Source organism: Mesorhizobium sp. WSM4850 (assembly GCF_055811735.1).
On sequence record NZ_JBVVPV010000019.1, the window covers coordinates 1 to 55,718 of the forward strand.

Annotated in this window: 51 protein-coding genes, 1 tRNA gene and 1 other RNA gene (1 of these 53 running past the window's edge); 27 read left to right on the forward strand and 26 right to left on the reverse strand. The window is 63.0% G+C overall.

Annotation, left to right across the window (positions count from 1 at the left end; genetic code table 11):
- Window positions 1–237: 237 nt before the first annotated feature.
- The 5 genes from recR to ffs all read right to left on the reverse strand — a co-directional run bounded on the left by recR (window position 238) and on the right by ffs (window position 4,795).
- Window positions 238–843, reverse strand: coding sequence for a recombination mediator RecR (recR, locus tag AC0L2Z_RS18750; protein WP_023802085.1), 606 nt, complete (start codon window positions 841–843; stop codon window positions 238–240).
- A 278-nt stretch (window positions 844–1,121) separates the two neighbouring features.
- Window positions 1,122–2,009: a cell wall hydrolase gene (locus AC0L2Z_RS18755; RefSeq protein WP_473628979.1), complete on the reverse strand. Its 888-nt coding sequence runs from the start codon at window positions 2,007–2,009 to the stop codon at window positions 1,122–1,124.
- 325 nt (window positions 2,010–2,334) lie between these two features.
- On the reverse strand, window positions 2,335–2,658 hold the full coding sequence (locus AC0L2Z_RS18760; RefSeq protein ID WP_023802083.1) for a YbaB/EbfC family nucleoid-associated protein: 324 nt from the start codon (window positions 2,656–2,658) through the stop codon (window positions 2,335–2,337).
- A 93-nt stretch (window positions 2,659–2,751) separates the two neighbouring features.
- Window positions 2,752–4,593 carry a DNA polymerase III subunit gamma/tau gene (locus AC0L2Z_RS18765; protein WP_473628980.1) on the reverse strand — a complete coding sequence of 614 codons (1,842 nt, stop codon included), beginning with the start codon at window positions 4,591–4,593 and terminating at the stop codon, window positions 2,752–2,754.
- A gap of 105 nt (window positions 4,594–4,698) precedes the next feature.
- An RNA gene (ffs, locus tag AC0L2Z_RS18770) (signal recognition particle sRNA small type) lies at window positions 4,699–4,795 on the reverse strand.
- Between the two features lie 365 nt (window positions 4,796–5,160).
- Between ffs and AC0L2Z_RS18775 the strand changes: the two genes are divergently transcribed.
- The 3 genes from AC0L2Z_RS18775 to AC0L2Z_RS18785 are packed head-to-tail and all read left to right on the forward strand — an operon-like array spanning window position 5,161 to window position 6,901.
- A complete protein-coding gene (locus AC0L2Z_RS18775; protein WP_023802081.1) occupies window positions 5,161–5,580 on the forward strand; it encodes an HIT domain-containing protein in 420 nt (139 codons plus the stop codon).
- A 34-nt stretch (window positions 5,581–5,614) separates the two neighbouring features.
- On the forward strand, window positions 5,615–6,556 hold the full coding sequence (gene nudC, locus AC0L2Z_RS18780) for an NAD(+) diphosphatase (protein WP_473515041.1): 942 nt from the start codon (window positions 5,615–5,617) through the stop codon (window positions 6,554–6,556).
- A gap of 18 nt (window positions 6,557–6,574) precedes the next feature.
- Window positions 6,575–6,901, forward strand: coding sequence for a Dabb family protein (locus tag AC0L2Z_RS18785; protein ID WP_473628981.1), 327 nt, complete (start codon window positions 6,575–6,577; stop codon window positions 6,899–6,901).
- On the opposite strand, the gene AC0L2Z_RS18790 is transcribed toward AC0L2Z_RS18785, so the two are convergent.
- The 4 genes from AC0L2Z_RS18790 to AC0L2Z_RS18805 all read right to left on the reverse strand — a co-directional run bounded on the left by AC0L2Z_RS18790 (window position 6,865) and on the right by AC0L2Z_RS18805 (window position 10,075).
- Window positions 6,865–7,515 (reverse strand): glutathione S-transferase family protein, encoded by a 651-nt coding sequence (locus tag AC0L2Z_RS18790; RefSeq protein WP_473535855.1) that lies wholly within the window; start codon window positions 7,513–7,515, stop codon window positions 6,865–6,867. The genes AC0L2Z_RS18785 and AC0L2Z_RS18790 overlap by 37 nt on opposite strands.
- A gap of 92 nt (window positions 7,516–7,607) precedes the next feature.
- Window positions 7,608–8,411, reverse strand: a complete 804-nt coding sequence (locus AC0L2Z_RS18795; protein WP_473628982.1) for an alpha/beta hydrolase — start codon at window positions 8,409–8,411, stop codon at window positions 7,608–7,610.
- 44 nt (window positions 8,412–8,455) lie between these two features.
- Entirely contained in the window at window positions 8,456–9,319 is an 864-nt protein-coding gene (locus AC0L2Z_RS18800; RefSeq protein ID WP_023802077.1) for a prephenate dehydratase, read from the reverse strand.
- A 27-nt stretch (window positions 9,320–9,346) separates the two neighbouring features.
- Complete coding sequence (locus AC0L2Z_RS18805) at window positions 9,347–10,075, reverse strand: 3-deoxy-manno-octulosonate cytidylyltransferase (protein WP_023802076.1); 729 nt, start codon at window positions 10,073–10,075, stop codon at window positions 9,347–9,349.
- 193 nt (window positions 10,076–10,268) lie between these two features.
- Between AC0L2Z_RS18805 and AC0L2Z_RS18810 the strand changes: the two genes are divergently transcribed.
- From AC0L2Z_RS18810 to AC0L2Z_RS18840, 7 genes are all read left to right on the forward strand, one after another.
- Window positions 10,269–10,970: a c-type cytochrome gene (locus AC0L2Z_RS18810; protein WP_473628983.1), complete on the forward strand. Its 702-nt coding sequence runs from the start codon at window positions 10,269–10,271 to the stop codon at window positions 10,968–10,970.
- Window positions 10,971–11,128: 158 nt separating this feature from the next.
- Window positions 11,129–13,006 carry an extracellular solute-binding protein gene (locus AC0L2Z_RS18815; RefSeq protein ID WP_473628984.1) on the forward strand — a complete coding sequence of 626 codons (1,878 nt, stop codon included), beginning with the start codon at window positions 11,129–11,131 and terminating at the stop codon, window positions 13,004–13,006.
- Window positions 13,006–14,892, forward strand: coding sequence for an extracellular solute-binding protein (locus tag AC0L2Z_RS18820; protein WP_287226847.1), 1,887 nt, complete (start codon window positions 13,006–13,008; stop codon window positions 14,890–14,892). Before AC0L2Z_RS18815 ends, AC0L2Z_RS18820 begins: the two co-directional genes overlap by 1 nt.
- Window positions 14,893–15,171: 279 nt before the next feature.
- On the forward strand, window positions 15,172–16,266 hold the full coding sequence (locus tag AC0L2Z_RS18825; RefSeq protein WP_128174061.1) for a microcin C ABC transporter permease YejB: 1,095 nt from the start codon (window positions 15,172–15,174) through the stop codon (window positions 16,264–16,266).
- Window positions 16,266–17,405 (forward strand): ABC transporter permease, encoded by a 1,140-nt coding sequence (locus tag AC0L2Z_RS18830; protein ID WP_473628985.1) that lies wholly within the window; start codon window positions 16,266–16,268, stop codon window positions 17,403–17,405. The genes AC0L2Z_RS18825 and AC0L2Z_RS18830 overlap by 1 nt, the downstream gene beginning before the upstream one ends.
- Window positions 17,402–19,033 (forward strand): ABC transporter ATP-binding protein, encoded by a 1,632-nt coding sequence (locus AC0L2Z_RS18835; protein ID WP_473628986.1) that lies wholly within the window; start codon window positions 17,402–17,404, stop codon window positions 19,031–19,033. Before AC0L2Z_RS18830 ends, AC0L2Z_RS18835 begins: the two co-directional genes overlap by 4 nt.
- A 32-nt stretch (window positions 19,034–19,065) precedes the next feature.
- Window positions 19,066–20,007: a 2-hydroxyacid dehydrogenase gene (locus tag AC0L2Z_RS18840; RefSeq protein WP_473628987.1), complete on the forward strand. Its 942-nt coding sequence runs from the start codon at window positions 19,066–19,068 to the stop codon at window positions 20,005–20,007.
- Here the strand turns inward: AC0L2Z_RS18840 and AC0L2Z_RS18845 are convergent.
- Window positions 20,004–20,336 (reverse strand): hypothetical protein, encoded by a 333-nt coding sequence (locus AC0L2Z_RS18845; protein WP_023802068.1) that lies wholly within the window; start codon window positions 20,334–20,336, stop codon window positions 20,004–20,006. The genes AC0L2Z_RS18840 and AC0L2Z_RS18845 overlap by 4 nt on opposite strands.
- A 216-nt stretch (window positions 20,337–20,552) precedes the next feature.
- Here AC0L2Z_RS18845 and AC0L2Z_RS18850 point away from each other — a divergent pair, with 216 nt between their 5' ends.
- Together AC0L2Z_RS18850 and AC0L2Z_RS18855 are read left to right on the forward strand one after the other, a co-directional pair.
- Complete coding sequence (locus AC0L2Z_RS18850) at window positions 20,553–21,563, forward strand: ligase-associated DNA damage response exonuclease (protein WP_128168280.1); 1,011 nt, start codon at window positions 20,553–20,555, stop codon at window positions 21,561–21,563.
- A 76-nt stretch (window positions 21,564–21,639) separates the two neighbouring features.
- On the forward strand, window positions 21,640–23,241 hold the full coding sequence (locus tag AC0L2Z_RS18855; protein ID WP_473628988.1) for a cisplatin damage response ATP-dependent DNA ligase: 1,602 nt from the start codon (window positions 21,640–21,642) through the stop codon (window positions 23,239–23,241).
- A gap of 106 nt (window positions 23,242–23,347) precedes the next feature.
- On the opposite strand, the gene AC0L2Z_RS18860 is transcribed toward AC0L2Z_RS18855, so the two are convergent.
- Window positions 23,348–24,580: a hypothetical protein gene (locus AC0L2Z_RS18860; RefSeq protein ID WP_473628989.1), complete on the reverse strand. Its 1,233-nt coding sequence runs from the start codon at window positions 24,578–24,580 to the stop codon at window positions 23,348–23,350.
- A gap of 339 nt (window positions 24,581–24,919) precedes the next feature.
- Here AC0L2Z_RS18860 and AC0L2Z_RS18865 point away from each other — a divergent pair.
- A tRNA-Thr gene (locus AC0L2Z_RS18865) sits at window positions 24,920–24,995 on the forward strand.
- 811 nt (window positions 24,996–25,806) lie between these two features.
- Here the strand turns inward: AC0L2Z_RS18865 and AC0L2Z_RS18870 are convergent.
- On the reverse strand, window positions 25,807–25,944 hold the full coding sequence (locus AC0L2Z_RS18870) for a hypothetical protein (protein WP_473628990.1): 138 nt from the start codon (window positions 25,942–25,944) through the stop codon (window positions 25,807–25,809).
- Here AC0L2Z_RS18870 and AC0L2Z_RS18875 point away from each other — a divergent pair.
- Window positions 25,943–26,158, forward strand: a complete 216-nt coding sequence (locus AC0L2Z_RS18875) for a hypothetical protein (RefSeq protein WP_473628991.1) — start codon at window positions 25,943–25,945, stop codon at window positions 26,156–26,158. The genes AC0L2Z_RS18870 and AC0L2Z_RS18875 overlap by 2 nt on opposite strands.
- On the forward strand, window positions 26,155–26,439 hold the full coding sequence (locus tag AC0L2Z_RS18880; protein WP_473628992.1) for a hypothetical protein: 285 nt from the start codon (window positions 26,155–26,157) through the stop codon (window positions 26,437–26,439). The genes AC0L2Z_RS18875 and AC0L2Z_RS18880 overlap by 4 nt, the downstream gene beginning before the upstream one ends.
- Here AC0L2Z_RS18880 and AC0L2Z_RS18885 read toward each other — a convergent pair.
- Both AC0L2Z_RS18885 and AC0L2Z_RS18890 read right to left on the reverse strand, forming a co-directional pair.
- Window positions 26,436–26,621 (reverse strand): hypothetical protein, encoded by a 186-nt coding sequence (locus AC0L2Z_RS18885; protein WP_473628993.1) that lies wholly within the window; start codon window positions 26,619–26,621, stop codon window positions 26,436–26,438. The two genes, AC0L2Z_RS18880 and AC0L2Z_RS18885, sit on opposite strands and share 4 nt — an antisense overlap.
- Before the next feature lie 1,876 nt (window positions 26,622–28,497).
- Window positions 28,498–29,625 carry a PQQ-dependent sugar dehydrogenase gene (locus AC0L2Z_RS18890; RefSeq protein WP_473628994.1) on the reverse strand — a complete coding sequence of 376 codons (1,128 nt, stop codon included), beginning with the start codon at window positions 29,623–29,625 and terminating at the stop codon, window positions 28,498–28,500.
- Window positions 29,626–29,921: 296 nt separating this feature from the next.
- Between AC0L2Z_RS18890 and AC0L2Z_RS18895 the strand changes: the two genes are divergently transcribed.
- The 3 genes from AC0L2Z_RS18895 (at window position 29,922) to AC0L2Z_RS18905 (ending at window position 31,400) form a co-directional block, all read left to right on the forward strand.
- Window positions 29,922–30,347, forward strand: a complete 426-nt coding sequence (locus AC0L2Z_RS18895; protein ID WP_023802903.1) for a globin family protein — start codon at window positions 29,922–29,924, stop codon at window positions 30,345–30,347.
- A gap of 65 nt (window positions 30,348–30,412) precedes the next feature.
- Complete coding sequence (locus AC0L2Z_RS18900) at window positions 30,413–30,739, forward strand: hypothetical protein (RefSeq protein WP_473628995.1); 327 nt, start codon at window positions 30,413–30,415, stop codon at window positions 30,737–30,739.
- 127 nt (window positions 30,740–30,866) lie between these two features.
- A complete protein-coding gene (locus tag AC0L2Z_RS18905) occupies window positions 30,867–31,400 on the forward strand; it encodes a DUF2380 domain-containing protein (RefSeq protein WP_473628996.1) in 534 nt (177 codons plus the stop codon).
- Between the two features lie 75 nt (window positions 31,401–31,475).
- Here AC0L2Z_RS18905 and AC0L2Z_RS18910 read toward each other — a convergent pair whose 3' ends face one another.
- Genes AC0L2Z_RS18910 through AC0L2Z_RS18930 form a run of 5 tightly spaced genes read right to left on the reverse strand, consistent with a single transcriptional unit; the run spans window position 31,476 to window position 36,758 of the window.
- Entirely contained in the window at window positions 31,476–32,306 is an 831-nt protein-coding gene (locus AC0L2Z_RS18910) for a dipeptide ABC transporter ATP-binding protein (RefSeq protein ID WP_287066903.1), read from the reverse strand.
- Entirely contained in the window at window positions 32,303–33,178 is an 876-nt protein-coding gene (locus AC0L2Z_RS18915) for an ABC transporter ATP-binding protein (RefSeq protein WP_473629021.1), read from the reverse strand. The genes AC0L2Z_RS18910 and AC0L2Z_RS18915 overlap by 4 nt, the downstream gene beginning before the upstream one ends.
- Before the next feature lie 2 nt (window positions 33,179–33,180).
- Window positions 33,181–34,098 carry an ABC transporter permease subunit gene (locus tag AC0L2Z_RS18920; protein ID WP_023802898.1) on the reverse strand — a complete coding sequence of 306 codons (918 nt, stop codon included), beginning with the start codon at window positions 34,096–34,098 and terminating at the stop codon, window positions 33,181–33,183.
- A 1-nt stretch (window position 34,099) separates the two neighbouring features.
- On the reverse strand, window positions 34,100–35,107 hold the full coding sequence (locus AC0L2Z_RS18925; protein ID WP_023802897.1) for an ABC transporter permease subunit: 1,008 nt from the start codon (window positions 35,105–35,107) through the stop codon (window positions 34,100–34,102).
- A gap of 58 nt (window positions 35,108–35,165) precedes the next feature.
- Window positions 35,166–36,758, reverse strand: a complete 1,593-nt coding sequence (locus AC0L2Z_RS18930) for an ABC transporter substrate-binding protein (RefSeq protein WP_023802896.1) — start codon at window positions 36,756–36,758, stop codon at window positions 35,166–35,168.
- A 428-nt stretch (window positions 36,759–37,186) separates the two neighbouring features.
- Between AC0L2Z_RS18930 and AC0L2Z_RS18935 the strand changes: the two genes are divergently transcribed.
- Window positions 37,187–39,103: a long-chain-fatty-acid--CoA ligase gene (locus AC0L2Z_RS18935; protein ID WP_473536472.1), complete on the forward strand. Its 1,917-nt coding sequence runs from the start codon at window positions 37,187–37,189 to the stop codon at window positions 39,101–39,103.
- A 29-nt stretch (window positions 39,104–39,132) separates the two neighbouring features.
- Window positions 39,133–39,894: a class I SAM-dependent methyltransferase gene (locus AC0L2Z_RS18940; RefSeq protein ID WP_473480047.1), complete on the forward strand. Its 762-nt coding sequence runs from the start codon at window positions 39,133–39,135 to the stop codon at window positions 39,892–39,894.
- Here AC0L2Z_RS18940 and AC0L2Z_RS18945 read toward each other — a convergent pair.
- Window positions 39,878–40,600, reverse strand: a complete 723-nt coding sequence (locus AC0L2Z_RS18945) for an HAD family hydrolase (RefSeq protein ID WP_023802893.1) — start codon at window positions 40,598–40,600, stop codon at window positions 39,878–39,880. The genes AC0L2Z_RS18940 and AC0L2Z_RS18945 overlap by 17 nt on opposite strands.
- A gap of 5 nt (window positions 40,601–40,605) precedes the next feature.
- Window positions 40,606–42,249, reverse strand: a complete 1,644-nt coding sequence (gene pgi, locus AC0L2Z_RS18950; protein ID WP_473628997.1) for a glucose-6-phosphate isomerase — start codon at window positions 42,247–42,249, stop codon at window positions 40,606–40,608.
- Between the two features lie 370 nt (window positions 42,250–42,619).
- Here pgi and pdxR point away from each other — a divergent pair, with 370 nt between their 5' ends.
- Together pdxR and AC0L2Z_RS18960 are read left to right on the forward strand one after the other, a co-directional pair.
- Complete coding sequence (pdxR, locus tag AC0L2Z_RS18955) at window positions 42,620–44,113, forward strand: MocR-like pyridoxine biosynthesis transcription factor PdxR (protein ID WP_473536473.1); 1,494 nt, start codon at window positions 42,620–42,622, stop codon at window positions 44,111–44,113.
- Window positions 44,114–44,414: 301 nt separating this feature from the next.
- A complete protein-coding gene (locus AC0L2Z_RS18960) occupies window positions 44,415–46,004 on the forward strand; it encodes a trimethylamine methyltransferase family protein (protein ID WP_287174118.1) in 1,590 nt (529 codons plus the stop codon).
- A gap of 181 nt (window positions 46,005–46,185) precedes the next feature.
- Here AC0L2Z_RS18960 and AC0L2Z_RS18965 read toward each other — a convergent pair whose 3' ends face one another.
- From AC0L2Z_RS18965 to AC0L2Z_RS18975, 3 genes are all read right to left on the reverse strand, one after another.
- Window positions 46,186–46,584: a hypothetical protein gene (locus tag AC0L2Z_RS18965; protein ID WP_287066908.1), complete on the reverse strand. Its 399-nt coding sequence runs from the start codon at window positions 46,582–46,584 to the stop codon at window positions 46,186–46,188.
- 184 nt (window positions 46,585–46,768) lie between these two features.
- Window positions 46,769–48,196, reverse strand: coding sequence for a chromate efflux transporter (gene chrA, locus AC0L2Z_RS18970; RefSeq protein WP_084833904.1), 1,428 nt, complete (start codon window positions 48,194–48,196; stop codon window positions 46,769–46,771).
- On the reverse strand, window positions 48,193–49,011 hold the full coding sequence (locus AC0L2Z_RS18975) for a chromate resistance protein ChrB domain-containing protein (protein WP_473628998.1): 819 nt from the start codon (window positions 49,009–49,011) through the stop codon (window positions 48,193–48,195). Before AC0L2Z_RS18975 ends, chrA begins: the two co-directional genes overlap by 4 nt.
- 187 nt (window positions 49,012–49,198) lie before the next feature.
- On the opposite strand from AC0L2Z_RS18975, the gene AC0L2Z_RS18980 reads away from it, so the two are divergent.
- Entirely contained in the window at window positions 49,199–49,618 is a 420-nt protein-coding gene (locus AC0L2Z_RS18980; RefSeq protein ID WP_023802886.1) for a GFA family protein, read from the forward strand.
- Window positions 49,619–49,797: 179 nt separating this feature from the next.
- On the opposite strand, the gene AC0L2Z_RS18985 is transcribed toward AC0L2Z_RS18980, so the two are convergent.
- Complete coding sequence (locus tag AC0L2Z_RS18985) at window positions 49,798–51,603, reverse strand: IlvD/Edd family dehydratase (RefSeq protein WP_128174072.1); 1,806 nt, start codon at window positions 51,601–51,603, stop codon at window positions 49,798–49,800.
- A 157-nt stretch (window positions 51,604–51,760) separates the two neighbouring features.
- On the opposite strand from AC0L2Z_RS18985, the gene AC0L2Z_RS18990 reads away from it, so the two are divergent.
- Window positions 51,761–52,222: an SRPBCC family protein gene (locus AC0L2Z_RS18990; protein ID WP_473628999.1), complete on the forward strand. Its 462-nt coding sequence runs from the start codon at window positions 51,761–51,763 to the stop codon at window positions 52,220–52,222.
- A 140-nt stretch (window positions 52,223–52,362) separates the two neighbouring features.
- Here the strand turns inward: AC0L2Z_RS18990 and AC0L2Z_RS18995 are convergent, their stop codons facing one another.
- On the reverse strand, window positions 52,363–53,556 hold the full coding sequence (locus tag AC0L2Z_RS18995; RefSeq protein ID WP_128168292.1) for an Mrp/NBP35 family ATP-binding protein: 1,194 nt from the start codon (window positions 53,554–53,556) through the stop codon (window positions 52,363–52,365).
- Between the two features lie 236 nt (window positions 53,557–53,792).
- Here AC0L2Z_RS18995 and AC0L2Z_RS19000 point away from each other — a divergent pair, with 236 nt between their 5' ends.
- The 3 genes from AC0L2Z_RS19000 to AC0L2Z_RS19010 form a co-directional block, all read left to right on the forward strand.
- Window positions 53,793–54,170, forward strand: coding sequence for a VOC family protein (locus AC0L2Z_RS19000; RefSeq protein WP_023802882.1), 378 nt, complete (start codon window positions 53,793–53,795; stop codon window positions 54,168–54,170).
- Between the two features lie 97 nt (window positions 54,171–54,267).
- Window positions 54,268–55,167 carry a LysR family transcriptional regulator gene (locus AC0L2Z_RS19005; RefSeq protein ID WP_027151624.1) on the forward strand — a complete coding sequence of 300 codons (900 nt, stop codon included), beginning with the start codon at window positions 54,268–54,270 and terminating at the stop codon, window positions 55,165–55,167.
- 131 nt (window positions 55,168–55,298) lie between these two features.
- On the forward strand, window positions 55,299–55,718 hold the 5' portion of the coding sequence (locus tag AC0L2Z_RS19010; protein WP_473629000.1) for a formate dehydrogenase subunit gamma. 60 nt of this gene lie beyond the right edge of the window; only the first 420 of its 480 coding nucleotides appear in the window; its start codon is at window positions 55,299–55,301; the stop codon falls past the right edge of the window.

Below are 55,718 nucleotides of genomic sequence, written 5' to 3' on the forward strand. Positions count from 1 at the left end.
ACGAGAAAAAAAGCAGCCAATCTGCAAAGTCCGCGTTCTGTCGCGCCCCCCTCTGTCCTGCCGGACATCTCCCCCACTTGGGGGGAGATTCGCAGCTTTGGTTTTGTCGCCAATCTTGCAACATTGAAGACTGGCGAAAACAGGCGCGACAGCCAATCTCCCCCCTCGTGGGGGAGATGTCCGGCAGGACAGAGGGGGGCGCGACGGAATGCAATCATCTCAATAGGCCCCCCTTCCTCAAAACGCCGTCCGCGAGCGCAGCGCGGCGGCCAGCGTGCCTTCGTCGAGATAGTCGAGTTCGCCGCCGACCGGGACGCCATGCGCCAGCCGCGTCACCTTGATATCGAAGCCGGACAATTGATCGGTGAGATAATGCGCGGTGGTCTGACCCTCGACGGTGGCGTTGACGGCAAGGATCACCTCCTTGACCTCGCCGCCGGCGACGCGGTCGACCAGCGAGCGGATGTTGAGCTGCTCGGGGCCGATGCCGTCGAGCGGCGACAGCGAGCCGCCGAGCACGTGATAGCGGACATTCATGGCGGCCGCCCGCTCCAGCGCCCACAGGTCGGCCACGTCCTCGACGACGATGAGCGTGCCGGCGTCGCGGCGCGGATCGGTGCAGATCATGCAGGGGTCGGACGTATCGACATTGCCGCAGGTCGAGCAGATGCGCACCTTGTCGACCGCCTCGCTCATGGCGGCGGCGAGCGGCGACAGCAACTGCTCCTTCTTCTTGATGAGGTGAAGCGCTGCCCGCCTGGCCGAACGGGGCCCAAGCCCCGGCACCTTGGCCAGGAGTTGGATCAGGCGTTCGATCTCGGGACCGGCGATTCGCTTCGACATCGCATCGGTTTAGGATTTTTCAATTGGTTTTGGAACTCTCCTGCGGCGCGGCTGCTGCGAACAATCGCTCAGGTTTGCGCTGCGCCTCATTGCCCTGCCGGGCATTTCTCCCCGTATAGTGACGGGGAGAAAGACGCCATCTCAAATGATTTCGCCAATTTCCGGCGTTGCAGGAAGGGTGCCAAGGTTGTGGCCAGATCCCTTCTCCCCGTCACTATCCGGGGAGAAGGTGCCGGCAGGCAGATGAGGGGCGGCGCCGACGTCGACCGTCGATCGCCTCAGTAGGCTTCCAGCGGCCTGCCTTGGCCGGCGATCATCGCACCGATGGCATCGGTGTTCTCGGGTGTCGATTCAAACGACATCGTCGGCTCGGCCGGCGCCGCCGAAAATGACGTAGCTGGTTGCGCACCGGCGGTGCTGCCGAAACGGGCGGCGTCCGGCTCCTGCATCGCCACAAAGGTCACCTTCTCCGGCGTTGCCTTCCCTGGAACAGCCTTTGCCGGTTGCGATGCGACCGCCGTCACATAGGTCACCTTGCTGGGCGCCGCCTTGGCGGCCGGCGCAGCAGAGGCCATGAGCGTCACCCCTGCGGCGCGCGACCGCCGCGGCGTCGCCTGCGCCACCGCGACCGTTGGCTCGTCCGGCAACGGTTTCCAGTTCCGGCCGCGCTTTTCGTAGAAGGCGTTGCCGCCGGCGACCATGGTGTAGTGCATGTTCTTGTAGGGGAAACGCAGGCCGGCGGTGTGAAAGAACATCGAGTTCTTCAGCTTGGCCTTGCGCTCGCCCCTGAGCACCGCCTCGGCAGCTTCCTCGACATCGGGCATCGCCTTCGAATTCATCGGCCGTGTCATCACGCCCGGCGCGAACTGGCCGCGTTCGCCGACCACCTGGCAGATGGTGTTGCCGTGCTTGCCGGAGCGCAGCCGGTTCATCACCACCGTGCCGACGGCAATCATGCCGTCGCGGCTCGACCGGTTGGATTCGAAGAACATCGCGCGCTGGAGGCACTCCTTGTCCTTCGCTGTGTGATTGTAGGGCCGTGACCTGGCGGTATCGGTCAGGCTGGCCACGGACAGGCCGTGCGTGGTCTGACTGCAGGCGGCCAAAAACAGCGGAGAGGTGATGACGCCGAGCAGCAACGGCGTCTTCCATCGGGTCACGATCAAAGATATCCCCTCATTCTGTCGCCAGCCCGCCCCTAGTTGCGGCAAGAATGAGACACTTTCGGGCAAAAAGATGGCTAAAGCGTTATTAAGTCTGCGGAGTTGCCCAATAGACACAGCGGGCGGGCAGACGGTGAATCGCTGCGCTCCCCGGGCTCGCTCGATCGGCACAACCATCAATACAGCTGAGAGGCTGTTGGAAAGTCGCTCCGGCGCGTCGTATGGTGGTGGTTTCGAGAACCGGAGCGGAGCGGACATTTGGGTCCGTGAGCACCGGAAGCGCAGAAACCGCCATCAGATGGCCGCCGGAGTAGAGTTTCCAAGCCTCTTAGAACGGCAGCTTCATTCCCGGCGGAATCGGCAGTCCTGCGGTCAGTGCCTGGGTCTTTTCCTGCATCATCTGTTCGACCTTGGCCCTGGCGTCATTGTGGGCGGCGAGAAGCAGATCCTCCAGAATCTCGACCTCGTCCTCCTTGAACAGCGACGGGTCGATTTTCAGGGACTTCATCTCGAATTTGCCGGTCAGCGTCACGCTGACCAGGCCGCCGCCGGCCTGTCCGGTGGCTTCCAGCGTGGCGATCTCGTCCTGCATGGCCTGGAACTTGGCCTGCATTTCTTTCGCCTTGCCCATCAGGCCGAGAAGATCTTTCATCGCGTGGTCCTCTACGATTGATTTGTTTCTTTTTTAAGCATGATCGTCTCCGAAAACCGGCTCCCATTTTTTGCTTCGCTGACCTTCGGTTGCTCAGGTTTCGTCTTCGTCGGTGGCCGGCTCGATTGGAACCTCGGCCTCCACCGCATCGGCTTCCGGTGCGTCGGGAATGCGCACGTCGATGATCTTGGCGCCGGGAAAACGCGCCAGGATGGCGGCGACGGTCGGGTCGCTCTTGGCATCGAGGAGGGCGTTTTCGCGCTTGGTCGATTCCATCTCGGCCAGCGTCTGGCCGCCCGCTTCCTTCGACAGCGACACCAGCCAGCTGCGTCCGGTCCAGGCGCGCAATTTGGCGGTCAGATCGTTGAGCAGCATCTTCGGCGCGTCATCGGTCAGGCTGACGTCGATGCGGCCCGGCTCGATGCGCACCAGGCGCACGCAGCGCTTGACCAGCACCTTGAAGGCGATGTCGCGCTGGGCGTCGGCAAGGGCGATGATGTCGGCCAGCGATTTCACCGGCACCGGCGGCGCATCGGCGACCGGCTCCGGCGCCGGAACGAAAGGCACAGGCATCGGCTCGGGTTCGACCAGCCGCATGGTCTGGGCGCCGCCATTGGCCGCCGGCATCCGCGTCTGCGCCACGCTGGCGCCGCCATTACCGGGATTTGCTGGGCCGGGATTTGCCGGGCCGGGATTTGCGGCGGCAGAGGTTGCGGGTGCACCATTCGAGCGTGGCGCGCCATTCGGCGCCGACGCTGCGCCCTCCAGCGATTTCAGCGCCTCGTCCAGTGTCGGCAAGTCGGCGGCATGCGCCAGCCGGATCAGCACCATTTCGGCGGCGCTGACCGGCCGGTTGGAGGACTGCACCTCGGGAATGCCTTTCAACAGCATCTGCCAGGTCCGCGACAGCACCCTGACCGACAGCGCCTTGGCGAAATCGGCGCCGCGCCGTCGCTCATCCTCTGACAGCGAGGCGTCCTCAAGGGCTGTCGGCACAAAGCGCAGCCGGGTGACGAGATGGTTGAACTCGGCCAGGTCGGTCAGCACAGCGGCCGGATCGGCGCCGGTGTCGTACTGGTTGCGGAATTCGGCCAGTGCGGCCGCCACATCGCCCTTCATCACATGTTCGAACAGGTCGACGATGCGGGCGCGGTCGGCCAGCCCGAGCATGGCGCGCACCGCTTCGGCGCTGACTGCGCCGCTGCCATGGGCGATCGCTTGGTCGAGAATGGACAGCGAATCGCGCGCCGAGCCCTCGGCCGCGCGGGCGATCATCGCCAGCGCGTCGTCATCGACCGTGATGCCTTCTTTTCCGGCGATCGAGGAGAGGTGCGCGACCAACGTGCCGGCATCGATACGCCTGAGATCGAAGCGCTGGCAGCGCGACAGAACGGTGATCGGAACTTTTCTGATTTCGGTGGTAGCGAAGATGAATTTGACGTGCGGCGGCGGCTCTTCCAGCGTCTTCAGCAGGCCGTTGAAGGCCTGCGTCGAGAGCATGTGCACTTCGTCGATGATGTAGACCTTGTAGCGCGCCGACACCGGCGCGTAACGCACGCGCTCGATGATGTCCCTGATGTCGTCGATGCCCGTGTGCGAGGCGGCGTCCATCTCGATGACGTCGACATGGCGGCCTTCCATGATCGCCTGGCAATGCTCGCCCGGCACGGCAAGATCGACCGAAGGCTGGTCGACGGTCGATGTTTTGTAGTTCAGGGCCCGCGCGAGTATGCGCGCCGTCGTCGTCTTGCCGACACCGCGCACGCCGGTCAGCATCCAGGCCTGGGCGATGCGGCCGGTGGCGAAAGCGTTGGTGAGGGTGCGGACCATCGGCTCCTGGCCGATCAGTTCGGAGAAATTGGCAGGACGGTATTTGCGCGCCAGAACGCGATAGGCGGCGGCTTTTTCCGTTCCCGAATTTCCGGCTTCGCTCATTCGCCCGTAAAGCTCCAAGGGCCGCGGCTCAAGGCGGCCGATTCCTGCGCATAGTTTCGCCCGCAGGGCTTGGCGCCGTCAATGTCGCGGGAGAAAGGCGAAGAGGTGGGAGGCTGGAACAATGACCCGTTCCGGGCTCGTTAGGGCTGCTTCCTTCCGGACCTGACCCGGTTGGCGAGTGGACCGTCCACCACCAACCTCCCGGCTCCCATATCGGCAATCCGGCGATGAAATGCAAGGGCGCAGTGACAGGCGGCGAAACCAGAAAATAAAAAAACCGCCTCGGAGGCGGATCGCTGGCGCGAATAAGCACCATGTTGAAACTACTGGCATAGCGGCCGGCACAAAGCAAGAACAGAGGAACGAAAGCCATGGCCGGCAGACCAGAGGGGGCGAGATGGTGACTTCATTCCAGCCCAAAGTCTTGGCAGGCCATACCCTGAGTTCTTCGCCGGACCATCATCGCCACGATAGGCCTTGATTCGCTTGCCGCCCTCTTGCGGGCTAACGGCGGCGGCTCTAGCGTCCATGGAGTAAAAAAATACTACAAAAGTGAAGGAAACGCCGATGTCGCCGGGCCTCGAGGCCGGATTCACGCTGGATGCTCGTCTGGAGGCCGACAGCGAGCAGTTGATGTGGCTCGGCCTGTGCGAGTTGCGCGTGATGAACGACCGCCGCTGGCCGTGGCTGCTTCTGGTGCCGCAGCGGCCGGGCGCGGAGGAAATCCATGATTTGACGCCGCTCGACCAGGCGATGCTGACCTTCGAGACCAATATGGTGGCGCAGGCGCTGAAAAGCGTGACCGGCTGCACCAAGATAAACAGCGGTGCACTTGGCAACATCGTCCGCCAGTTGCATGTTCATGTCATCGCGCGCTCGGAAGGCGATCCCGGCTGGCCGGGCCCGGTGTGGGGGCACGGTATGCGCGAGCCCTACGAGCGCTCGGACCTCCGCCGGTTTGCGCAGAAGATAAAGGCGGCGCTATAAGCCTGTCCCGTGTCCATCCTGAAGTTGAGTCTCGATGAGCTTCCGCCTGTTTGACGCGCCCTTGCGCGAGCCGAGCCAGTTCGTCGGCTTTGCCGGCAACATGATCGACCGGCAATCGGAAAACCGCGCCGACGATTCCGTCGAAAAGGCGCTCGCCGATCCTTCAGCCAGGCTTTTGCTGATGCATGGCGGGCGGCTCTACCTGAAGCTCATTGGTGGCGGCTTCGACCCCTGGTTCGGCGCCGAGGAAAGCCGGCCGCTCGAGGCGTCGCTCGACCGTGGCGTCCTGCTCGGTTTTTCCGACAGCGGCCCGGTGCTCGCCGTACCGGCCGGCATCGACCCCGAACAGCTGCCCGATACCATCAAGGCCATCGACTATCGCTCGGTCTACATGCAGGGGCTGATCGACGAGGCGGCGGCCGGCGCGATGGCGCAAGGAGCAGCGCTGCTCGCCTGGCATGCCAGCCACCGCTTCTGCAGCAAATGCGGCGCTGAAGCCGCGATGCGGGCCGGCGGCTACAAGCGGCTTTGCCCGGCCTGCGCCACCGAGCATTTTCCGCGAACCGACCCGGTGGCGATCATGCTGACGGCGACGCGTGAAAAATGCCTGCTCGGCCGCGGCCGGCATTTCGCGCCCGGCATGTATTCGGCGCTTGCCGGCTTCATCGAGCCGGGCGAGACGATCGAGGCGGCGGTGCGCCGTGAAACGCTGGAGGAAGCCGGTATCCGGCTTGGCCGCGTCGTCTATCACGCCAGCCAGCCCTGGCCGTTTCCCTATTCGCTGATGATCGGCTGCTTCGGCGAGCCGCTCAACGACGACATCCAGGCCGACCTCAACGAGTTGGAAGACTGCCGCTGGTTCTTTCGCGACGAGGTGCTGTCGATGCTGGCCCGCGAGCATCCGGGCGGCTTGGTCACGCCGCCGAAGGGGGCGATCGCCTATAACCTCATCCGCGCCTGGGCCGACAGCGCATAGCCTGCAGGGGAAGCAAAAATGATCCGTCATACAGTGGTGTTCAGGCTGAAGCACAAGGAGAACTCGGCCGAGGAGGCAAAATTTCTGGCAGACGCCAAAATACTGGCGGCGATACCGGGCGTCGAGAAATTCGAGCAGTTGCGGCAGGTCAGCCCGAAGAACGATTATCGCTTCGGCTTCTCGATGGAGTTCGCCGATCAGGCTGCCTATTCCGGCTACAACGACCATCCCGACCACGTCGCCTTCGTCCGCGACCGCTGGATCCCGGAAGTCGCGGCGTTTTTGGAGATCGACTACGCGCCACTGAGTCAAGTCGGTGACTTGCCGGTGAAAACCGCCAATTGAGCGGCGAAAGCGCGCTTGTAGGCCGGCCGGGCTTCGCCGCGGACGACATAGGCGGAGAGGTTCGGATATTCGTCCAGCATACCCGACCCGCTCAACCTTAGCAGCACGTGCACCATCATCAGATCCCCGGCGCTGAACGCATCATCGAGCCAGTCGGCATCGGCAAGGCGACCGGAAAGCTCGCCCAGCCGGTCACGGATGCGATCATCGACCATAGGCAGGCGCTGTTCGTGCCAGGTCTCGTCGCGCTCCAGGAGCACGGCGGTTTGGCGTTCAAGGATCGGCGGCTCCACGGTGTTTAGCGCGGCAAACATCCATGAGATTGCGCGCGCCCTGGCATTCGCATCGTCTGGCAGCAGGCCAGCATGGCGCTCAGCGATATGGAACACGATCGCCCCCGACTCGAACAGCGCAAGATCGCCTTCCTCATAGGTCGGAATCTGCCCGAAAGGGTGAAGCGCGAGATGCGCGGGTTCCTTCATCGCCTTGAACGAAACAAGACGAACCCTGTAGGGCTGGCCGACTTCTTCAAGCGCCCAGCGAACGCGCATGTCACGCGCCAGTCCCCTGCCGCGATCGGGCGACCGTTCAAAGGCAGTGATGGTGGGGGTCATGGGCAGGCCTTCATCTCGTCGTCTCCCTTCTTCGATTGCGGCAAGCAAAGGACGAATGTCGCGCCGGAATTCCGACATCTGCGAATTGTTTTTCAATCGCGCGTGACCACCGCAACGGAGGCGCGTAGCGCTCCGGCGAAGTCGGGATGGTCATAGAGGTCGTTGTGGCCAGCCGCTATGGCGATGTGGCTGCGCAGGTCGCGCGCAGCCTCGCGCAGGGGCGCCGAACGCGCCGCAGGTACGATGGTGTCGTTCTCGGCGGTGATGACGGCCGTGGGCACATCGAGGTCGCGCAGAGATTCCGCGGCCTCCATGCGGTGCCGCAGCAAGAGGCGCACCGGCAGCCAGGGATAGTGGTGAGCGGCGAGTTCTCTCAGCGAATCGAAGGGGGTCACCATGACGATGCCGCGCAGGGGCCGGGACGTCGCCAGATCGGCCGCAACCGCAGCGCCGATGCTAAGGCCGATGGCGACGATGCCGGCTTTGGCATCGCTGGCCAGCTGGTCATGGGCGCGTCGGGCGTCCTTGAGCAGGGCGGCGGCCGATGGGCTGCCGCTGCTCGGCGCATAGCCACGGTAGTGCAGCGCAGCGACCTCATGTTCGGGAAATAGCTGGTGCAGCATGAAGGCAAGTGCGTCGGCGTTCCAGGCATTGCCGGCGAACCCCAGCAGCAGCGGGCGTGGCTCGGCCGGCGCCTGCCTTGCCGGCAGGCGGACCAGAACGACGCGCTCGCCATCCTCAGTCGCCAGTTCGACATGGCGTGCCCCAGCCGGCAGATCGGGTCCGAACCCCGCAAGGCCGGCCGGAAAGATCAGCCAGGACTGGAGCACATACACGACCGCAACAATCACCGCATACAATCCAGCGACCGCGAGCGTCAGTTTCAGAAGCCACATCGCAGCAATCTCGCCCGATGCTAGTCACCTGGCAAGGCGCTGAGCTAGTCCGCCACCTTCCACTGCTCACGCGACTGGCTGGCCGGGTAGACGCCCAGAATCCGCATTTCGCGCGAGAAGAAGGCAAGCTCGTCGAGCGCCAGTTTTACCAGCGGATCGTCGGGATGGCCCTCGATATCAGCGTAGAACAGGGTCGCGGTGAACGCGCCGAGCTGGTAACTCTCGAGCTTTGTCATGTTGATGCCGTTGGTGGCGAAGCCGCCCATCGCCTTGTAGAGCGCGGCCGGCACGTTGCGGACGCGGAAGATGAACGTCGTCATCATCCTGGCATCGGCCGAGGGACGTTCGGCCCACTGCCTGTTCCTGGTCAGCACGACGAAGCGGGTGACGTTGCTGTCGGTGTCCTCGACATTCTGCTCGATGATGTCGAGCCCATAGAGCGTCGAGGCCAGAGCCGGCGCCAGCGCCGCCATGGTGCGGTCCTTCAGCTCTGCGACCAGCTTGGCGGCGCCCGCCGTGTCGCCGGCGACCACCGGCTTCCAGCCGTTCTTGCGGATATATTTGCGGCACTGGCCGAGCGCATGGATGTGGCTGTGCACGGTCTTGATCTGGTCGCGCCTGACGCCCGGCAGAACCATCAGCTGGAAATGGATCGGCAGGAAATATTCGCCGACGATGTGCAGCTTCGATTCCGGCAGGAGATGATGGATGTCGGCGACGCGCCCGGCAATCGTGTTCTCGATCGGGATCATGGCGAGGTCGGCCTTGCCGGTCTCGACCGCGTTGAAAGCATCCTCGAAGGTCGGACACGGCAACGGCTCCATATCAGGGAACATGTTGCGGCAGGCGGTGTCGGAATTGGCGCCCGGCTCGCCCTGGAAGGCTATTCTGTTGGTTTTTTCAGGCATGCCAAATGTCTCAGGTGTCCAGATGTCTCAGGTTGAAAGGATGGTTCTGGCGCGTTCGAGATCGTCCGGCGTGTCGACGCCGAACGGCGCCGACTGCACGATCTCGGCGTCGATGCGCATGCCGGCCTCCAGCGCCCGCAACTGCTCGAGCTTCTCGCGCCGTTCCAGCGGCGACGGCTGCAGCGCGACAAAGCGCTCGAGCGCTGAGCGGCGATAGGCATAGAGGCCGATGTGATGATAGAGCGGCCCATCGCCCCAAGGTGCGGTGGCGCGGGTGAAATAGAGCGCCCGCAGCCGTGTCTCCGACTGCGGCGAGCCGACGATCTTGACGACATTCGGATTGGTCTTTTCCTCGTCGCGGACGATCTCGATGCCAAGCGTGGCGATGTCGATCGTCGCATCCTCGAAAGGCCTTAGCGCGGCCTTGATGATGTCGGGATCGATGGTCGGCAGGTCGCCCTGCACATTGACGATCGTTTCGACCTTGCGCCCGGGATCCAGCGTGGCCAGCGCCTCGAAGATGCGGTCGGAGCCCGATTCATGGCCGACGCGCGTCATCACCGCCTCGAAACCGTGCGTGCGCACCGCCGCCGCCACGCTCTGGGTATCAGTGGCGACCACCACCCGGCCGAGCCCGGCCTCTGCGGCGCGGCGGGCGACATGGACGATCATCGGAACGCCGGCGATGTCGGCCAGCGGCTTGCCCGGCAGGCGGGTCGAGGCCATGCGGGCCGGGATGAGGATGAGCGTGGACATCGGGTGATGAAGCATCCGAAAAAGAGGAAGGGAAAAGTGGCAAAAGGTCTCACTGGAAGCGCCCTTATAGGTGTTGCAACGCCAGAGCAAAAGACCTAGTTTCCGCCCGATTTGACCGCCTCGCGGGGTGGTTCACGATTACCGACGGACGGAGTGGACGGATCGGTCCGCCGGAAAAGGGAGCCTGGGGCGTATGGACTCTTTCGAAATCAACAAGCTGATCGGCGGCCTGCTCGGAACCGTGTTCGTCGTCTTCTCGGTCGGCATCATATCCGACGCGCTGTTCGCCTCCCCAGCACCGGAAAAACCCGGCTACGCCATCGAGGCGACCGAGGAGCCTGCCGAGGGCGGCCCGGCAGCCCCCGCCGAAGCCAAGCCGATCGCCGACCTCCTGGCCAACGCCAATGTCGAGGCGGGTGCGTCCGTGTTCAAGAAGTGCCAGGCCTGCCACACCGGCGAAAAAGGCGGACCGAACAAGGTCGGCCCTGATCTCTGGGATATCGTCGACCGTCCCATCGCCGAGCATGCGGGCTTTGCCTATTCGGCCGGCATGAAAGAGTTTTCCAAGGGCGGCGCGGAAAAATGGACGTACGACCACCTCAACAACTTTCTGCTTTCGCCGAAGAAGCTGGTGAAGGGCACGGCGATGGGCTTCGCCGGCCTGCCGAAGGACGAGGACCGCGCCAACGTCATCGCCTATCTGCGCACGCTGTCGGACAATCCGAAGCCGCTGCCGACACCCGGCGCTTCGGCCGAGAATGCAGCCGCGCCCGCCGAAGGCGCGGCGCCGGCCAAGCCGGCAGAGGGTGAAGCACCGGCCAAGCCGGTCGAGGGTGCGGCACCGGCCGCACCAGCTCCGGCCCCTGCTGCTTCCGCACCGGCTCCAGCGCAATAACGCAATTGTCATGGACAAACTCTTAGAAAAGCCGGGTTCAGCCCGGCTTTTTCAATTGGAAAAGCGCATGTGCGGCGACAAAGCCTGCCTGTCGCGGTTTTCATGAGCGTCAAATGAACTAGATTGTCCGCTAGCAGCTATCGCACAGAGGAGAAGGCATGACGGTTGGCCGAACGTTTCTCAGATCGATGCTGGTTGTGGCGGCTTTCGCCGGCGGCCCGCAGGCAGCCTTGGCGGACGAATGGCGCACCACCTCGTCGCTGATCGGCGACTCCAAATATGGCGACAACTTCCAGCACTATGATTACGTCAATCCGAACGCGCCGAAGGGCGGCTCGCTGAATTCGGTGGTGCTTGGCACGTTCGACAGCTTCAATCCCTATATCGTCCAGGGTTCCGCCGCGGCTGGATTCGCCCCGTTCGGCGGCGGATTGCTCTACGACACGCTGATGGAGCAGGCAACCGACGAAGGCAGCGTCAGCCATCCGCTGATCGCCGACGCCTACAAACATCCGGACGACTATTCGTCGGCAACATACCGCCTCGACCCGCGGGCCAAGTGGCATGACGGCAAGCCGATCACCACCGACGATGTAATCTGGTCGTTTCAGGTGCTGAAGGCCAACAGCCCGATGTACAGCCGCTATTTCGAGAATGTCACCGATGCGGTCGCGGTTTCCGACCGCGAGGTAGAATTCCATTTCGACCAGAAGGGCAACCGGGAGTTGCCCAAGATTCTCGGCGATCTCGTCGTGCTGCCGAAGCATTGGTGGGAAGGTACCGACGCCACCGGCAAGAAACGCGACGTCACCAGGCCGACGCAGGAGCCGCCGCTCGGCTCGGCCGCCTACAAGATCGCCAGCTTCAAGCCGGGCTCTGAAATCATCTGGCAGAGGGTTCCGGACTACTGGGCTGCCAAACTGCCGGTGAAGATCGGCCGCGAGAATTTCGACAGGCAGCGTTTCAGCTACTTTCTCGACGACAATGCCGCCTGGCAAGCCTTCACCAAGGGCGGACTGCATGACATCAGGCCAGAAAACAGTTCGAGGCGCTGGAACACCGCCTATAATTTCCCGGCGGTCCAGGCCGGCGACGTTATCAAACAGGAATTCAAGACCGCCTCACCCGAACCGATGCAGGCCTTCATGCTCAACACGAGGCGTCCGCTGTTTGGGGATCGTCTGGTGCGCGCCGCGCTGACTTACCCGCTCGACTTCGAGGCCATGAATCGTACCTTGTTCTTCGGTTCCAACACCCGTACCAGCAGTTACTTCCAAGGCACCGAACTGGCATCGAGCGGCCTGCCACAAGGCAAGGAGCTGGAAATCCTTGAGCCATATCGCGACAAGCTGCCGCCCGAAGTCTTCACCCAGGAATTCAAGCTGCCGGTCTACGATTCGCCGCAGGCGGAACGCAAGTATCTCAAGACTGCGGTCGATCTCTTCGCCAAGGCGGGCTGGGTGATCAAGGGCGGCAAGATGGTCAATGCCAAGACAGGCGAGCCGTTCAAGTTCGAAATCCTCGGCTGGAACGATACCGACCAGGTCCTTTCCAGTCCCTATATCGCCAATCTGCGCAAGATCGGCGTCGACGCCACGTTGCGGCTGATCGACCAGACCCAATACATCAACCGCGTCAACAATTTCGATTTCGACGTCACCATATCGCAGTTGGGGCAGTCGGATTCGCCTGGCAACGAGCAGCGTGACTTCTGGAGTTCCAAGTCCGCAGACACGCCTGGATCGCGCAACTATGCCGGCATCAAGAATCCGGTCGTCGATGCGCTGGTCGACCGCGTCATCTTCGCGACCGACCGTGACGATCTGGTTGCTGCCACCCATGCGCTCGACCGGGTGCTGCTGTGGAATTACTATGTCGTGCCGCAACACCATCGGTCGGCGGTCTGGATAGCGTACTGGAATAAGTTCGGCATCCCGGAAAAGCAGCCGGCCTATAGCGGCGTCGACCAGAATTCCTGGTGGATCGATGCGGACAAGGAAAAGGCGCTGGCGGCAAAATACAAGAGTGGCAATTGATGGCGGCGCTCCCCCGCCGCGTCTCGCTGGCCCGCCGCGACTTTCTGGCCTTGGGCGTCGCGGCCACGACGGCAGCGCTGTTGCCCGGCCGCGCCTTCGCCGCCATCCCGACGGGGGTCAAGCTGCATGGTCTGTCGGCCTTCGGCGACCTCAAATATTCCCCAGGTTTCACGCATTTCGACTATGTCAATCCGGACGCGCCCAAGGGCGGCCAGATGAATTTCGCACCGCCGAACTCCATCTTCAATCAGAGCTTCCTGACGTTCAACACGCTGAATTCGCTGGTGTTGAGAGGGGAATCGCCGCCGCGCACCGAACTCTGTTTCGATTCGTTGATGGCTAGCGCACTCGATGAGCCGGATGCGGTCTATGGCCGGCTTGCCGAGTCGGTTACCTTGTCGCCGGACCGCAATGGCTTCCGCTTCAGCCTGCGACCGCAAGCACGCTTCCACGACGGCTCGCCAATGACCGCGGAGGACGTCGCCTTCGCATTGAAGCTTTACAAGGACAAGGGCCATCCGAACCTCTCCCAGGCGTTGCGGCATATGACGGAAGCGGTTGCGGCCGATCCGGTTACCGTGGACCTCACCTTCAACGGCAAACAATCCGCGCAGAATATCCTTGCGATCGTCGCCATGCCGATCGTGTCCAAAGCCTTTTATACGGTCAATGATTTCGATGCCTCGACGATGACACCGCCGCTCGGCTCCGGACCCTACAAAATAGGGCGCGTGGCGGCCGGACAGACCGTCGAATATGAGCGCGTCGCCGACTATTGGGGCAGGGATCTGGCCGTGAACCGCGGCGTCTATAATTTCGACCGCATCCGCATCGATTTTTACATCAATCGCCAGGCAGCGTTTGAAGCCCTGAAGAAGGGGGACACGCATTTTCGCGAAGAATTTACCTCGCGGGTATGGGCAACCGGTTACGACTTTCCGGCACTGAAGGACGGCCGGGTCGTCAAACGCGAATTTCCCGGCGAGAAAACGCCATCCATGCAGGCTGTCGCGCTGAACCAGCGTCGTGCTCAATTCCGCGATGTGCGCGTCAGACGCGCGATCGCCAATTGCTTCGATTTCGAATGGACCAAGCGGGTTCTGTTTTACGGCGCCTACGAGCGCTCGCAATCGAATTTCGAGCGGTCGGATTACAAGGCCGAGGGCCTGCCCTCGCCCGAGGAATTGGCCCTGCTGGAGCCGTTCCGAGCCGAGTTGCCGCCGGAAACCTTCGGCGAAGCGGTGATGCAGCCTGTCTCCGACGGTTCGGGCCACGATCGCAAGCTGCTGCGCGCGGCTTCGAGACTGCTTGCCGAAGCCGGCTGGAAGCGGGCGGGCAATTTCGTTGTCAATGAAAAGGGCGAGCCACTGCGGGTGGAAATGCTGGCCGAGGACGACGGCATCGTTCGGCTTTTGTCGCCGTGGGCCGAGAACATGAAAACGATCGGCATCGACGCTTCGATCCGGCAGGTCGATTCGACGCAATATGAACAGCGGCAGAGCAATTTCGATTTCGATTTCACCCTGCTCGCCTGGTCGATCGGGGCGACGCCGACTGCCGACGGCCTGGAGATACTCTACGATTCGCGGATGGCGAAAACGCCGGGGATGCGAAATTATCCCGGCACGGAAAGCAAGGCCATCGATGCACTGATCGAGGCAGCCGGCAAGGCGCAGAGCCGGGTCGAACTGATCACGGCGCTCAAAGCGCTCGATCGGGTCTTGCGCGCGCGGCTAGACTGGATTCCAACATATTATCTCGCGAATCACCGAGTCGCCTATTGGGACATGTTCGGCTTTCCCGAGCAGAAGCCCGATTTCGGCTTTCCGGTCGAGGCGCTGTGGTGGTTCGACAAGGACAAGGCGGCAAAGATTGGTAAAGGGTGAATTTCTTGCAGGCGTCGGCGCCGCCCCTCACCTGCCTGCCGGCATCCTCTCCCCGTATAGTGACGGGGAGAGGGGCGCCTTCATCGATGGTTTCGCCAATCACAAGCGTGGCAGTAAAAGCGCCGAGATTGCGGCCAGCCCCTTTCTCCCCGTCACTATACGGGGAGAAATGTCCGGTAGGACAATGATGGGCGGCGCTGGCGTCGATAATTGGTCTGACGCGACTGCCTTGGGCGGCCGTCCAGACACAGTGCCCCTCCTCACGGAGGACCATTTCTGATGGGCGCCTATATCCTGCGCCGCATCCTGCTGATGATCCCGACCTTGTTCGGCATCATGGCGGTGTCTTTCGCCGTCATCCAGTTCGCGCCGGGCGGGCCGGTGGAGCAGGTCATCGCCCGGCTGACCAACCAGGGCGGCAGCGATCGCCTTGGTGGCGGCGGTGGTGACGCCGGCGCCAGCAATTTCGACGTGGCTGGCGAAGCCGGTTCGAGATATCGCGGCGCGCAAGGGCTCGACCCCGAGTTCATCGCCAAGCTGGAAAAGCAGTTCGGCTTCGACAAGCCACCGCTCGAGCGCTTCGGCATGATGCTGTGGAACTACATCCGGTTCGATTTCGGCGACAGCTATTTCCGCGACATCTCGGTGATCGATCTGATCCTGGAGAAGATGCCGGTGTCGATCTCGATCGGGCTGTGGATCACGCTGCTGTCATACCTGATCTCGATCCCGCTCGGCATCCGCAAGGCAGTCAAGGATGGCTCGGCATTCGACGTATGGACCAGCGGCGTCGTCATTGTCGGCTACGCCATCCCGGGCTTCCTGTTCGGCATCCTGCTGATGGTGCTGTTTGCCGGCGGATCGTTCTACGACTGGTTTCCGCTGCGCGGCATCACCTCCGACAATTGGGACCAGCTGTCCTGGCCGGCGAAGATCGTCGACTATCTCTGGCACATGACCTTGCCGCTGACGGCGCTGGTGCTGTCGGCCTTCGCCACCACGACGCTGCTGACCAAGAATTCGTTCCTCGAGGAAATCCGCAAGCAGTATGTGGTGACCGCGCGCGCCAAGGGCCTGTCGGAACGGAAGGTTCTCTACGGCCACGTCTTCCGCAACGCCATGCTGATCGTCGTCGCCGGCTTTCCCGGCGCCTTCATCTCGGCCTTCTTCACCGGCTCGCTGCTGATCGAGAACATCTTTTCGCTCGATGGCCTCGGCCTGCTCGGTTTCAGGTCGGTGGTCGAGCGCGACTATCCGGTGGTGTTCGCCAATCTCTACATCTTCTCGCTGCTTGGCCTGATCGTCGGGCTGCTGTCCGACCTGATCTATACCTGGGTCGACCCGCGCATCGACTTCGAGCGGAGGGACGTCTGATGGCCGGGGCCGCAGCCGAAACGGCGCCGGAGCGGATCGCACGGCCCTGGCTGTCGCCGCTCAACCAGCGGCGGCTGCAGAATTTCAAGGCCAACCGGCGCGGCTACTGGTCGTTGTGGATATTCCTCGTGCTTTTCGTGCTGTCGGTGTTTTCCGAATGGATCGCCAACGACAAGCCGGTCCTCGTCTCCTACAAGGGCGAAATCCTGTTTCCGGTCGTGGTCGCTTATCCCGAGGAGAAGTTCGGCGGCTTTTATGCGGTCACCGACTACCGCGACCCGGTCATCCAGGACGAGATCAATGCCCATGGCTGGATGATCTGGCCACCGGTCCGCTACTCGTACCGGACCGTCAACAACGCCATCCCGGAGGCGGCGCCGACCAAGCCGTCCTGGCTCTATGACGTCCAGACACGTTGCAACCAGTATCCGCAAGGTGCCGCCGACCCCAATTGCGTCATCGGCAACTGGAACTGGCTGGGCACCGACGACCAGGCCCGCGACGTGCTGGCGCGCGTCGTCTACGGATTCAGGGTCTCGGTGCTGTTCGGCCTTATCCTCACCGCCGGCTCGGCGGTGATCGGCGTGACGGCCGGCGCATTGCAGGGTTATTTCGGCGGCTGGACCGACCTTCTGTTCCAGCGCTTCATAGAAATCTGGTCGGCGATCCCGGTGCTTTATCTGCTCCTCATCGTCGCCGCCATCCTGCCGCCCGGCTTCTTCATCCTGCTCGGGCTGATGCTGCTGTTCTCCTGGGTAGCGCTGGTCGGCGTGGTGCGGGCCGAGTTCCTGCGCGCCCGCAACTTCGAATATGTCAACGCCGCGCGCGCGCTGGGCGTACCCAACGGTACGATCATGTTCCGGCATCTGTTGCCCAATGCCATGGTGGCGACGCTGACCTTCCTGCCCTTCCTGCTCAGTGGCTCGATCTCGACGCTGACCTCGCTCGACTATCTTGGCTTCGGCCTGCCGCCCGGCTCGGCCTCGCTGGGCGAGCTTCTCAAGCAGGCGCAGCGCAACCTCAACGCGCCGTGGCTCGGCATTTCGGGGTTCGTCGTCATCTCGCTGATGCTGTCGCTGCTGGTCTTCGTCGGCGAGGCGACCCGCGACGCCTTCGATCCGCGCAAGACGTTCAGATGAGCGACGCCCCTCTCCTCTCGGTGCGCGATCTCAGCGTCGCCTTCGCCCAGGAAGGCCGCCAGTCGATGGCCGTCGACCACATTTCCTTCGACATCGCCAAGGGCGAGACGGTGGCGCTGGTCGGCGAATCCGGCTCCGGCAAGTCGGTCTCGGCGCTGTCGGTGCTGAAGCTGCTGCCCTATCCGGCCGCCAGCCATCCGTCGGGAAAGATCTTGTTCCAGGGCGCCGATCTGCTCGCTGCCGACGAGAAGGCATTGCGCCGCGTGCGCGGCAACAAGATCACCATGATCTTTCAGGAGCCGATGACCTCGCTCAACCCGCTGCACACCATCGAGCAGCAGATCGTCGAGGTGCTGACGCTGCACCAGGGCCTGGGTGACCGCCAAGCCAAGGCGCGCACCCTGGAGTTGCTCAACGAGGTCGGCATCCGCGAGCCGGAGAAGCGGCTCGACGCTTATCCGCACCAGCTTTCCGGCGGTCAGCGCCAGCGCGTCATGATCGCCATGGCGCTGGCCAACGAGCCGGAACTGCTGATCGCCGACGAGCCGACGACGGCACTCGACGTCACCGTGCAGGCGCAGATCCTCGAACTGCTTGCGGAATTGAAGAGCCGCAAAGGCATGTCGATGCTGTTCATCACCCACGATCTCGGCATCGTCAGAAAGATCGCCGACCGGGTCTGCGTGATGACCAAGGGCAAGATCGTCGAAACCGGGCCGACGAAAGAAATCTTCGCCAACCCGCAGCACAGCTATACGCGGCACCTTTTGGCGGCCGAACCCAAGGGCAAGCCGCCCGCCGCCAACACAGCCGCCAGGCCGGTGATGACCGGCCAGGACATAAAAGTCTGGTTTCCGATCAAGAAAGGCTTTTTCCGGCGCACCGTCGACAATGTGAAGGCGGTCGACGGCATCGACGTCACCGTGCGCGCCGGCCAGACGCTTGGCGTCGTCGGCGAATCCGGCTCGGGCAAGACGACGCTCGGCCTGGCGCTGGCCAGGATGATCTCGTCGACCGGGACCATTCAGTTCGATGGGCGCGATATCAACGAGCTGTCATTCAACGCCATGCGGCCGCTGCGGCGCGAGTTGCAGATCGTCTTCCAGGATCCGTTCGGGTCGTTGAGCCCGCGCATGTCGGTCTCCGAGATCATCGAGGAAGGGCTGAAGATCCACGAGCCGAAACTGTCGCCCGATGAGCGCGACAATCGCATTGTCGATGTGCTCGGTGAAGTCGGGCTCGATCCCTCCACGCGCAATCGCTATCCGCACGAGTTTTCCGGCGGCCAGCGCCAACGCATCGCCATCGCCCGCGCCATGGTGCTCAACCCGCGCTTCGTCATGCTGGACGAGCCGACCTCGGCGCTCGATATGAGCGTGCAGGCGCAGGTGGTCGACCTTCTGCGCAGCCTGCAGGCGAAGCACGACCTCGCCTATCTGTTCATCAGCCACGACCTGAAGGTCATCCGTGCGCTTGCCAACGACGTCATCGTCATGCGCAATGGCAGGATCGTCGAAGCCGGTCCGTCCGAACAGATTTTCGAACGGCCGCAGACCGATTATACCAAGGCGCTGATCTCGGCCGCATTCAGGATCGAAACGGCGCCGGTCGGCATCGTCAGCGAGTAGCCTGTACCCGCATAAAGGAAAACGAACCCGCCATGGAAAAAGGCCGCGTCCTGCTTGCCCTCACCGGTATCCATCCAGGCCGTTGGCGCGAACTCTTGTCGGCCGAACGCGAGGTGGTGCTCGAGCCGGAAGGCGCCAGCGATCCTTCGATCACCTATGCGGTGGTTTGGAAGCAGCGGCCGAACCTTCTGTCGTCCCTGCCCAATCTGCGCGCTGTCTTTTCGATCGGCGCCGGCGTCGACCACATCTTCGCCGATCCCACTTTGCCCGACGTGCCGATCGTCAAGGTCGTGGCCGACAATTTGACCCACTACATGACCGAATATGTCGTCTGGCGGGTGCTCGATCACCATCGCCAGGGCCTGCTTTACCGGTCGCAGCAGCAAAGGAAGATCTGGCACGAGTCGCCGCAGCGGCCGGCCGGCGACATCTCCATCGGCATCATGGGGCTCGGCACGCTTGGCCGCGCGGCGGCGTCGGTGCTTTTGTCGCTCGGCTTTGCGGTCAATGGCTGGTCGCGCAGCGACAGGCCGGTGAAAGGCGTTTCGACCTATGCCGGCGAGGCCGGATTGATCCCCTTCCTCAACGCCACCGATATCCTGGTGGCGCTGTTGCCGCTTACGCCGCAGACGCAAGGCATCATCAATTACGGCGTGCTGAAGGAGTTGAGGAAACGCAACGGCCTCGGCGGCTCAGTGCTGATCAATGCCGGGCGCGGCAAGTTGCAGAAGGACGCCGACATTCTGCGTGCGCTGGAGGACGGCACGCTCAAGGAGGCGAGCCTCGACGTGTTCGAGGTCGAGCCGCTGCCGAAGACCAGCCGGCTATGGAGCCACCCAAAGGTCTTTGTGACGCCGCATGCGGCGGCGACCTCCGATCCCGTGCATCTGGTGCCGATCATGCTGCGCCAGATGGCCGCCTTCGAGCGCGGCGAAAAGCTCGAGAACGTCGTCGATCGCAACGCGGGGTATTAACCCGGCTTGCCACATTCGCGGCGGGCGATCGACCGGTTCATGGCGTCGATCCGGCCACTTGCCTGTTCGACGTCGCGCTGGGCCTTGGAACGGGCATCCGGCGTGAACGGGCCGAGGCCCACCCCGGGATCGGAGAAGGACGGCTTGGCATCCTGCGGAAGGCGGTATTGCTGCGCCAGCCGGTTTCGTTGCGCCACCAATTGATCGCAAGGCACGCTGTCATATTGCAGCGAGGACTGGACATTCGCGTCCTGTCGCTCGGCGATCGAGGTGCCGACGCAACCGGCTATTGCCAGGCAAGATGCCAAGACCACCAAGTTCCAGCGCATGCAACGTCCTCCTTGTCGGTGTTCTGCCCTTTCGGGCATGCGAATCGGACTTTTTCGCAGCCGCCGCCACGTGTGGCGCAGGTGAACGAAAAGGGTCGCCGGACAAGGCCTGATGCGATTTCGTGATGGAGATCCCGCCGACAGTTGCCTGTATGCCGAGTCAGCAGTCACTTGCAACAGGCTTCCCGCGCCGGAATTAGCAACTATCTTGGAGCCATGCGCGCCAGCGACCTGCTTCACCCTCGGCCCGAGGGCCTTTATTGCCCGCCCGGCGATTTCTTCATCGATCCGGTGCGGCCGGTCAGCCGGGCGCTGATCACACACGGCCATTCCGACCACGCCCGTTCCGGCCACCGCTCGGTGCTGGCTACACAACAGACGCTGGACATCATGCGGCTGCGCTACGGCGAGGGTTTTGCCGGGACGACGCAAGCGGCAGCACTTGGCGAGGCGATTGCGCTGAACGGCGTCACCGTAACCTTCCATCCGGCCGGCCATGTGCTGGGCTCGGCGCAGATCGAGGTCGTGCATCAGGGCTCATGCATCGTCGCTTCGGGCGACTACAAGCGCCAGAGGGACGCGACTTGCGAGCCGTTCGAACCGGTCAAGTGCGACGTGTTCATCACCGAGGCGACTTTCGGCCTGCCGGTGTTCCGTCATCCGCCCGATACCGAAGAGATCGCCCGCCTGCTGAAATCGACCGCGCAGTTTCCCGAACGCGCGCATCTGGTCGGCGCCTATGCGCTCGGCAAGGCGCAGCGCGTCATGCGCTTGCTGCGCGACGCCGGCTACGACAGGCCGATCTATATCCACGGCGCGCTGGCCAAGCTCAGCGACTACTATCAGAGCCAGGGCATCGAGCTCGGGGCGCTGGAGCCGGCGACCGTCGAAAGTAGTGGCAAGGAGGATTTTACCGGCGCCATCGTCGTCGGGCCGCCATCGGCGTTCGCCGACCGCTGGGCGCGGCGCTTTCCCGATCCGATCTCGTGCTTTGCCTCCGGCTGGATGCGCATCCGCCAGCGCGCCAAGCAGGGCGGCGTCGAGCTGCCGCTGATCGTTTCCGACCATGCCGACTGGGACGAACTGACCGCCACGATAAGGGAAACCGGCGCGGAGGAAATCTGGGTGACGCATGGCCGCGAGGAGGCCCTGGTGCGCTGGTGCGAACTCGAAGGCATCGCTGCCAGGCCGCTGCATCTCGTCGGCTATGAGGATGAGGGCGATTGATGGTGGTCACGGCCGATGTAGCGCTTCACGGCGGCGCGACAGAACGCAAGGCTGGCCCATTGGCGCGGCCCGCATTATGAACCGCTTCGCCGAACTCCTCGACCGCCTCGTGCTGACGCCGTCGCGCAACGGCAAGCTGAAGCTGTTGAGCGATTATTTCCGCAGCGTCGAGGATCCGGATCGCGGTCTGGCGCTGGCTGCCATCACCGGCGACCTGACCATCGCGGCGGTCAAGCCGGCGATGCTGCGCGCGCTGGTCATGCAGCGCATGGACCCGGTGCTGTTCGGCTATTCCTACGACTATGTCGGCGACCTGGCGGAGACCGTGTCGCTGGTCTGGCCGCAATCACCGGCGGATATCGCCAACCATGAGCCGACGCTCGCCGAGGTCGTCGCGAAATTGCAGGCGGCGAGCCGTTCCGACGGGCCGAAGGTGCTGGCCCGGCTGCTCGACAGCGCCAGCATCTCGGCGCGCTTCGCCGTCATCAAGCTGGTCACCGGCGGCCTGCGCATCGGCGTTTCGGCGCGATTGGCCAAGCAGGCGCTGGCCGATCTCGGCAAGGTCGACATCGCTGAGATCGAAGAACTCTGGCATGGGCTGATACCGCCCTATGCCGAGCTGTTCGCCTGGCTGGAGGGCAAGGCAGAAAAACCCAAAAAGACAGCGCTGGCGCTGTTCCGGCCGGTGATGCTGTCCAACCCGATCGGTGACGGCGACCTCGAAAAGCTCGATCCGGCCGACTATGCCGCCGAGTGGAAATGGGACGGCATCCGCGTCCAGGCGGTATCGGAAGGCGGTGTTCGCCGGCTCTACTCGCGCACCGGCGACGATGTCTCCCGGGCTTTTCCTGACCTCGCAGAGGCGATGGATTTCTCCGCCACCCTCGACGGCGAGCTTCTGGTCGGCGATCCCCGGCAGGCGACCGGCACGTTCTCGGACCTGCAGCAGCGGCTGAACCGCAAGAGCGTGACACCGAAGATCCAGCAGCAATACCCGGCCTTCATGCGCTGCTACGACGTGCTTCAGATCGGCGACGAGGACTTGCGCACGCACCCTTTCCGCGAGCGGCGCGGCCGCCTCGAAGGCTTCGTGCAGACGCTCGATCCGAGCCGCTTCGATCTTTCGCCGCTTGTCGAATTCACCGACTGGCAGGCGCTGGAGGAATTGCGCCGCAAGCCGCTGCATCCGGTCATCGAAGGCGTGATGCTGAAGCGCTGGGATTCGCCCTATCTCACCGGCCGGCCGAAAGGCCCATGGTTCAAATGGAAGCGCGATCCGCACACAATCGACGCCGTGCTGATGTATGCCCAGCGCGGTCACGGCAAGCGTTCGAGTTTCTATTCCGACTACACGTTTGGCGTGTGGTCCGGCCCGGAAGGATCGGAGGAACTGGTGCCGGTGGGGAAAGCCTATTTCGGTTTCACCGACGAGGAACTGAGGCAGATCGACAAATATGTCCGCGACAACACGATCGAGCGCTTCGGCCCGGTCCGCTCGGTGCGGGCCGACCGCAGACAAGGCCTGGTACTGGAGGTGGCGTTCGAAGGGCTTAACCGCTCGACACGGCACAAATCCGGTGTCGCCATGCGCTTTCCGCGCATTTCACGGCTGCGCTGGGACAAGCCGGCGGCCGAAGCCGACCGCATCGAGACGCTGCAGGCGCTGCTCGATAGTTAGAGCGACGTGCGTCCAATTGGACGCACAAAGTACGATCTAACAGTTATAATCTACGCATCGTGCTTTCCGAAAATCGATTCCGATTTTCGGGCCGATGCGTTGAGGCTCAAGGAACAATCGCGACGCGGATCTCGTAGATGTCGACCGACTTGCCCTGCTTGTCGAAGTCGGAATTGATGGCGATGGTGCCGGCAGCGCCCGGACGCTTGTCGGGAAACCGCACATCGAAGAGGTATTCGTTGCGCTCGTGGCCGACCGCGTAGCGCTTGCGGCCGCAGTCGCCGAGTTCGCCGAAATTGCAGTCGACGGAGATCTGCGTCTCCTGGCCCTCCTCGGAGCGGGCGATGATGTCGAACGTGGCGTGCTTGCCGGCGAGTTTGTCCAAGACGCCTTGCTCGACGTCGAAGCTGATCGCCGAACCGGAGGCGCCCGACCGGATGCGCAGGAAGGAACCGCTGTCGTCCTGCATGGTTTCGGCCTTGGCATCCGAAGGCGCGCTGACAAGCGTCGGGTCGCTCGGTGAAAACACATTGATCCAGTCGCGCGCCTCATCCGCCTCGCCGGCGTTCAGCGGCGGGGCCGTGTCGCCTGGCGGCGTGAAATCATCGTCTTCCACCGTCGGTGGCGTTTGCGGCGGGGCGGTGTCGAGTTCGGCCGCCGACTTGAAGACGCCGGTCTGGGCAGCGAAATAGAGGCCGATGCCAGCGGCTGCAAGCAGCGTCACGCCGAGGAAGATCGCGGTGAGAGGCAGGCGGGGACCTTTCACCCGCCTGTCGTCGCGGTCGGGCATCACCTCTGCGTCGCCGTCCCCGGCCGATTGGGGGGACGACAAGTCGACCTCCGGCGCATCGGGAAAAGCCGCTTCGGGCATGATGTCGGGAACGACCGGCAAGACGCGCGAGCGCGGCGCATCGGAAGCAGGGGGCGCGTCCGAAACACTAGGCGCGACCGATGCAGGAGACTCCGCCGGACCGTCAACAATGACCTCAGGCGGCGGCGCCGGTTCAGCGTCGGCGCCGGCATCCGGTTCGGCATCGGCTTGGGGTTCGGCATCGGCTTCGCTGCCAGGCGGCTGCTCCACAGCCGGTGCTGCAGCGTCGTCATCGGTCGGCCGGCCGACAGCGGGAACCGCCGGCAGGAATTCGGATTCGATTTCGGTTATCTTGGCCTGCACCGCCTTGCGGCGCTTGATGGCGACTTCCACCGTCACGTTCGGGTTGGCCTGCAGGGCGCGATCAAGCGCGGCGAAGGCCGATCGGTAGACCCGCTCGCGAAACGCGCGGTCCTCGGCATTGCCTTTCTCGAAGGCATTCCGGATCGCTTTTTCGATCGCGTCCAACGGGGACCCCTCTGCACGTACGGTCATATTGTCATGATCGTTAGCCGCAGGCGACCGATCAATCAACGGGCCAGCGGCCGCATTCTGCCTTGGCGATGCATCCAAAGCCGATTTCGGCGGTTTTCGGTAAAGGAATCAACATTTTTCGCCGGTTTCCCGATGCAGCGCCAACGCGACGTCGCACAACCTGGCGTTGAGGCTTCGCGCAACCACATGGCCGACCGGTGGGCGGTCGCTTATAGGCCCGGGATGAGCCGACACGAATTGCCAAGTCCCATCTTGAATTTGTGGCGGGTTGCGTCTATCACCCAGCGCATCTTGGAGGCCCTGGCTTCCCGGGCCGCTTTAGCTCAGTTGGTAGAGCACATCATTCGTAATGATGGGGTCAGGTGTTCGAGTCACCTAAGCGGCACCAGTTTTCTCTTCGGAAAATCAATTGCTTAGTTGATGGCCGGTTTTGGCCGCATCCGCGAAAATCATCCGGGGCACCGCAGGGGCACCCCCAGACGCATTTTCAGCCCCGACATAATATTTTGCCCCCGGCCCCTGAACTTCCGGCAGACTTGCGGAAAGTCCAGATCCTTTCGCGCGCGATGTGACATCACCAAAACCTTGGCCAAAGCGACGGACAGCGAGCCCCTGGTCGACCAGACCTTGCGGGGCGGCTCGCGACTGCGGATTTCTGTCCAGCAGCCATCTACTCACCATCTATTTTAGACACCCCTGAGAGCTTCCATGAGGCCGTGCAGACGACACTGGCTAGCTTCGACATTCGGGACGAGGCAAGGTCTGGCCGACTACTCCCGCACATTAACCGCCTTCGGGACATTGTTGCTCGGCTTTGAGAGCCCCGAGTAGCGGCAGAAAATTTCTATGGGCGCCCTCGGCGGAACACTCAAAAGGTTCAAAAGTCCACTTTGCAGGCGGCTTTCGTCTCTCTTCAGCGCTGGGCCGCGTACGCCGGTTAATGGCCGGAGGCCCCGCTTTCCGGAAAGCAAAACTTTTTCCAATGTTTTCCCCGGTGTGGGAATTCCCACAGCCGAGCCTGGTCCGACTGGCATATCCTTGTTGCAACATCCAGGCCTGCGCAGAAGCCATAAGGTGTCCCGCGATGGGTCAATAAGTCTGGCACGGCAGTTGCATGGTCAGGTATGGGGGAATGGGGCGGAGGCCCGTCGCTTCGCAAATGTAGCGGCGGGTCTTCTGCATAGAGGTCGCGTCCCAGTCTACGCGCTGCCGTCCGTCTCGCTTTCCTCGTCTATCGCCCGGACCGGCAGTAAGCAGCTGTAGGTATCGGCGAAGTCGAGATCGAGGAAGACATAGGGAGTGTCTACGAAGTGGTCCTCGATGCGATAGTCCACCATGACGAACGCTTGGCGTGCTGACCACACCGGCGCCATATCGGCCGAATGGCAAAAGGGCTGGACGTTCCAATCTCTGATCGACGCGAAGATGACGGTGACGGCGCACTGCCATCATGGGCCGTGTCACCACCGTGACACGCTCGATCTGGTAAAGCTGCGCGATCGGTTCGGCCCTGATGCGCCATCGCGAGGCAAAGGACGGGCGATAGAATGAAGGCCCTAAGAAACTTGGAACATAAGGCGGCAGAAAACATTGTTGGCGCCATGGACAAGAACGCTGGCGACAATCTTCCTGAATGGTTTGCGAGCCGCCTGCCCGAGGATCCGGTGATCCGTGCAGATATTCGGACTAGGATTTCGAGAGAGATCGATGGGAAAAATGGGCTCTCCGGTGCGGTGCTCACTAAAGGCGGGAGGGACGACAATCTGGTCGAAAAAAAGGAAGAAGCCACGCCGCCCCCGACAACCAACCGTCCGGGGTTCCTTGGCTCCTAGTCCTGTCTGCTCTCAATGTTGGCCTGGGCAGGGTACGCGCTGGCCGGTTCGTATTTTCTATCCTTATCGAGTTCAAGGTCGACGTCGTGGTCTTCATCATCCACTAGCGCAAGAGTTCCCCTCAGCGGATTGCGCGATTTCACGTCCACCTCGCCATCCTGATACTCAACAAGTTTAGGCATGACCTTCTCCATTACTCTCTAGGGGCCGCAACGCCCGTCGCGGGCGGCAGGCCGGGTTGTTGTGTTCGGGAGTTATGTCGGGCAGTCGTGCTGCTTCTTGCTTCTCTTCGACGTAAAGTCGTCGGTTATCATGCGGCTTATCCAAAGGCGCCAGGGGCCGCTTCTCTCAAGACGCGCTGGAAAGGTATCTAACTCGTGCCGGCAGTCAAGGGGCTGCCAATGTGCGACTCGCTATTGAAAGGCTTTAAGGCAGGCAAGATGGGAGCCGTCGCGAAACTCAGCAATCGCGCGCTGCTGAAGGCGCGCAGCCCAGACGACGGTAACGATCAAAGGGAGACGTTTCGTAGGCGAAGGCAGAGTTCTTCAGCCTGCTCAAAGAAGTCTGATGCTGCACGTGTCGGATGCCGCGCGTCTATGCTGGCTGTCGGGGATATGCCGCTGTCAGGTCATTTATCGTTACGACAAGGCTGTTTGTGGTTGGGCGACTTATTTGCGCTCCAGGTCGCCTTGACGTGCGCGGTGAAACAGCAGGGAGTCAGAAAAAATCTGGCGGGATTTCGAAGCAACGTTTTCTCCGACTTGTATCCCTCCGTGCCGAAAATCGGGACCGGCCCCTCCTTGGGACTGATTGTGACTATTACCGCCGTTGGAAATATGAATGTCTACGGGCGTCGCGCCGCAGGCCGGGCGAGCACGGACCGTACCGAAAGCGGCAAGTCTAATAAAGGGGGTTGAAATGCGACATCAGCTGACTGGCAACGCCGGTCTGTACCACGTAGCGCGGGAACTATCGCGGCGCGGTTGGCATGTCATGCCCACCGTGCGAAACGCACGTGGCGCAGACCTCTATGCCGCAAGCGACGATGAGAGCCGCGTCCTACCGATTCAGTCAAAAGCTCTATCGAAGAAAGACCCAGTGCCGCTGGGTGGTTCGCTGGACACCCTTCGCTCAGATTGGTGGGTTCTAACGATCAATGCGAACACCGCAGCACCAACGTGCTATGTCCTCACGAAGGACGAAGTGAAAGCCGCAGCGCATCGGGGAATGAGTGCAACTGGCACGATATCGTATTGGCTACAGCCAAAGTCCTATGCGCTTCCTCAGTATCAAGAAGCATGGGACAGGCTCGGCAGCCCTGCCGCTCCCGGAAGCCTTTGAAACTCAAACTGCAGCTGTAGCTCCTCAAGCAATGGATAGCACATGACGGTCTTGGACACTGTACGGGAGTTCATCCAAGGGAAAGCTCCCCGCGCCGTTTGCGACGACTGCATTGCGGACAGTATCAAACTGTCAATTCGCCAGCACGCCAATCACAAGACACGAGAGCTTGCCTGCGCATTCGGATTCAGCCGACGAAAAGAGGTCTGCTCCACGTGCAAGAAGACAAAGAACGTCATTAGCTACGCCCACAGGACCGGCTAGGCCGGCAAATCTAGACAGTACATGAGGCGTGCTCGCCGAGGTGCCGACGACCACCGGCACCGGCCGCTTCAGTCATGCACCTGGACATAAGGCTGTCGGTAGTTGGCTAGCGTTGCCGCTACAGGCGCACCCGTCAGGCTCGCAGCGGCACTGTCGGGCCATTTGTCGGCCAGGGTCGCGACTGCCGCGCAGAGAACTGGCCTATAGCTTTCTAAAGAAGCCGGACAGAATATTCGGACCCACTTCGCCGGGCCGCAGTCTAATCCCGTCCTCGAATGAGTTCAGCGTCATGCAGAGCGCAACAAAATCAGCAATTTCTGTGGCAAATGTAGGACTTTTGAATTTCACTCAGGTCTTCGCGTCACTAAGCGACACTAATATTTCTCAAGGCTTAGCGGGATTCCGAGGGTAGAGCGACCAGTTCAGAAAACGCGCCTGTCGCACCGCGCGGCATCACTGCGACGCTGCCGGCGTCAGTCGCAATATCTTTCCCGCTGGTTCGTCGGTTAGCGCCATGACCGCGCCGTCGGGGGCCTGCACCACGTCCCGGATACGCCTGCCGAGAGCGAGGACTTCCTCGCCGGCGACCTGCTTTCCGTCGATCCTGACACGAACGATGCCTTCCGCCGACAGTCCGCCAATCAAGAGGTCGCCGCGCCAATCGGCAAACATGTCGCCGGTGTAGAAGGTCATGCCGGAAGGCGAGATGACGGGTGTCCAGCTATGGATGGAGTCGGCAAACTCCGGCCGCGTCGACGGTTCGGGGATGCGTTCGCCCGAATAGTGCCGGCCCCAGCTGACCACGGGCCAGCCGTGATTCCTGCCCGCTTGCGGAATGTTCAGCTCATCGCCGCCGAGCGGTCCCATTTCCGCCGTCCAGAGCACGCCGGATTCGGGTTGGAGCGCAGCACTTTGCACATTGCGATGGCCGTAGGACCAGATCTCGTCGGCGCCGTCCTTGCCGACGAACGGATTGTCGTCAGGCACGGAACCATCGGGGTTGATGCGGACGATCGTGCCGAGATGATTGTTCGGGTCCTGCGCCTCTCGCATCTTGCCGCGCTCACCGAGCGTGACGAAGAGCTTGCCGTCCGGCGCGAATACCAGGCGGGAGCCGTAGTGCAGCCGGCTGGATACGGCTGGTTCCTGCCGGAAGATCACTTCGAAGTTCGAAAGCGCGCTGCCGTTCTTGTCCAGGCGGCCACGGCCGACCGAGGTGGCCGCGCCGCCGCCGCGTTGCTCCGAATAGGAGAGATAAACCGTTCGGTTGTTGGCAAAGTCCGGATCGAGCGCCACATCCAGCAGACCGCCTTGTCCGCTGGCAAGGACGTCCGGCACACCGTCGATCGGATCGGAAACGGCTCCGTCGGTCAAGACAAGCCGCAGCCGCCCCGGACGCTCGGTGACCAGCAACGCGCCGTCGGGCAGGTAAGTCGCGCCCCAGGGATGCTCAAGCCCTTCGGCAAAGGTCTCGACCGCAACGCGGCCTGTCTCGCTCTCGATGCTGCTGCCCTGCGCGAGCGTGGTCGAGGGGGCACCGAAGGCGAGAAGAAAAGACGAAGCAATGAATATCCGCAGCATGATTTCTCCATCCGAACGGAGGCATAGGGGAGGAGCCGCCGGCTCTCCGATATAATGACCGACTGCCGATGCAGTTCCAAGCTGGCGCCGCGCCAGGTTTTTCAGCTATGGCCAGGTCGAGGTCGGCGAGAGTTCGGCCTGGCCACTCTCGGCGTGCCTCTAGATAAAGAAGTCAAATGAGCGCGAACTGAAACCAATTGAGACACAACTGAAACACATCCAGGCGCAGGCGACATGCATGCGAAACGCTTTGGGGCGATGGTCGCCGCAAGACCAGGAACGCAGGAGCGTCGCCGATGACACCCGACCAGACCAGACTTGTCCAGGACAGTTTTCGCGAGATCGTGCCGATCCGCGTGGCCGCCGCCGCGCTGTTCTACGAGCGCCTGTTCGCGATCGACGCGGATCTTCGCGCGCTGTTTCCGGTGACAGACATGACCAAGCAAGGCGCCAAGCTGATAGCGAGCCTCGGCTTCGTCGTGCATGGACTGGACCGAGCCGACACCATCCTGCCGACGGTGCGCGTGCTCGCCAGGCGTCACGTGACTTACGGTGTCGAGGAGCGTCATTACCCGATCGTCGGACAAGCGCTCATCGAGACGCTGGCGGCCGGCCTCGGCACGGCTTTTACGCCGGCTGTCCGCGAGGCTTGGGAGGCGGCCTACGGGTTGCTCGCCAGCGTAATGATCGCGGCTGCCCGTGAGGATCAGCTCGCAGCGTAATTTTGGGGGATGCAGCCGCAGGCGACCACCCACCCAAACGACAATTCCAAATGGAGAGAAACACGATGTTCAGATACACAGCACTTGCGGCGCTTTGCGTCGTGGCAGGTTCCACTTCTGCCGGCGAACTCACGGCCCGTCAGGGTGGGACCGTCGATCTCGGCAATTTTCACGGCGTCGTCTACTACACCGAGGCGGAGGACGGCTATCGGGTGGTCACCACGATGGCGGCGGGCGAAGAAAACCTGCCAGTGCGCTTCGTCGCGACCCTCAGCGAGGGCCAGGCGTTCGTGATCTCGGTCCCGGGCGCGTTGGCAGGGGCCGGCCAGGCACTCGAAATCTCGCGCGCCAAAGGCAAGCTGGTTGTGGCGGAGGTGGAGTCCACCCAGTAACAGGTTGAAAGTTGACGTCGCGACGCAACCGGGTAGTCTGCGCCCGCTTCCGCGTCTTCCAGCAGCGCGAAGAGACAAATCGGCACCGTCATTGGGATGGGTATCGTCCTAACCTCGGAGAAACGAGATGCTCAAGGTGCAAAGTGCGGAAGTTCGATTTCGACTTTTTGAGTGTGGACAATTTTTCCTGATCCTGATGGTCGCTGGTCTACTTGCGCCGGCCGCTTTTGCCGATGTCGTCGAGCCAGCGACCCTCGCCGTCGCGGATTTCGAGTTCAGGGATACATCAGGCGAAGTCAGGGACCAGACCGCCGAACACGAAGCGCGACTGAAGGCATTTGGCGTTACGTTGCAGGATGGCCTTTCGGAGAAGATCAAGCTGGTCGCGTTACCCTGTCAGGCAGAACAGTGCACCATCAAGGACCCCGGCCTTGTCGATCTCTCGAAACAGGCAAAAACAGCCAGCGCGAAATATCTCCTGATCGGTCAGGTGCACAAGATGAGCACGCTGGTCGGCTGGGTGAAGTTTGCAGTGCTGGATTTGAGCAACAACAAACCTATCTGCGATCGATACCTGACTTACCGGGGAGATACCGACGAAGCATGGCGGCGAGCAGCAGAGTTCACCGCGCGTGACGTCGAGAAGCACTGCATTCCGTAGGAATCGCCGTCGCTGTAGTCTTTGATCAGCCGGCGCCCTGAACCTCAGCATGGGCTGGGTACCGCAATTGCGGCGTCAGGCGGCCTTCTTCTTCGCCAGCCTCGCCTTGATGCTGGCGACGTCGGCGCGCGGCGTCGCCGCGAACAGCGTTTTGGTGTAGCTGTGCTTGGGGTCGGCAAAGACCTCGTCGCGCGAACCGTACTCGACGGCCTCGCCATAATACATGACCATCACCTCGTCGGCGATGTAGCGCACCACCGACAGGTCGTGGCTGATGAAGACATAGGTCAGCTCGAACTCGTCCTGCAGGTCGGCGAGCAGGTTGAGCACCTGCGCCTGCACCGACAGATCGAGCGCCGAGACCGGCTCGTCGAGCACCAAAAGGCTCGGATTGAGCATCAGCGCGCGGGCAATGGCGATGCGCTGGCGCTGGCCGCCCGAGAACATGTGCGGATAGCGGTTGTAGTGCTCCGGTCCAAGGCCGACCTTCTTCAGCATCTTCATGGCGAGATCGCGCCGTTCGTCGGCTGGCGTGTCGGTGTTGATGAGCAGCGGCTCGCCCAGCACGTCGCCGATCTTCTGGCGCGGATTGAGCGAACCATAGGGGTTCTGGAAGACGATCTGCACCTTGCGACGCATCTCCTTCGTCAGCCCATTTTTGGCGATGTCGACCTTGTTGCCGTCGATGAAGAGTTCGCCCGCTGTCGCCGGATCGATCAGCGTGATGATACGTGCGAGCGTCGACTTGCCGCAGCCGCTTTCGCCGACGATGGCCAGCGTCTTGCCCTTGTCAACACTGAACGAAACGCCCTTGACCGCATGCACCGTGCGCGAGGGACGAAACAGGCCGCCGCCGACATGGTAGTCGCGCACGATGTTCTTGCCTTCGAGAACCGTCACGCTCATGACGCGGCTCCCGCAGCACGCCCGGCTCCAGCAGCAGAGGGGGCCGGTTCGAACAGCATGTCGGAAATGGTCGGCAGCCGGTCGCCGACGGCGTTCTCCGGCAGCGCCGACAGCAGCGCGCGCGTGTAGTTGCTCTTCGGCTGCTCGAACAGCGACAGAACGTCGGCCTCTTCCATCTTGCGGCCCTTGTACTGGACGATGACGCGGTCGGCTGTCTCGGCGACGACGCCCATATTGTGGGTGATCATGATCAGGCCCATGCCGTATTTGGCCTGCAAGCCGACCAAAAGGTCGAGAATCTGCTTCTGGATGGTGACGTCGAGCGCGGTGGTCGGCTCATCGGCGATCAGCAGCTTCGGATTGCAGGCGATGGCGATGGCGATCATGACGCGCTGGCACTGGCCGCCCGACATCTGGTGCGGGAATGAGTTCAGCCGCTCTTCCGGATCGGCGATGCCGACCAGCTTCATCAGTTCGATGGCACGGGCCCGGCGCTGGGCGCGGTCCATGCCCAAATGGAAGCGCAGCACCTCCTCGATCTGAAAACCAGCGGTGAAGCACGGGTTGAGGCTGGCGATCGGCTCCTGGAAGATCATCGAGATGTCCTTGCCGACGATCTTGCGGCGCTCGGACGGGCTGAGCTCAAGCAGGTCGATGCCGTCGAAGGCCATGCGATTGGCCTTTACCGTCGCCGTGTTCGGCAACAGCCCCATCACCGCGAGCATCGCCACCGATTTGCCGGAGCCGGATTCGCCGACGATCGCCAGCACCTCGCGCGGCTCGATCGACAGGTCGATGCCTTGCACGGCCATGAATGGTCCGGCGGCGGTATCAAACGACACGGTGAGGTTCTTGATCTCGAGAAGAGGCATGGTCACGACCTCTTCAGCTTGGGGTCGAAGGCATCGCGCAGGCCATCGCCGATCAGGTTGATCGCAAGCACCGTGATCAGGATGGCAAGGCCGGGGAAGGTCACCACCCATGGCGCGCGCAGGATGAACTCGCGCGCCGTGGCCAGCATGGTGCCCCATTCCGGGGTTGGCGGCTGCGCGCCGACGCCAAGGAAGCCAAGAGCCGCGGCCTCGAGAATGGCGTTGGAGAAGGACAGCGTCGCCTGCACGATCAGCGGCGCCATGCAGTTCGGCAGGATCGTCTTCACCATCAGCCTGAGATGGCTGGCACCGGCCACCTTGGCGGAGATCACATATTCGCGGTTCTTTTCGGCCATCACCGCCGCACGGGTGAGCCGCGCGAAATGCGGCTGCAGCACCAGCGCGATCGCCAGCATGGCGTTGAACAGGCCGGGTCCGAGGATCGCCACCAGAACTAGGGCAAGCAGCAGCGACGGGAAGGCCAGGATGACGTCCATGACGCGCATGATCAGCGTATCGACCCAGCCGCGGAAATAGCCGGCGAGCACGCCGAGGACGATACCGCTGGTCAGCGAGAAAACAACGACGACCAGACCGATGAACAGCGAGAACCGAGCCCCGAAAATCAGCCGCGAAAGCATGTCGCGGCCAACGGCGTCGGTGCCGAGCAGGAACGTCGATCTGCCGCCCTCCTGCCAGGCCGGCGGCGCCAGCAGCGCATCGCGGAACTGTTCGTCAGGCGAATGCGGCGCGACCAACGGCGCGAAGATCGCCACCAGCACCAGCGCAGTGAACACGACCAGGCCGATGACGGCGCCGGTGTTCATCGAGTAGTAATGCCAGAACTCGGTGAAGGCGCGTTGCCGGCCGCCGGTCGGAATGGAGGCGGCGGTGGCTTCTGCCGTGGTTTGGTCGGTCATCTCACTGCACCCGGATACGTGGGTTGATGACGGCGTAGAGCACGTCGACGATCAGGTTCACCGCCATGACGATCAGCGCGATGATCAGCAAGCCGCTCTGGACGACAACATAGTCGCGCTTGGCGATCGCGTCGATCATCCACTTGCCGATACCAGGCCAGGAAAAGATCGTTTCGGTCAGGATGGCGCCCGCCATCAGCGTGCCGACCTGCAGGCCGATGGTGGTGACGACGGGGATCAGCGCATTGCGAAAAGCGTGGAGCCCGATGACGCGACGCGGCGCCAGGCCCTTGGCGCGGGCGGTGCGGACATAGTCTTCGCCCAGCACCTCCAGCATCGCCGACCGCGTCTGGCGCGCTATGACGGCGAGCGGGATTGTCGCCAGCACGATCGCCGGCAGGACAAGATGACTGGCGGCGGACCTGAAAGCGCCGCTCTTGCCGGAGATCAGGCTGTCGATCAGCATGAACCCCGTCGTCGGCTTGAAGAAATATTGAAGGCCGATGCGGCCGGAAACCGGCGTCCAGCCGAGATAGCCGGAGAAGAAGATGATGAGCAGCAGTCCCCACCAGAAGATCGGCATCGAATAGCCGGTCAGCGCCACGCCCATCGTCGCCTGGTCGAACCAGGATCCGCGCTTGACCGCGGCGAAGATGCCGGCGGGAATGCCGATGAGCACGGCGATGATCAGCGCGATCGTCGCCAGTTCCAGCGTCGCCGGAAACAGCGCTTGGAATTCACCGAGCACCGGCCGCTTGGTGGCGAGCGATATGCCGAAGTCGCCGGTCAGGACCCTGCCGATATACTCGAGATACTGGACGACATAGGGCCGGTTGTAGCCAAACCGCTCGACAAGCTCGGCGTAGCGTTCCGGGCTGACGCCGCGCTCGCCGGCCAGGGCCGTGATCGGGTCGCCCGGCAAAAGCCGGACGAAAGCGAACGCCGCCAGCGATATGCCGAACACGGTCGGGATGATCAAGGCGAGCTTGTGGAGGAGATAGCGGAGCATCTTGCTTCATAGAACGGCGGCGCTTTAAGTCCAGCGTCGCCGTTCTATTTCTCAGCAGTTATTCGGCGACGTCGACGCCGTCAAACCGGTGGATGCCGAGCGGATCCATGACGAAGCCCGTAACTTTCTTGTTCATCGGCATGAAGACCTTGGAATGGGCGATGGTCAGCCACGGCGCCTCACGCTTGAACACGACCTGAGCCTCCTCGTAGATCTTGGTGCGCTCGGCGACGTCCGTGGTCGCCTTGCCCTTCTGCAGGAGGGCTTCGAACTCCTGGTTGCACCAGATCGCATAGTTGGACTGGCCGATGGCATCGCAGCCGAGCAGGAATAGGAAGTTGTCCGGGTCGCCATTGTCGCCGGTCCAGCCGAGCTGGAAGGCCCCGTCACGGTCCTTCTGCTTGCCGCGTTCGCGATACTCGGTCCATTCGTAGCTGACGATCTCGGCCTTCACGCCGATCTTGGCGTAGTCGGCCTGGATCAGTTCCGCGACCCGTTGGGCATTCGGATTGTACGGGCGGCTGACCGGCATTGCCCAGATCTTCATCGACAGATCCGTGACGCCGGCATCAGTCAGCATCTTCTTGGCCGCGTCGGGATCGTAGGGATCGTCCTTGACCTCCTTGTTATAGGACCACATCGTCGGCGGGATCGGGTTTATCGCCGCCTGGCCAGCGCCCTGATAGACGGCATCGAGAATGGCCTGCTTGTTGACGGCCATGTTGAGGGCCTTGCGGACCTCGACCTTGTCGAAGGGCGCCTGCGTCGTGTTGTAGGCCATGTAGCCGATGTTCAGGCCTTCCTGCTCGTCGACCTTGAGGTTCGGGTCGGCTTTCAGGCCGGCAATGTCGGCCGGCGCCGGGTACGACATGATATCGCACTCGCCCGCCTTCAGCTTCTGCGCGCGCACGGCCGGATCGGTGGTGATGGCAAAGATCAGATCGTCGATCTTCTGGCGGCCGCCATAGTAGCCGTCCCATGCCGCATAGCGGATGACCGCGTCGACCTGGTAGTCGACGAACTGGAACGGACCGGTGCCGATCGGCTTCTGGGTGAATTGCTGCCTGGTGCCAGCCTTGTCGAGCTGGTCGGCATATTCCTTGGAGACGATCGAAGCGAAATCCATGCCGAGATCCGGCAGAAAAGCGACCTCAGGCTTGTTCAGCACGAACTTCACCGTCAGGTCGTCGACCTTGACGATTTCCTTGAGAAGATCCGGGAAGCCCATGCCGGCAAAATATTCCCAGCCGGTGCCTGCCAGATAGTCGAACCACGGGTTTTCCTTCTTCCACTGGCGCTCGAAGGAGAAGATCACGTCGTCGGCGTTGAGATCGCGCGTCGGCGTGAAGTAGTCGGTGGTCTGGAACTTCACGCCCGGCCGAAGCTTGAACGTGTATTCGAGACCGTCGTCGGAAACCGTCCAGCTCTCGGCGAGGCCAGGCGTGATGGTGGTCTTGCCGTGTTCGAACTCGACCAGGCGCGAATAGATGGTGCGCGACGACGCGTCGAAATCGTTGCCACCGCTCCACGGCGACGGGTCGAAGCCGGCCGGCGACGCCTCCGAGCAGTAGACCAGCTGTTTCGCATTGGCCATGCCGCCGAGGACGCTTGCGGCCAGCAACGCGGCCGCAAAAGTCAGTTTCTTTTTCATGGAGGACTCCCTGATGTTCTTCCAAGCCCCTCTATCAGGCTCGTGAAGCGCGCATATAAGCACCGTTTTTCCGGCTTTGGAACACCCCGTTTGCCTACCCCATGGGAAGCAGAATTGATTTCTGCGCACTCGCCAAAAAGGAGAAAAAAATGTCAGTTACCGCCTATCACGGTAATGTTAACGACTGCATTTTTTTATTGATCTTCAACCCGGCGTTGGTGAGGAACTGCGACCTTCGGCTGGTCGTTGCCGCGGACGATTTCTTCCCACCTTGCCGCAGGCACAGACTTGCACGGCTGCCGATAGTCGCAATACATAGATGACAGGCTGGATTTCCTGGATGCCGGCAGCAGTGGAGGACGTCTCTGTCATTCGGAGGCGACGCGGCGAGCAGGCAGAGACAATAAGAACAATCGAGGGAGGGACGAGTGGCAAAAACACCAAGGACGACGGCACCAGCGACAGCCAAGGCCAAAACTGCTGCGAAACCGGCCAGCCCCGACAAGCTAAAAGCGCCGACGGCCAAAGCCAAGCCGAAGGCGGCCGCGGTGCCCGCCAAGGGTGGCGCAAAGCCCGCCGCCGCCAAACCAGCGGCGAAGGCAGCACCGACAGCGGCTGCATCGACGTCAAACCCAGGTCCGGCCACAAGGCTGCCGAATGTGGTTGCCGCCGGATTGCCGGAAAAACCCTGGCTCAAAAGCTATCCGAAAGTCGTTCCGGCCGAGATCGGCGCTCTGCCCTTCGGCTCCATCGGCGATCTGCTCGCCGACGTCTGCAAGCAGTACGCCAGCCGGCCTGCCTTTACCTGCATGGGCAAGACCATCACCTATGCGGAAGTCGAGCGGCAATCGGCCGCCTTCGGCGCCTATCTGCAATCGACGGGACTGCCGAAAGGCGCACGCGTGGCGCTGATGATGCCGAACGTGCTGCAATATCCGGTTGCGATGATGGCAGTGCTGCGCGCTGGCTATGTCATGGTCAACGTCAACCCGCTCTACACGCCGCGCGAGCTGGAACATCAGCTCAAGGATTCCGGCGCGCAAGCCATCGTCATTCTCGAGAATTTCGCCAGCACCTTGCAGGCGGTGATCGCCAAAACGGCGGTCAAGCATGTCGTGGTCGCGGCGATGGGCGACATGCTTGGCGGCCTGAAGGGGACGATCGTCAATCTCGTCGTGCGCCGCGTGAAGAAGATGGTGCCGGCCTGGTCGCTGCCGGGCCATGTCAAGTTCAACGCAGCGTTGAAGGCAGCCGCCGGCATGAATTTCAAGCCGGCGAAGGTCGCTGCCGACGACGTCGCCTTCCTGCAATATACCGGCGGCACCACCGGCATCTCGAAGGGCGCGGTGCTGCTGCACAGCAACGTGCTGGCCAACGTCGCGCAGAACGCGCTGTGGATCGAGGACGCCTTCACGGTCAAGCCCAAGCCGGCGCATCTCAACTTCATCTGCGCGCTGCCGCTCTATCATATCTTCGCGCTGACGGTGAACGCGCTGATGGGCATGCAACTGGGTGGCCAGAACATACTCATTCCCAATCCGCGCGACATTCCCGGGTTCGTCAAGCAACTCGGCAAATACCCGATCCACATCTTTCCAGGCCTCAACACGCTGTTCAACGCGCTGCTCAACAATGAGGATTTCCGCAAGCTCGACTTCAGGCCGCTGATCCTGACGCTGGGTGGCGGCATGGCGGTGCAGAAGGGTGTCGCCGAACGCTGGAAGGCGTTGACCGGCTGCCCGGTCACCGAGGGCTACGGGCTTTCGGAAACCTCGCCGGTGGCCACCGCCAACACATTCAGCGACGGCAACTTCACCGGCACGATCGGCCTGCCGCTGCCCTCGACCGAGATCGCCATCCGCGACGAAGACGGCAATGATTTGCCGCCCGGCGAAGTCGGCGAGATCTGCATCCGCGGACCACAGGTGATGGCCGGTTACTGGAACCGGCCGGACGAGACCGCCAAGGTGATGACCAAGGACGGTTTCTTCAAGTCGGGCGACATGGGCTTCATGGACGAGCGCGGCTTCACCAAGATCGTCGACCGCAAGAAAGACATGATCCTTGTGTCCGGCTTCAACGTCTATCCGAACGAACTCGAGGAAGTGGTGGCGCTGCATCCGGGCGTGCTCGAAGTGGCCGCGATCGGCGTGCCGGACGAGCATTCAGGCGAAGTGCCGAAGCTGTTCGTCGTCAAGAAGGACCCGTCGCTGACCGCAGAGGTGCTGACTGTCTATTGCCGCGAGAACCTGACCGGTTACAAGCGGCCAAAATACATCGAGTTTCGGACCGAACTGCCGAAGACGCCGGTCGGCAAGATCCTGCGGCGGGCGTTGCGGGAATAGGAAGAATTTGGGCGGGAATAGGGACAATTTTGGCCGATAGCCTTACTGTCGATGACGCGGCGGATACGCTTTCCCGTCCCGATCCGCTAACGTTCATCAAGGCGAACATGCGTATCGCCCCTGTTGCCGCGCTTCCCGAAATCCGGCTTTATGCAGCCCATCCAGCGAGCGGACTGTGGCGGCTGACGCGTCCACAAGGACGAGCAGCCGAGCCGGAAGAAGAAGCAAACGAAGCCGACGAGGATGGCCCCGAGCCGCAGCCTCCTTACTGGGCCTATGCCTGGGCCGGCGGCGCGGTGCTTGCCCGCTACATCCTCGATCGGCCGGAGACCGTGGCTGGGCTTCGCGTGCTCGATCTCGGCGCCGGGTCTGGCCTCGTCGGTATCGCCGCGGCAAGGGCCGGCGCCAGCCAAGTGATTGCATCCGAGATCGACCGCAATGGCGTCGCCGCGCTCGGTCTCAATGCGGCGGCGAACGGCGTCGAAATCACGGTCGTCGGCGAGGACATCACCGCTGGTCCGCCGCCGCCAGTGGACGTCGTGGCAGCCGGCGACTTGTTTTACCGGCAAGATCTCGCCGACCGGGTCATCCCCTTCCTCGACCGCTGCCTGGCCGCCGGCATCAATGTGCTGATCGGCGACCCGGGCCGCGCCTACTTGCCCCGCTCGCGGCTTCACCTTCTGGCCGAATACCAGGTGCCGGATGTCGGCCAAGGCACGGCGACGAAGCCGAGCGGCGTCTTCTCGTTCGAGCCGGAGCAACCCGGAGGCGAGTTCAGATCGTCTCCTTGACCTTTGCCGAAAGAAAGTCGGGCAGATCGGCAACCGAATCCAGAATGACGTCGGCGATCTGCGACAGCGATTCCCGCGTGCCGGTGCCGGAAAGCACGCCGATCGCCAGACCGCAGCCGCCGGCCCGCGCCATCTCCAGATCGTGGCGATTGTCGCCGACCACGGCGATCGCGGCAGGCCTCAGGCCGGTCAGGTCCGAGAAGGCGAGGATCGTGTCGGGCGCCGGTTTCGGATTGGCCACCGCGTCGTAACCATAGGCGGCGTCGAACAGCTGCGCGACGCCCAGCGTGAGCAATGTCTTCTCAGCGCCAGTGGTCGAATCGTTGGTGGCGACGCCGAGCCGGTAGGATTTCCTGTGAAGAACGCCAAGCGTCTCGACGATGCCCGGCAGCGCCACCGCCATCGACGAGCCCTGCACCGACGTGATCTCGTTGAAGCGGGCGACGGCAAGCATCTGGTCTTCATCCGACAGTCGCGGAAACCAAAGCTCGACGACATCCATGTTGGTGCCGGAGGCAAAGATGGAATCGGGCTTGAAGCGTTTGGTGGCGAAATCGTAGCCCGCCGCGGCAAGCAGCCTGTCGGCCTTCCAGCGGTCGCCCTCCGCCGCATCCATCGCCATGAAATCGGCAACGCCGAGCCACGTCGCGTTGAAGTCGACAAGGGTGCCGTCCTTGTCGAACAATATTCCCTTGATCTCGGCCAAGCCGCTTACTCCGATCCGCGCAATCGATGGATGTGTCCCACCAGTCCGGCAGTCGAAGCGTCCCGCTTTGCGGCATTCTCCTTGCCTTCCACGACAGGCAGCAGCCCGGTCGCCAGTTCCTTGCCCAACTCGACGCCCCACTGGTCGAAGGAATTGATGTTGAAGAGCGTGCCCTCGACGAAGACGCGGTGCTCATAGAGCGCGATCAGCCGTCCGAACGTATGCGGATCGAGTTGTCTGTAGAGGATCGTCACCGAGGGCCGGTTGCCGGAGAAGACGCGATGCGGGGCGATCCTGTCGACCTCGGTGGGCGCCATGCCCTTTGCCAGCATCTGCGCACGCGCGTCCTCCAGCGTGCGACCCTTCATGAACGCCTCCGACTGCGCCAGGCAGTTGGCGAGCAACAGGTCGTGGTGATGATTGAGATCCGGCTCATGGCCGATGGCTGCGGCGAGGAATTCGACCGGAATGAAATCGGTGCCCTGGTGCAGCAGCTGGAAGAAGGCGTGCTGGCCATTGGTGCCGGGCTCGCCCCAGACCAGCGGGCCGGTCGGCGTCTGGACAGCGCCGCCGTCGAGGGTGACGCTCTTGCCGTTCGATTCCATATCGAGCTGCTGCAGATAGGCCGGCAGCCTGGACAGGCGCTGGTCGTAGGGAATGACGGCGCGGGCGGGGTATTGGCAGATCACCCGATGCCACCAGCCGATCAGCCCCATCAGCGCCGGCAGGTTGCTGGCCAGCGGCGCCGTCTGGAAATGTTCGTCCATCGCATGCGCGCCATCGAGAAAGGCGCGAAAATTCTTCGGGCCGACGGCGATCATCACCGGCAGGCCGATCGCGCCCCACACCGAATAGCGTCCGCCGACCCAGTCCCAGAAGCCGAAGACGCGGTCGGACGCAATGCCGAACTTGGCCACCAGGTCGAGCGCCGTCGAGACGGCGGCGAAATGCTTGCCGACCGCTTCCTTGCCGAGCGCCTTCTGCACCCATTCGCGCGCCGTCTCGGCATTGGTCATCGTCTCGATGGTGGTGAAGGTCTTGGAAGCAACGATGAACAGCGTGGTTTCGGCGGAGAGGCCCTTCAGCGTGTCGTGGATATGGGCGCCATCGATGTTCGACACGTAATGCGTGCGCGGCCCGTCATGATAGGGCGCCAGCGCCAGCGTCGCCATGGCCGGGCCAAGGTCGGACCCGCCGATGCCGATGTTGACGATGTCGGTGATCTTCTTGCCGGTGGCGCCGGCCGCCTTGCCGGAGCGCACGGCATCGGCGAAGCCGCCCATCGCATCGAGCACGGCGACAACCTGCGCCTTGACGTCCTGGCCGTCGAGCACGATGCCCTTGCCGTTCAGGTTGCGCAGCGCGGTGTGCAGCACGGCGCGGCCTTCGGTGACGTTGATCTTCTTGCCCGAGAACATCGCAGCGCGCCGGCCTTCGAGATCGGCGGCTGCCGCCAGCTTCTCGAGCAGATCCATCGTCTGCGCATCGACCGCGCATTTCGACCAGTCGAGCAGCAGGTCCCCGTCGGTGGCGGAGAATTTTTCGAAGCGCTGCGGATCGGCGGCGAAAGCCTCGCGCATGCTGCCCGATTTGGCCGCACGGTGATCGCGCAGGGCGTCGAGCTGTTTTTGAAAGGACGATTGATCCACTGCCTTACTCCGAGCCTTGAAATGCCAACATAACAGACCGGGTGTTTCCGGCGCGTGTCGTCGCGCCGAACTATCTAGCCGAAATCGACTGGTTTCAATGCGCCGCGATGACGCGTTGCGTCAGGCAGCGATGACGCAACGCGGCACGCGGGGGATGGCGCGCTGCGTCAGGCAGCCGGATGACGCTTTGCGTCACCAGCGGGATTACGCGCTGCGTCACCAGCGGGATGACGCTTTGCGTCACCCTTGGGAAGGATCACTGGCGTAAATCCCAGTGATCAGAAAAATTGATTGGCGCAACAGCTTGTGCCACCGGTACATTCGACTGGTCCAGCCAGGTGAAAAAGGCTGGCCATCGAGGAACATCCGCATGCCACAGCGAAACGACACGGCCATATGGTCCGGCCTGTTCCGGATTTCGGCGGAATCCGGCCAGACCCTGCAGGCGCAGATCCGCCAAGCGATCGTCGCCGCCATCCTCGACCGGCAAATCGCCGCTTCGATGCCGCTTCCGTCCTGCCGGATCCTGGCCGAGAAACTCGGCGTGGCGCGCGGCACCGTCGTGCTGGCATTCCAGCAGCTCGTCGACCAGGGTTTCCTGGTGGCGCGCGAACGGCGCGGCCATTTCGTCAATCCGGACGTGCTGGCGACGCCGGCCAAACCGCACCAGAAGGCGCCAGACCAGGCCAATGAGATCGACTGGAAGGCGCGCCGGCAGATCGCGGCCAGTGACATGCCGCCGCCGGCCAAGCACGACAACTGGATCAAGTCGTCCTACCCCTTCGTCTATGGCCAGTTCGATCCGGCACTGTTCCCGACAGCCGAGTGGCGCGAGTGCAACCGCATGGCGCTGGCCGTGCTCGAGATCCGCAATTGGGCGTCCGACATGGTCGACCGCGACGATCCGCTTTTGATCGAGCAGATCCAGGCGCGGCTGTTGCCGCGGCGCGGCATCTTCGCCAATCCCGATGAGATCATCGTCACGCTCGGCGCGCAGAACGCGCTCTACATGCTGGCGACGCTGCTGATGACCAAGGGCTCCAAGGTGGCCATGGAAGACCCCGGCTATCCCGACGCACGCTCGATCTTCCGGCTGGCGGGTGCCGACGTCGCACCGGTCCCGGTCGACCATTCCGGCATTGTAACCGCTTCTATTCCCAACGTTTCCGGCTTCGTCTTCGTGACGCCCAGCCACCATTGCCCGACCATGGTGCCGCTGTCGGCGGAGCGCCGGCAGGATTTGCTGGCGCGCGCCAATCGCCACAACCAGATCATCATCGAGGACGGCTATGACAGCCAGCTTCTGGACGAGGCGCCGCAGCAGGCGCTGAAGAGCCTCGACCGTTCCGGCCGCGTCATCTATGTCGGCTCGATGTCGAAGACGCTGGCTCCGGGCCTTAGGCTCGGCTACATCGTCGCCTCGGCCGGGCTGATCTCCGAGCTTCGCGCGCTGCGCCGCTTCATGCTGCGTCATCCGCCGGCCAACAACCAGCGCGCGGTCGCGCTGTTCCTGTCGCTTGGCCATCACGAGGCGCTGGTGCGGCGGCTGTCGAGCGCCTTCGACGAACGGCGCAAGCGTCTGATCCATGCGATTTCCGCCTTCCTGCCGGAGTGGCGCTCGACCGATTCCGCCGGCGGCGCGTCGCTCTGGCTCGAAGGGCCGCGCGGCACCGATTCGCGCGGGCTGGCCGAGGCCGCCGCCTCGCGCAGCGTCATCATCGAGCCCGGCGACCGTTTCTTCGACCGCACCGAAAAGCCGTCGCGCTTCATGCGGCTCGGCATCTCCTCGATCGCGCTGCAGCACATCGAGCCCGGCATCCGCGAGCTGGCGACGGCGGCCGGGCGCAGGCCGGCCGCCGCCTGATGCCTCGTCGGGGCCATGACCGGCCACCGTTGTTTAGCCCCCTGGCATATGCGACGGGACCGTCTGGCTCATAGGCTGTGCCAATGCCGGCGGCATAGTTCGAGGCATAGCGCATGACCCCGGAAACCAATCTTCGGTTTCCGGAAAGGATCATGCGCAAGCAAGAAAGTGTTAGAGCGTCCTTTGCGCGTCCAAGTGGACGCGCGGCGCTCTAAGGGGGACGAAGCGGACGATGGTGGACCAACCACCTGGTGGACCAACCACCGCCGCCCGCTTCGCAGCTAAAGGTGGAGTGCCTCCCATGTCAGTGGCTGTTGAGAAGCCGGATACGCCCTCGGACCAGCGTTCGCGGCGTTCCGGCGGGCGCGAAGCGCGTCGCGCCATGCGGGCAGCACCCCTTGCCGACGATATCAAGCCGGTGCGCGCCGGCCTTGAAGGCGGAAGCTACGGACCGCTCAGCGAAAACGACCGCGAGCGCATTCACGAAGCGGTGCTGACGCTGCTTGAGACGGTCGGCTTCGCCAATGCCATCCCCTCCTGCATCGAGGCGCTGACCGAGGCCGGCGCCACGCTCGGCGAGGACGGCCGCATCCGTTTTCCGCGCGCGCTCGTCCTCGACACCATCAAGAAAGCGGCGCGCCATTTCACCCTGCATGGCCAGGATCCCAAGCACGACATGCTGATCCAGGGCAAGCGCGTGCATTACGGCACGGCGGGCGCCGCGGTGCATCTGGTCGACGTCGAGAAGCGCTGTTATCGCGAGTCGCTGCTGCAGGACATCTATGACGCCGCCCGCATCGTCGAAGGGCTCGACAACATCCATTTCTTCCAGCGGCCGATGGTGCCGCGCGACATCCCCGATCCGCTCGATATGGATTTCAACACGCTTTACGCCTGCGTGATGGGCACGTCGAAGCATGTCGGCACATCCTTCACGGTGCGCGAGAACGTCAAGCCGGCGCTCGACATGCTTTATGCGATTGCCGGCGGCGAAGAGAATTTTCGCGCCCGGCCTTTCGTCTCCAATTCGAACTGTTTTGTCGTGCCGCCGATGAAGTTTGCCGAGGATGCCTGCGGCGTGCTCGAGGCCTGCGTCGAAGGCGGCATTCCGATCCTGCTGCTGTCGGCCGGCCAGGCGGGCGCCACGGCGCCGGCGGCGATCGCCGGTGCGGTGGTGCAAGCGGTGGCCGAGGTGCTCGCCGGCCTCGTCTATGTCAACGCCATCAAGCCTGGCCATCCGGCGATCTTCGGCACCTGGCCGTTCGTCTCCGACCTCAGGACCGGCGCCATGTCCGGCGGCTCGGCCGAGCAAGCGGTGCTGACCGCTGCCTGCGCCCAGATGGCGCAATTCTACGACCTGCCGGGCGGTTCGGCCGCCGGCATGACGGACTCGAAACTGCCCGACATTCAGTCCGGTTACGAAAAGGGCATCACCGATGTGATGGCCGGCCTTGCCGGCCTCAACCTCGTCTACGAATCGGCCGGCATGCACGCCTCGCTGCTCGGCTTTTGCCTGGAAAGCCTGATCATCGACAACGACATGCTCGGCCATTGCCTGCGCTGCGTGCGCGGCATCGAGGTGACCGATGAGTCGCTGTCGATAGACACCATCGCCGACGTTTGCCTGAAGGGGCCGGGTCATTACCTCGGCAACGAGCAGACACTGCGGCTGATGCAGACGGAATATTTCTATCCGGCGGTCGGCGACCGCTTTTCGCCGAAGGAATGGAACGAGAAAGGCAGGCCTGACATCCTGCAGCGGGCGATCATCGAGAAGAAACGCATCCTCGCCGAGCGCTTCCCGCGCCACGTGCCGAAGCCGGTCGACGACAAGTTGCGGGCCCGCTTCGGCAATCTGATCCAACTGCCGCGCAGCGGCATGGGCGGCTGAAGACGGTTCCCGTCAAAACGGTCAGAGCCTAATCCATCCCGACAAAATCGGGATGGGGCGCTACCTCTTTATTTGACCATGATCTTTTCCGAAAACCGGGCTCCACTTTTCGGGATCATGGTCTAGTCTGTTTGACCATGATCTTTTCCGAAAACCGGGCTCCACTTTTCGGGATCATGGTCTAGTCGGCGCTCAACCCGTAGCGGTCGACGACCTCGCCACTGATCAGCTTGGCATGCAGCGTCATCAGTATGATTTGCGCATCGAAGCTGTCGCCGGCCTCGAGTGCCGCCTCGAGCCGGCGCTCCGCATCCAGCCTATGTCGAAGGCCGTTGGATTGCTCGAATGCTTCCGGCCCGGCAATACAATAGCCAAGCAGCTGCGCCACCGGCGGGTAGGCTTGTGGCGGCGGCTCGTCGGGCCAGTGGTCCTTCATCAGATTGACGATGGTGAGCTTTGCTCCCTCCGGCACAAGGGCGGGATGAAGGTCAACGTCGCGTAACGCGGCGTCGAGTTGTCTGAGGTCGCCTGAACGGCCGAACATTCCAAGGAAGCCTAGGGAGGAACGTCGTCTCGCCATGATTTTCCTATCCGAATGCCCGAAACCGCAGCGAAGCGCCGTCCGCAGGCAGCCGCTAAAGCGCGTCGCATTTGATCCGGCCGCATGCGACGCGCTTTAGGTTGTTGTTTTATGCATGTCGTTATCGCAAAATCGCTGGACACGCTCGGGTCAGGCCCGAGGGCATGCTTTTGCGCGACATGCATTAACCACTCGCTGCCAGCAACAGAACACCGGCGAGGGCCGATCCCGCAAGCGTCGGCAGCATGCCGATCTTCAGCTTCAGAATGGCGATCATGGCAGCACATGACAGCAGCGCCGCGCGCCAGTCGATCGACGAGAGCACCGGCACGTCGGTTCCAAGCCCGACGTTGCGCACCTCGCCGAAGATGACGTGCAAGCCGAACCACAGAGCGAGATTCATGATGACGCCGACGACGGCGGCGGTGATCGCGCCCAGCGCCGCCGACAGCGCCTTGTTGTCGCGCAGGGATTCGATATAGGGCGCGCCGAGGAATATCCAGAAGAAGCAAGGCGTGAACGTCGCCCACAGGGTGAGCATCGCCCCTAGCGATCCGGCAAGCAGCGGGCTCAACGATCCGGATTGGCGGAACGCGGCCAGAAAGCCGACGAACTGCAGGACGAGTATGAGTGGACCCGGCGTGGTTTCGGCAAGCCCGAGGCCATCGACCATCTCACCGGGTGCGAGCCAGCCGAAGGACTCGACCGCTGCCTGCGCGACATAGGCAAGGACTGCGTAGGCGCCGCCGAAGGTGACGACCGCCATGACGCTGAAGAAGCCGCCGATCTGCGTCCACACGCTGGCGGATCCGGTGAACGCCCAGATCAGCAGCACCGGCCCGAGCCAGATCGGCAGCCAGATCGCGACGGTGCGCGGCGCATGCCATCGCGTCGGCCTGACGTGGGCCAGCTCGCCGCGCTCGAACATCAGGTCGACCGCGCCCTTGATGTCGGGAACCGCGTCCTTGCCGTGCGCCGCGCCGGAAAAAAGCGCCGGCGCAACACGATTGCCAATCCAGCCCGCCAGGCCGGCAAGCAGGACGATGAGCGGAAACGGCATGTTCAATGCATAGATGGCGATGAAGGCGGCGAGCGCGATCGAAACCATGACCCGGTTCTTCAGGGCACGACGTCCGATCCGGATCATCGCCTCGATCACGATGGCGAGCACGGCCGCCTTTACCCCGAAAAACAGTGCCTCGACGAGCGGAGCGTCGCCATACAGCGCATAGAGGATGCTCAAGGTGAGCATCACAAGCGCGCCCGGCGCGACGAACAGGATGCCGGCGACCAGGCCGCCGATCGTCCGGTGCAGCAGCCAGCCGATATAGATGGCGAGTTGCTGGGCTTCAGGGCCGGGCAGCAGCATGCAGTAGTTCAACGCATGCAGGAAACGTTGCTCGCCGATCCAACGCCGTTCCTCGACCAATTCCCTGTGCATGAGCGCGATCTGGCCGGCCGGCCCGCCGAAGCTGAGCAGGCCGATTTTCGCCCAGAGTTTTACGCCTTCACGGAAGCTTGGCGCAGCCGGCGCTTCGACGATCTCGGCCGTTTTTCCCAAAGCCCCCGTTTTGTCAGAAGCCCCCGTTTTGTCAGAAGCCGGGGCGCTCATGATGGCTTGCTCGCGCTTGGCCAATTGTGCGTCTCCTCGGTGGCATCGCGGCACCATCGGAAAAACGCGTCGTAGAGCAGCATGCCTGCCTCCAGCTGTTCCAGATCGTCGCGAAACATCCGCGACAGGCCAAGCGAGGCGGCCAGGAATCCGGCTGCCTGGGGAACCAAATCGAGGCGTGCGGTATCGGCGGCGCGCACGATCATGGCCAGGCGGTCGAGCGCCTCGGATTCGAGCCCGAACTCTTCGATCATCGTGTCGAAGGTGCAGCGTTCGTCCCGGTGAGTCCAGAACACATTGTCGATGTCGAAAGGCACGGCCTGAAAGCGGTCCGCAACGGCCGACACTTCGGCCGCCTCGACAAAGAGGAAGACCGCGCCCGAATCGATGAAGCGCCTGATCAGCCAGGGGCAGGCGATGCGATCGACCTTCGGGCGGCTCCGCGTCACCCACACGGTGCGGCCCCTTTCGTCGCGGGGCGGTATCTTGCCGGCATTGATCAAAGGCCCCTTGGCATCGCGCCAGGCCTCGAACCCGCCTTCGAGGGATTCGGCGGCAATGCCTTCATGCCGCAGCCATGCGGCCACGCCTTGCGAGAGCTTTTGCCCTCTTTGGCAGACGACCATCACTCGGCTGCCGGCGAATTCGGATGCCCAGGTCGAGACGGTTTTGAAATCACGCCGGTTTGAGGCCGGCAGCAGGCGCGGATCGGCGCTGTAATCCTCTTCGATGCGAACATCGATGATCGCGGGCGCGCCCGGCAGACCAATCAGACGGGACAGTTGCGATACGGTGATAGCGGTTGTCGACGGCATGGCGTCCACCTCCTTGAGAGAGAAGCTTGGACGCGAACGTTGGGCTGACGCCTCACGGGGTCGTCGCGATGCACCCCTTGCCATGATCGTGGATTTGTCGCGCCCGCTTGTCAAGCGCCATGCCTGGAGCAAAGGATGCTCTGGCTCCGGCGGGCGGCGGAGCCAGGACATGTTTGGGAGGAAACCCATGAAAAAGACCTATCACGGCAGCTGCCATTGCGGTGCAGTGCGTTTCGAAGCCGAAATCGACCTCGCTGAGGGCATCCGCAAATGCAATTGCAGCTTCTGCTGGAAACTCGGCTACCGGAAATCCTTCGCCGCCTATGAGGCAGTGCGGGTGACGGACGGCCGCGACCGGATGCGGGAGTACAAGGCGACGCCGTCGAACTGGCCGGAAGGCGACATCAACCACTATATGTGCCCGAACTGCGGCGCGAATTTTCTCTCGCGCGGCTATCTCGATTTCATGGGCGGGAATTTCTGGGCGGTGAACGTCGCCTGCCTCGACGACGTCACCGAAGAGGAACTCGCCGCAGCCCCAATCGTCTACGAGGACGGCAAGCACGACAGGCAGGACCAGACGCCTGAGATTGTTGGCTATTTATAGGCGCTTGGGTGCGGCTTGGCGCTCTTCCTTCTCCCCTTGTGGGAGAAGGTGGATCGGCGCGCAGCGACGAGCCGGATGAGGGGTGCTGGACGGAGTGCGTCGGTGCCAAGCTGGAGCACCCCTCATCCGTCGCCTTCGGCGACACCTCCCACAAGGGGAGAAGGCAAAGAAAGACGCGTTCAGTGATTGTCCCGCGGCACGCCTGCGGTGTGCGCCACATCCTGGTATTTCACCGCGGGCTTCAGCACCATTCCTTCGGAGAACTGGTCGACCATGCCGCGCTGGATCTCCTGCCATGGGGTCTGGTGCTTGGGGTAGCGATAGCCGCCACTGTTCTGCAGCTCGGCGCGCCGGCGCGTAATCTCGTCATCGGTGACGAGAATGTCGGCAGTGCCCTTGCGCAGGTCGATGCGGACGCGGTCGCCGGTCTTCAACAGCGCCAGCCCGCCGCCTATGGCGGCTTCGGGCGAGGCGTTGAGGATCGACGGCGAGCCCGACGTGCCTGACTGGCGGCCGTCGCCGATGCAGGCCAGCGCATGGATGCCCTTCTTGATGAGATGGGCCGGCGGCTGCATGTTGACGACTTCGGCGCCGCCGGGATAACCGATCGGGCCGGCGCCACGCATGAACAGGATGGTGTGCTCGTCGATGCCTTGCGCCGGGTCGTCGATGCGGGCGTGGTAGTCCTCTGGCCCGTCGAAGACCATGGCGTTGCCCTCGAAGGCCTCGGGGTCGTTCGGGTTCGACAGATAGCGCTCGCGGAATTCGGGCGAGATGCCGCTGGTCTTCATGATCGCCGAATCGAACAGATTACCCCTAAGATTGATGAAACCGGCATTGTCCTTCAGCGGCTCGGCGACGGTGCGGATAACATCGAGATTCTCGTTGACGGCCGCGCTGCAATTGGCGCCGATCGTCTTGCCGTTGACCGTCATGGCGTCGGGATGAGGCAACAGCCCGGCCTTCATCAGTTCGGCCACCACCGCCGGCACACCGCCGGCATGGTGATAGTCCTCGCCGAGATACTCGCCCGACGGCTGCAGGTTGACAATGAGCGGTATCTGGAGGCCGACCGTCTGCCAATCGTCATTGTCGAGCGGCACGCCGAGATGGCGGGCGATGGCGTTGAGGTGGATCGGCGCGTTGGTCGAGCCGCCGATGGCCGAGTTGACGACGATGGCGTTCTCGAAGGCCTGGCGGGTCATGACGTCTGAGGGTTTCAAGTCCTCATGCACCATGTCGACGATGCGCTTTCCCGTCTCATAGGCGATCTGGCCGCGCTCGCGGTAGGGCGCCGGAATGGCGGCCGAGCCCGGCAGCTGCATGCCGAGGGCCTCGGCCAGCGAGTTCATGGTGGTGGCGGTGCCCATGGTGTTGCAATAGCCGGTGGACGGCGCCGAAGAGGCGACGATGTCCATGAACTCGTCATAGCCGATCTCGCCGGCCGACAGGCGCTGGCGCGATTCCCAGACGATGGTGCCGGAGCCGGTGCGCTTGCCCTTGTGCCAGCCGTTGAGCATCGGGCCGACCGACAGCGCGATAGCCGGAATGTTGACGGTGGCGGCGGCCATCAGCAGGGCCGGCGTCGTCTTGTCGCAGCCGATGGTGAGCACGACGCCGTCGAGCGGATAGCCGTAGAGCACCTCGACCAGGCCGAGATAGGCGAGGTTGCGGTCGAGTGCGGCGGTCGGGCGTTTGCCCGTCTCCTGGATCGGGTGGCACGGGAACTCGAAAGGGATGCCGCCCATCGAGACGATGCCCTCACGCACGCGCTTGGCCAGTTCGAGATGATGGCGGTTGCAGGGCGACAGATCCGAGCCGGTCTGGGCGATGCCGATCAGCGGCTTGCCCGACATCAGTTCGGCACGCGTCAGCCCGTAATTCAGGTAGCGCTCGAGGTAAAGCGCCGTCATCCCCGGATTGTCCGGATTGTCGAACCACTCCTGCGAGCGAAATTTCTTTTTCTGCGTGGGGGCGCCGGCCATCATGGTCTCCGTATTTGTATGACAAATCGATATGACAACGCGCGAGAGCAGGCAAGAGGCACGCGCCATCCGATTCCGGACTTTGGTGCGATAGACATGTGTTTACCCCCACGCTAGACCGGATCGGGGTTTGTCAATTCGTATCCGGGAGATTTTGATGGCTTTGGTTATCGAAGGCGAGGAACGCATCGCCGCACCCTTGCAAAAGGTGTGGGAGGCGCTGAACGACCCGGACGTTCTGAGGCAGACCATTCCGGGCTGCCAGAGCCTCGAAAAGAAGTCGGACACCGAGATGGCGGCGACCGTGGTGGTCAAGATCGGCCCGATCAAGGCGACGTTCAACGGCGAGGTGACGCTCAGGAATCTCAACCCGCCGCATTCCTACACCATCCAGGGCGAGGGCAAGGGCGGCATCGCCGGCTTCGCCAAAGGCGGCGCCGATGTGACGCTGACCGCCGATGGCCCGGAGGCGACGATTCTCAGATATGCGGCCAAGGCCGATGTCGGCGGCAAGATCGCCCAGCTCGGCAGCCGTCTGATCGAATCGACATCGAAGAAACTGGCCGGACAGTTTTTTTCGAGCTTTGGCGACAAGGTGGGCGGCTCCCCTCGCCCTTGAGGGGAGGGTGCCGCGCGAAGCGGGCGGGAGGGGTCGCCTCAACCGGCTCGACCTACAACTGGCGTTGACCAAGAAAGGTGGAGTGCGTCGCCACCGACCCCACCCGGCCCTGCGGGCCACCCACCCCTCAAGGGGGAGGATCACTCAAAAACGATGTTCGGCACGGCGGCTTCGGCCGCGCCGCGTTCTTCCTTGACCCTGCCCCAGACGTTCGCGGCGATGTCGCGGTAGATCTTGGCCTCGGCGCTGTCGGGCTTGGAGACCACCACCGGCGTGCCGGCATCCGAGCTTTCGCGGATGCCCATTTCGAGCGGCACTTCGCCGAGGAAGGAGACGCCGAGACGCTCGGCCTCGCGGCGCGCGCCGCCATGGCCGAAGATGTCGTAGCGCTTGCCGGTGTCGGGGGCGAGGAAATAGCTCATATTCTCGACGATGCCCAACACCGGCACGTCGACCTTCCTGAACATGTTGAGGCCTTTTCGCGCATCGATCAGGGCCAGATCCTGCGGCGTCGAGACGATGACGGCGCCGGCCAGCGGCACCTGCTGGGCCATGGTCAGCTGCGCGTCGCCGGTGCCGGGCGGCATGTCGACGACGAGCACGTCGAGCGGACCCCATTCGACCTCGCGCAACATTTGCGTCAATGCCGACATCACCATCGGCCCGCGCCAGATCATTGGCGTCTCCTCATCGACGAGGAAGCCCATCGACATCACCTTCAGGCCGTAATTCTCCATCGGCTTCAGGACCTTGCCGTCGACCGTCTGCGGCCGGCCATGGATGTTGAGCAGCCGCGGCATCGACGGGCCGTAGATGTCGGCGTCGAGCACGCCGACCCTCAGGCCGTTGGCGGCGAGGCCAAGCGCGATATTGACGGCAGTGGTCGACTTGCCGACGCCGCCCTTGCCGGAAGCGACAGCGATGATCGCCTCGATGCCGGGCACCCCGCGCTTGCCCTGACTGTGCGAGGCCGGAGCGTGCGGAGCCGGACGCGGCGCGGCAGCGGGTGCGGCCGGCGGTACGGGCCTGGTGGCAGGCCTTTGCGGAACCGGAGCCTCCATGCCGCCACCCTTCTTTTCCGCCGTCAGGGCGACCACGGCGCCGGCGACACCCGGGATCGCCTTGACGACACGCTCGGCGGCGGCACGCAGCGGCTCCATCTCCTGGGCCCGGGCAGCCGGCACGGTGATCGAAAAGAAAACCTTGGCATCGGCAATGAAAATCTCGGAGACCATGCCGAGGTCGACGATGTTGCCGGTGAAGTCCGGTCCGTTGACCGTCTTCAGGCGCTCGATGACGATTTCCTTGGTGACGTTTTCCTGGACGGCGGGCATCAGCTTTTCCTCTGCTTTTACGCCTGAGATAGTGCAGTTCCCGAACAGAACCAAGCGGCGGAACGACACGCACGGGCGTGGCTGCAAAGACTTGCGTCCGTTTGTCGGTCTTGCAGAGGACGAAACGTCTTTAGGGAAGAAGCACGCCGATCGCACAGGCTGCGTCGCCTGAAGACGAAGCAGCCCTATCTTTGCAGGCTTCGGACGTGCTCGCCCGCAAGCAAAGGAGACCAATCATGCTCGCAAACAGCAACGCAACGGCCAATCTCGCGGTGAAGGACCTGGCCAAGGCCAAGGCCTTCTATGAAGACGTTCTGGGGCTGACGGAGGTTCACAACGAGGGTGGCGAACTGATCGTCTACAAATGCGGCGACACCAGCATCAATGTCTATCGCTCGCAATTCGCCGGAACCAACAAGGCGACGGCGGTGACCTGGATGGTCGGCGACGAGATCGACACCATCGTCAAGGCGCTGAAATCGAAAGGCGTTGTCTTCGAGCACTACGAGATGCCGGGCCTGAAGCTGGAAGGCGACATCCATGTCGGCTACGGCATGAAGGTCGCATGGTTCAAGGATCCTGACGGCAACATTCTGAACTTGGTCGACAGCTAGGCCTGGACGGCGGCGAAGCTTCGGCCGCAATGAGGATTCGCCAGGCAAAAACAGCATGCATCTGGCGCAGCCTCACTCGGCCGGGTAGCGTCCGCTCATGATCGACAAGCTGGAATTCTTCATCGCGCTGGCCAGGGAGGAGCATTTCGGCCGGGCGGCGGAGGTGTGCGGCGTCACCCAGCCGACGCTTTCGGCCGGCATCAAGCAGCTGGAGGGCCAGCTCGGCGTGATGCTGGTTCTGCGCGGCTCGCGCTTCCAGGGGCTGACGCCGGAGGGAGAACAGGTGCTGGCGTGGGCGCGCCGCATCGTCGGCGATACCCGCACCATGCGCGAAGAGATGCGGGCGGCGCGTCACGGCCTTTCGGGGCGCATCCGCATCGCCGCCATCCCGACGGCGCTGGCCATGGTGGCGCGGCTGACGACGCCTTTTCGGGCAAAACATCCCGGCGTCACCTTCTCGGTGCTGTCGCGCACCTCGATCGAGGTGCTGTCGCTGCTCGGCAATTTCGACATCGACGCCGGCATCACCTATCTCGACAACGAGCCGCTGGGGCGGGTGACCAGCGTGCCGCTCTATGACGAGCGCTATCAGCTGATCACCGCGATCGGAAACCCCTATTCCGACCGCGACAAAGTGACATGGGCGGAGCTCAGCCAGCTGCCGCTCTGCCTGTTGACGCCGGACATGCAGAACCGCCGCATCATCGACCAGCATTTGGCCGAAGCCGGCACGCAGGTGCGGCCGACACTCGAATCCAATTCGATGATCGTGCTGTTCTCGCATATCCGTACCGGAAAATGGTCGTCGATCATGCCGCTCAACCTCTCGGAAACATTCGGCTTTTCCGAGCCGATCCGGGCCATTCCGATCGTCGAGCCGGACGCCAGCCACACCGTCGGGCTGGTGGCGACGTTGCGCGAGCCGCACACCCCGCTGGTCTCGGCGCTGCTGGACGAGGCAATGGCGCTGGCAGACGATTTCCGCGCCCGCCACTGAGCTAGAGATTGCAGGCTGGACGGCATCGATAGAAGATTTCTATCGAGCAACGGATCAGCTTTATTGATTTGGCGGGTTTCCTCCGATTTCCTAGGCACTTAGCGGATTACTACGACCAGGGAGGGCGCTGCATGATCATGCAGCCTGCAAGTACCGAGATCGCGTCGCGCACGGCGGCGATCGTTCAGGAGTTGAAGGGCCTCGAAGGCCCGCTGTTGCCGATCCTCCACGGCATCCAGGAAGAGTTTGGCCATGTGCCGCATGACGCGCTGCCGGTCATCGCCGAAGCGCTGAACATCTCCAAGGCGGAGGTGCACGGCGTCGTCACCTTCTACCACGATTACCGCAGCCGGCCGGCCGGCCGGCATGTGCTGAAGCTCTGCCAAGCCGAAGCCTGCCAATCGATGGGCTCGGACGCGATTGCCGCCAAGCTCAAGCAATTGCTGGGCATCGGCTTCCACGAGACGGCCCGCGACGGTTCGGTGACGCTAGAGCCGGTCTATTGCCTCGGCCTTTGCGCCTGCGCGCCATCGGCGATGCTGGACGGCGAG

What these genes read in the sequence shown, in the direction of transcription:
- recR (WP_023802085.1), bottom strand. Translation starts at nt 843, where the DNA reads ATGTCGAAGCGAATCGCCGGTCCCGAGATCGAACGCCTGATCCAACTC.
- AC0L2Z_RS18760 (WP_023802083.1), bottom strand. Translation starts at nt 2,658, where the DNA reads ATGAAAGATCTTCTCGGCCTGATGGGCAAGGCGAAAGAAATGCAGGCC.
- AC0L2Z_RS18765 (WP_473628980.1), bottom strand. Translation starts at nt 4,593, where the DNA reads ATGAGCGAAGCCGGAAATTCGGGAACGGAAAAAGCCGCCGCCTATCGC.
- AC0L2Z_RS18775 (WP_023802081.1), top strand. Translation starts at nt 5,161, where the DNA reads ATGTCGCCGGGCCTCGAGGCCGGATTCACGCTGGATGCTCGTCTGGAG.
- nudC (WP_473515041.1), top strand. Translation starts at nt 5,615, where the DNA reads ATGAGCTTCCGCCTGTTTGACGCGCCCTTGCGCGAGCCGAGCCAGTTC.
- AC0L2Z_RS18785 (WP_473628981.1), top strand. Translation starts at nt 6,575, where the DNA reads ATGATCCGTCATACAGTGGTGTTCAGGCTGAAGCACAAGGAGAACTCG.
- AC0L2Z_RS18790 (WP_473535855.1), bottom strand. Translation starts at nt 7,515, where the DNA reads ATGACCCCCACCATCACTGCCTTTGAACGGTCGCCCGATCGCGGCAGG.
- AC0L2Z_RS18795 (WP_473628982.1), bottom strand. Translation starts at nt 8,411, where the DNA reads ATGTGGCTTCTGAAACTGACGCTCGCGGTCGCTGGATTGTATGCGGTG.
- AC0L2Z_RS18800 (WP_023802077.1), bottom strand. Translation starts at nt 9,319, where the DNA reads ATGCCTGAAAAAACCAACAGAATAGCCTTCCAGGGCGAGCCGGGCGCC.
- AC0L2Z_RS18805 (WP_023802076.1), bottom strand. Translation starts at nt 10,075, where the DNA reads ATGTCCACGCTCATCCTCATCCCGGCCCGCATGGCCTCGACCCGCCTG.
- AC0L2Z_RS18810 (WP_473628983.1), top strand. Translation starts at nt 10,269, where the DNA reads ATGGACTCTTTCGAAATCAACAAGCTGATCGGCGGCCTGCTCGGAACC.
- AC0L2Z_RS18815 (WP_473628984.1), top strand. Translation starts at nt 11,129, where the DNA reads ATGACGGTTGGCCGAACGTTTCTCAGATCGATGCTGGTTGTGGCGGCT.
- AC0L2Z_RS18820 (WP_287226847.1), top strand. Translation starts at nt 13,006, where the DNA reads ATGGCGGCGCTCCCCCGCCGCGTCTCGCTGGCCCGCCGCGACTTTCTG.
- AC0L2Z_RS18825 (WP_128174061.1), top strand. Translation starts at nt 15,172, where the DNA reads ATGGGCGCCTATATCCTGCGCCGCATCCTGCTGATGATCCCGACCTTG.
- AC0L2Z_RS18830 (WP_473628985.1), top strand. Translation starts at nt 16,266, where the DNA reads ATGGCCGGGGCCGCAGCCGAAACGGCGCCGGAGCGGATCGCACGGCCC.
- AC0L2Z_RS18835 (WP_473628986.1), top strand. Translation starts at nt 17,402, where the DNA reads ATGAGCGACGCCCCTCTCCTCTCGGTGCGCGATCTCAGCGTCGCCTTC.
- AC0L2Z_RS18840 (WP_473628987.1), top strand. Translation starts at nt 19,066, where the DNA reads ATGGAAAAAGGCCGCGTCCTGCTTGCCCTCACCGGTATCCATCCAGGC.
- AC0L2Z_RS18845 (WP_023802068.1), bottom strand. Translation starts at nt 20,336, where the DNA reads ATGCGCTGGAACTTGGTGGTCTTGGCATCTTGCCTGGCAATAGCCGGT.
- AC0L2Z_RS18850 (WP_128168280.1), top strand. Translation starts at nt 20,553, where the DNA reads ATGCGCGCCAGCGACCTGCTTCACCCTCGGCCCGAGGGCCTTTATTGC.
- AC0L2Z_RS18855 (WP_473628988.1), top strand. Translation starts at nt 21,640, where the DNA reads ATGAACCGCTTCGCCGAACTCCTCGACCGCCTCGTGCTGACGCCGTCG.
- AC0L2Z_RS18875 (WP_473628991.1), top strand. Translation starts at nt 25,943, where the DNA reads ATGACGAACGCTTGGCGTGCTGACCACACCGGCGCCATATCGGCCGAA.
- AC0L2Z_RS18870 (WP_473628990.1), bottom strand. Translation starts at nt 25,944, where the DNA reads ATGGTGGACTATCGCATCGAGGACCACTTCGTAGACACTCCCTATGTC.
- AC0L2Z_RS18880 (WP_473628992.1), top strand. Translation starts at nt 26,155, where the DNA reads ATGAAGGCCCTAAGAAACTTGGAACATAAGGCGGCAGAAAACATTGTT.
- AC0L2Z_RS18885 (WP_473628993.1), bottom strand. Translation starts at nt 26,621, where the DNA reads ATGCCTAAACTTGTTGAGTATCAGGATGGCGAGGTGGACGTGAAATCG.
- AC0L2Z_RS18890 (WP_473628994.1), bottom strand. Translation starts at nt 29,625, where the DNA reads ATGCTGCGGATATTCATTGCTTCGTCTTTTCTTCTCGCCTTCGGTGCC.
- AC0L2Z_RS18895 (WP_023802903.1), top strand. Translation starts at nt 29,922, where the DNA reads ATGACACCCGACCAGACCAGACTTGTCCAGGACAGTTTTCGCGAGATC.
- AC0L2Z_RS18900 (WP_473628995.1), top strand. Translation starts at nt 30,413, where the DNA reads ATGTTCAGATACACAGCACTTGCGGCGCTTTGCGTCGTGGCAGGTTCC.
- AC0L2Z_RS18905 (WP_473628996.1), top strand. Translation starts at nt 30,867, where the DNA reads ATGCTCAAGGTGCAAAGTGCGGAAGTTCGATTTCGACTTTTTGAGTGT.
- AC0L2Z_RS18910 (WP_287066903.1), bottom strand. Translation starts at nt 32,306, where the DNA reads ATGAGCGTGACGGTTCTCGAAGGCAAGAACATCGTGCGCGACTACCAT.
- AC0L2Z_RS18915 (WP_473629021.1), bottom strand. Translation starts at nt 33,178, where the DNA reads ATGCCTCTTCTCGAGATCAAGAACCTCACCGTGTCGTTTGATACCGCC.
- AC0L2Z_RS18920 (WP_023802898.1), bottom strand. Translation starts at nt 34,098, where the DNA reads ATGACCGACCAAACCACGGCAGAAGCCACCGCCGCCTCCATTCCGACC.
- AC0L2Z_RS18925 (WP_023802897.1), bottom strand. Translation starts at nt 35,107, where the DNA reads ATGCTCCGCTATCTCCTCCACAAGCTCGCCTTGATCATCCCGACCGTG.
- AC0L2Z_RS18930 (WP_023802896.1), bottom strand. Translation starts at nt 36,758, where the DNA reads ATGAAAAAGAAACTGACTTTTGCGGCCGCGTTGCTGGCCGCAAGCGTC.
- pdxR (WP_473536473.1), top strand. Translation starts at nt 42,620, where the DNA reads ATGCCACAGCGAAACGACACGGCCATATGGTCCGGCCTGTTCCGGATT.
- AC0L2Z_RS18960 (WP_287174118.1), top strand. Translation starts at nt 44,415, where the DNA reads ATGTCAGTGGCTGTTGAGAAGCCGGATACGCCCTCGGACCAGCGTTCG.
- AC0L2Z_RS18965 (WP_287066908.1), bottom strand. Translation starts at nt 46,584, where the DNA reads ATGGCGAGACGACGTTCCTCCCTAGGCTTCCTTGGAATGTTCGGCCGT.
- chrA (WP_084833904.1), bottom strand. Translation starts at nt 48,196, where the DNA reads ATGAGCGCCCCGGCTTCTGACAAAACGGGGGCTTCTGACAAAACGGGG.
- AC0L2Z_RS18975 (WP_473628998.1), bottom strand. Translation starts at nt 49,011, where the DNA reads ATGCCGTCGACAACCGCTATCACCGTATCGCAACTGTCCCGTCTGATT.
- AC0L2Z_RS18980 (WP_023802886.1), top strand. Translation starts at nt 49,199, where the DNA reads ATGAAAAAGACCTATCACGGCAGCTGCCATTGCGGTGCAGTGCGTTTC.
- AC0L2Z_RS18985 (WP_128174072.1), bottom strand. Translation starts at nt 51,603, where the DNA reads ATGGCCGGCGCCCCCACGCAGAAAAAGAAATTTCGCTCGCAGGAGTGG.
- AC0L2Z_RS18990 (WP_473628999.1), top strand. Translation starts at nt 51,761, where the DNA reads ATGGCTTTGGTTATCGAAGGCGAGGAACGCATCGCCGCACCCTTGCAA.
- AC0L2Z_RS18995 (WP_128168292.1), bottom strand. Translation starts at nt 53,556, where the DNA reads ATGCCCGCCGTCCAGGAAAACGTCACCAAGGAAATCGTCATCGAGCGC.
- AC0L2Z_RS19000 (WP_023802882.1), top strand. Translation starts at nt 53,793, where the DNA reads ATGCTCGCAAACAGCAACGCAACGGCCAATCTCGCGGTGAAGGACCTG.
- AC0L2Z_RS19005 (WP_027151624.1), top strand. Translation starts at nt 54,268, where the DNA reads ATGATCGACAAGCTGGAATTCTTCATCGCGCTGGCCAGGGAGGAGCAT.